General features: G+C 42.3%; 60 protein-coding genes, 2 tRNA genes and 1 rRNA gene (1 of these 63 cut by a window edge). 30 read left to right on the plus strand and 33 right to left on the minus strand.

Annotation, left to right across the window (positions count from 1 at the left end; genetic code table 11):
* Window positions 1-166: 166 nt before the first annotated feature.
* The 6 genes from rrf to G458_RS0104675 all read left to right on the plus strand — a co-directional run bounded on the left by rrf (window position 167) and on the right by G458_RS0104675 (window position 4,777).
* A 5S ribosomal RNA gene (gene rrf / locus G458_RS0104650) occupies window positions 167-278 on the plus strand.
* Window positions 279-548: 270 nt separating this feature from the next.
* Entirely contained in the window at window positions 549-1,790 is a 1,242-nt protein-coding gene (locus G458_RS0104655; RefSeq protein WP_026950870.1) for a dihydroorotase, read from the plus strand.
* Entirely contained in the window at window positions 1,783-2,295 is a 513-nt protein-coding gene (locus G458_RS0104660; RefSeq protein WP_026950871.1) for a DUF4199 domain-containing protein, read from the plus strand. The genes G458_RS0104655 and G458_RS0104660 overlap by 8 nt, the downstream gene beginning before the upstream one ends.
* 5 nt (window positions 2,296-2,300) lie before the next feature.
* The gene (locus G458_RS0104665; RefSeq protein ID WP_026950872.1) at window positions 2,301-2,852 is read left to right on the plus strand and encodes a DUF4199 domain-containing protein; all 552 of its coding nucleotides are present in this window, start codon (window positions 2,301-2,303) and stop codon (window positions 2,850-2,852) included.
* 3 nt (window positions 2,853-2,855) lie between these two features.
* Window positions 2,856-3,815: a glycosyltransferase family 2 protein gene (locus G458_RS0104670; protein WP_026950873.1), complete on the plus strand. Its 960-nt coding sequence runs from the start codon at window positions 2,856-2,858 to the stop codon at window positions 3,813-3,815.
* Window positions 3,815-4,777 (plus strand): glycosyltransferase, encoded by a 963-nt coding sequence (locus G458_RS0104675; protein WP_026950874.1) that lies wholly within the window; start codon window positions 3,815-3,817, stop codon window positions 4,775-4,777. The genes G458_RS0104670 and G458_RS0104675 overlap by 1 nt, the downstream gene beginning before the upstream one ends.
* Here the strand turns inward: G458_RS0104675 and G458_RS0104680 are convergent.
* The 10 genes from G458_RS0104680 to G458_RS21860 all read right to left on the minus strand — a co-directional run bounded on the left by G458_RS0104680 (window position 4,774) and on the right by G458_RS21860 (window position 9,699).
* Entirely contained in the window at window positions 4,774-5,538 is a 765-nt protein-coding gene (locus G458_RS0104680) for a class I SAM-dependent methyltransferase (RefSeq protein WP_026950875.1), read from the minus strand. The two genes, G458_RS0104675 and G458_RS0104680, sit on opposite strands and share 4 nt — an antisense overlap.
* A 111-nt stretch (window positions 5,539-5,649) precedes the next feature.
* Window positions 5,650-6,021, minus strand: a complete 372-nt coding sequence (locus tag G458_RS0104685) for a hypothetical protein (protein ID WP_026950876.1) — start codon at window positions 6,019-6,021, stop codon at window positions 5,650-5,652.
* Window positions 6,022-6,110: 89 nt separating this feature from the next.
* Window positions 6,111-6,272 (minus strand): Arc family DNA-binding protein, encoded by a 162-nt coding sequence (locus tag G458_RS21615; protein WP_084438824.1) that lies wholly within the window; start codon window positions 6,270-6,272, stop codon window positions 6,111-6,113.
* On the minus strand, window positions 6,265-6,768 hold the full coding sequence (locus tag G458_RS0104695; RefSeq protein ID WP_026950877.1) for a hypothetical protein: 504 nt from the start codon (window positions 6,766-6,768) through the stop codon (window positions 6,265-6,267). Before G458_RS0104695 ends, G458_RS21615 begins: the two co-directional genes overlap by 8 nt.
* A gap of 11 nt (window positions 6,769-6,779) precedes the next feature.
* Window positions 6,780-7,628, minus strand: a complete 849-nt coding sequence (locus G458_RS0104700; protein ID WP_026950878.1) for an SPFH domain-containing protein — start codon at window positions 7,626-7,628, stop codon at window positions 6,780-6,782.
* Between the two features lie 117 nt (window positions 7,629-7,745).
* The gene (ftsY, locus tag G458_RS0104705) at window positions 7,746-8,702 is read right to left on the minus strand and encodes a signal recognition particle-docking protein FtsY (protein WP_026950879.1); all 957 of its coding nucleotides are present in this window, start codon (window positions 8,700-8,702) and stop codon (window positions 7,746-7,748) included.
* Between the two features lie 93 nt (window positions 8,703-8,795).
* A complete protein-coding gene (locus tag G458_RS21620) occupies window positions 8,796-8,948 on the minus strand; it encodes a DUF4295 domain-containing protein (protein WP_084438825.1) in 153 nt (50 codons plus the stop codon).
* Between the two features lie 37 nt (window positions 8,949-8,985).
* Complete coding sequence (gene rpmG / locus G458_RS0104715) at window positions 8,986-9,168, minus strand: 50S ribosomal protein L33 (RefSeq protein ID WP_026950880.1); 183 nt, start codon at window positions 9,166-9,168, stop codon at window positions 8,986-8,988.
* A 32-nt stretch (window positions 9,169-9,200) separates the two neighbouring features.
* Entirely contained in the window at window positions 9,201-9,443 is a 243-nt protein-coding gene (rpmB, locus tag G458_RS0104720) for a 50S ribosomal protein L28 (RefSeq protein ID WP_026950881.1), read from the minus strand.
* Window positions 9,444-9,546: 103 nt separating this feature from the next.
* Window positions 9,547-9,699 (minus strand): DUF5522 domain-containing protein, encoded by a 153-nt coding sequence (locus G458_RS21860; RefSeq protein WP_169719254.1) that lies wholly within the window; start codon window positions 9,697-9,699, stop codon window positions 9,547-9,549.
* Between the two features lie 63 nt (window positions 9,700-9,762).
* Between G458_RS21860 and rocD the strand changes: the two genes are divergently transcribed.
* The 7 genes from rocD (at window position 9,763) to G458_RS0104760 (ending at window position 18,073) form a co-directional block, all read left to right on the plus strand.
* Window positions 9,763-11,034, plus strand: coding sequence for an ornithine--oxo-acid transaminase (gene rocD / locus G458_RS0104725; protein WP_026950882.1), 1,272 nt, complete (start codon window positions 9,763-9,765; stop codon window positions 11,032-11,034).
* A gap of 72 nt (window positions 11,035-11,106) precedes the next feature.
* Window positions 11,107-11,760, plus strand: a complete 654-nt coding sequence (locus G458_RS0104730) for an HAD family hydrolase (protein WP_026950883.1) — start codon at window positions 11,107-11,109, stop codon at window positions 11,758-11,760.
* Window positions 11,761-12,026: 266 nt separating this feature from the next.
* On the plus strand, window positions 12,027-13,235 hold the full coding sequence (locus G458_RS0104735; protein WP_026950884.1) for a porin: 1,209 nt from the start codon (window positions 12,027-12,029) through the stop codon (window positions 13,233-13,235).
* Window positions 13,236-13,345: 110 nt separating this feature from the next.
* The gene (gene hemB / locus G458_RS0104740) at window positions 13,346-14,314 is read left to right on the plus strand and encodes a porphobilinogen synthase (RefSeq protein WP_026950885.1); all 969 of its coding nucleotides are present in this window, start codon (window positions 13,346-13,348) and stop codon (window positions 14,312-14,314) included.
* Between the two features lie 519 nt (window positions 14,315-14,833).
* Window positions 14,834-16,126, plus strand: coding sequence for an ammonium transporter (locus G458_RS0104750; RefSeq protein ID WP_157359717.1), 1,293 nt, complete (start codon window positions 14,834-14,836; stop codon window positions 16,124-16,126).
* A 109-nt stretch (window positions 16,127-16,235) separates the two neighbouring features.
* A complete protein-coding gene (locus tag G458_RS0104755) occupies window positions 16,236-17,408 on the plus strand; it encodes a porin (RefSeq protein WP_026950887.1) in 1,173 nt (390 codons plus the stop codon).
* A gap of 302 nt (window positions 17,409-17,710) precedes the next feature.
* Window positions 17,711-18,073: a hypothetical protein gene (locus tag G458_RS0104760; RefSeq protein ID WP_026950888.1), complete on the plus strand. Its 363-nt coding sequence runs from the start codon at window positions 17,711-17,713 to the stop codon at window positions 18,071-18,073.
* 37 nt (window positions 18,074-18,110) lie between these two features.
* On the opposite strand, the gene G458_RS0104765 is transcribed toward G458_RS0104760, so the two are convergent.
* Together G458_RS0104765 and dnaK are read right to left on the minus strand one after the other, a co-directional pair.
* Window positions 18,111-18,485, minus strand: a complete 375-nt coding sequence (locus tag G458_RS0104765; protein ID WP_026950889.1) for a co-chaperone GroES — start codon at window positions 18,483-18,485, stop codon at window positions 18,111-18,113.
* A 109-nt stretch (window positions 18,486-18,594) separates the two neighbouring features.
* The gene (gene dnaK, locus G458_RS0104770; RefSeq protein WP_026950890.1) at window positions 18,595-20,505 is read right to left on the minus strand and encodes a molecular chaperone DnaK; all 1,911 of its coding nucleotides are present in this window, start codon (window positions 20,503-20,505) and stop codon (window positions 18,595-18,597) included.
* A 430-nt stretch (window positions 20,506-20,935) separates the two neighbouring features.
* Between dnaK and G458_RS0104780 the strand changes: the two genes are divergently transcribed.
* Window positions 20,936-21,739 carry an MOSC domain-containing protein gene (locus G458_RS0104780; RefSeq protein ID WP_245579229.1) on the plus strand — a complete coding sequence of 268 codons (804 nt, stop codon included), beginning with the start codon at window positions 20,936-20,938 and terminating at the stop codon, window positions 21,737-21,739.
* On the opposite strand, the gene hemE is transcribed toward G458_RS0104780, so the two are convergent.
* The 6 genes from hemE to truA form a co-directional block, all read right to left on the minus strand.
* On the minus strand, window positions 21,733-22,758 hold the full coding sequence (hemE, locus tag G458_RS0104785) for a uroporphyrinogen decarboxylase (RefSeq protein ID WP_026950892.1): 1,026 nt from the start codon (window positions 22,756-22,758) through the stop codon (window positions 21,733-21,735). The genes G458_RS0104780 and hemE overlap by 7 nt on opposite strands.
* Window positions 22,759-22,870: 112 nt before the next feature.
* Window positions 22,871-23,389, minus strand: coding sequence for a hypothetical protein (locus tag G458_RS0104790; RefSeq protein WP_026950893.1), 519 nt, complete (start codon window positions 23,387-23,389; stop codon window positions 22,871-22,873).
* 73 nt (window positions 23,390-23,462) lie between these two features.
* A complete protein-coding gene (locus G458_RS0104795; protein WP_026950894.1) occupies window positions 23,463-23,975 on the minus strand; it encodes a hypothetical protein in 513 nt (170 codons plus the stop codon).
* Window positions 23,976-23,978: 3 nt separating this feature from the next.
* Window positions 23,979-24,563: a hypothetical protein gene (locus tag G458_RS0104800; RefSeq protein ID WP_026950895.1), complete on the minus strand. Its 585-nt coding sequence runs from the start codon at window positions 24,561-24,563 to the stop codon at window positions 23,979-23,981.
* A 23-nt stretch (window positions 24,564-24,586) separates the two neighbouring features.
* Complete coding sequence (locus G458_RS0104805) at window positions 24,587-26,359, minus strand: ABC transporter ATP-binding protein (RefSeq protein WP_026950896.1); 1,773 nt, start codon at window positions 26,357-26,359, stop codon at window positions 24,587-24,589.
* Between the two features lie 6 nt (window positions 26,360-26,365).
* Window positions 26,366-27,124: a tRNA pseudouridine(38-40) synthase TruA gene (truA, locus tag G458_RS0104810; RefSeq protein ID WP_026950897.1), complete on the minus strand. Its 759-nt coding sequence runs from the start codon at window positions 27,122-27,124 to the stop codon at window positions 26,366-26,368.
* Window positions 27,125-27,222: 98 nt separating this feature from the next.
* Between truA and G458_RS0104815 the strand changes: the two genes are divergently transcribed.
* A complete protein-coding gene (locus tag G458_RS0104815) occupies window positions 27,223-27,693 on the plus strand; it encodes a DUF4293 domain-containing protein (RefSeq protein WP_026950898.1) in 471 nt (156 codons plus the stop codon).
* Between the two features lie 99 nt (window positions 27,694-27,792).
* Window positions 27,793-28,896, plus strand: coding sequence for a trans-sulfuration enzyme family protein (locus tag G458_RS0104820; protein ID WP_026950899.1), 1,104 nt, complete (start codon window positions 27,793-27,795; stop codon window positions 28,894-28,896).
* A gap of 73 nt (window positions 28,897-28,969) precedes the next feature.
* On the opposite strand, the gene G458_RS0104825 is transcribed toward G458_RS0104820, so the two are convergent.
* Window positions 28,970-30,928 carry a M1 family metallopeptidase gene (locus G458_RS0104825; protein WP_026950900.1) on the minus strand — a complete coding sequence of 653 codons (1,959 nt, stop codon included), beginning with the start codon at window positions 30,926-30,928 and terminating at the stop codon, window positions 28,970-28,972.
* A 158-nt stretch (window positions 30,929-31,086) separates the two neighbouring features.
* On the opposite strand from G458_RS0104825, the gene G458_RS0104830 reads away from it, so the two are divergent.
* Window positions 31,087-32,913 carry a TonB-dependent receptor gene (locus G458_RS0104830; protein WP_026950901.1) on the plus strand — a complete coding sequence of 609 codons (1,827 nt, stop codon included), beginning with the start codon at window positions 31,087-31,089 and terminating at the stop codon, window positions 32,911-32,913.
* A 119-nt stretch (window positions 32,914-33,032) separates the two neighbouring features.
* Here G458_RS0104830 and G458_RS0104835 read toward each other — a convergent pair.
* The 11 genes from G458_RS0104835 to lpdA all read right to left on the minus strand — a co-directional run bounded on the left by G458_RS0104835 (window position 33,033) and on the right by lpdA (window position 41,799).
* Window positions 33,033-33,107, minus strand: a tRNA-Val gene (locus G458_RS0104835).
* A gap of 26 nt (window positions 33,108-33,133) precedes the next feature.
* A tRNA-Val gene (locus G458_RS0104840) sits at window positions 33,134-33,208 on the minus strand.
* Window positions 33,209-33,471: 263 nt separating this feature from the next.
* On the minus strand, window positions 33,472-34,734 hold the full coding sequence (locus G458_RS0104845) for a replication-associated recombination protein A (RefSeq protein ID WP_026950902.1): 1,263 nt from the start codon (window positions 34,732-34,734) through the stop codon (window positions 33,472-33,474).
* Window positions 34,735-34,824: 90 nt separating this feature from the next.
* The gene (locus G458_RS0104850; RefSeq protein WP_026950903.1) at window positions 34,825-35,844 is read right to left on the minus strand and encodes a threonine aldolase family protein; all 1,020 of its coding nucleotides are present in this window, start codon (window positions 35,842-35,844) and stop codon (window positions 34,825-34,827) included.
* Window positions 35,841-36,791 carry a glycerophosphodiester phosphodiesterase family protein gene (locus G458_RS20215; protein ID WP_035467846.1) on the minus strand — a complete coding sequence of 317 codons (951 nt, stop codon included), beginning with the start codon at window positions 36,789-36,791 and terminating at the stop codon, window positions 35,841-35,843. The genes G458_RS0104850 and G458_RS20215 overlap by 4 nt, the downstream gene beginning before the upstream one ends.
* On the minus strand, window positions 36,784-37,242 hold the full coding sequence (locus G458_RS0104860) for a DUF2721 domain-containing protein (protein ID WP_026950904.1): 459 nt from the start codon (window positions 37,240-37,242) through the stop codon (window positions 36,784-36,786). The genes G458_RS20215 and G458_RS0104860 overlap by 8 nt, the downstream gene beginning before the upstream one ends.
* Before the next feature lie 86 nt (window positions 37,243-37,328).
* Window positions 37,329-38,432, minus strand: coding sequence for a hypothetical protein (locus G458_RS0104865; RefSeq protein ID WP_157359706.1), 1,104 nt, complete (start codon window positions 38,430-38,432; stop codon window positions 37,329-37,331).
* A gap of 69 nt (window positions 38,433-38,501) precedes the next feature.
* The gene (locus tag G458_RS0104870; protein WP_026950906.1) at window positions 38,502-38,744 is read right to left on the minus strand and encodes a hypothetical protein; all 243 of its coding nucleotides are present in this window, start codon (window positions 38,742-38,744) and stop codon (window positions 38,502-38,504) included.
* A gap of 185 nt (window positions 38,745-38,929) precedes the next feature.
* Entirely contained in the window at window positions 38,930-39,775 is an 846-nt protein-coding gene (locus G458_RS0104875; protein ID WP_026950907.1) for an anti-sigma factor, read from the minus strand.
* On the minus strand, window positions 39,775-40,308 hold the full coding sequence (locus G458_RS0104880; protein ID WP_026950908.1) for an RNA polymerase sigma factor: 534 nt from the start codon (window positions 40,306-40,308) through the stop codon (window positions 39,775-39,777). The genes G458_RS0104875 and G458_RS0104880 overlap by 1 nt, the downstream gene beginning before the upstream one ends.
* A 93-nt stretch (window positions 40,309-40,401) precedes the next feature.
* Entirely contained in the window at window positions 40,402-41,799 is a 1,398-nt protein-coding gene (gene lpdA, locus G458_RS0104885; RefSeq protein WP_026950909.1) for a dihydrolipoyl dehydrogenase, read from the minus strand.
* Between the two features lie 291 nt (window positions 41,800-42,090).
* Here lpdA and fabG point away from each other — a divergent pair, with 291 nt between their 5' ends.
* The 3 genes from fabG (at window position 42,091) to G458_RS20220 (ending at window position 45,621) form a co-directional block, all read left to right on the plus strand.
* The gene (gene fabG, locus G458_RS0104895; protein ID WP_026950911.1) at window positions 42,091-42,837 is read left to right on the plus strand and encodes a 3-oxoacyl-[acyl-carrier-protein] reductase; all 747 of its coding nucleotides are present in this window, start codon (window positions 42,091-42,093) and stop codon (window positions 42,835-42,837) included.
* A gap of 268 nt (window positions 42,838-43,105) precedes the next feature.
* Window positions 43,106-44,422, plus strand: coding sequence for a 6-bladed beta-propeller (locus G458_RS0104900; protein ID WP_026950912.1), 1,317 nt, complete (start codon window positions 43,106-43,108; stop codon window positions 44,420-44,422).
* Between the two features lie 230 nt (window positions 44,423-44,652).
* The gene (locus G458_RS20220) at window positions 44,653-45,621 is read left to right on the plus strand and encodes a CHRD domain-containing protein (RefSeq protein WP_035467809.1); all 969 of its coding nucleotides are present in this window, start codon (window positions 44,653-44,655) and stop codon (window positions 45,619-45,621) included.
* 70 nt (window positions 45,622-45,691) lie between these two features.
* On the opposite strand, the gene pruA is transcribed toward G458_RS20220, so the two are convergent.
* From pruA to G458_RS0104920, 3 genes are all read right to left on the minus strand, one after another.
* Window positions 45,692-47,326, minus strand: a complete 1,635-nt coding sequence (gene pruA / locus G458_RS0104910) for an L-glutamate gamma-semialdehyde dehydrogenase (protein ID WP_026950913.1) — start codon at window positions 47,324-47,326, stop codon at window positions 45,692-45,694.
* Window positions 47,327-47,398: 72 nt separating this feature from the next.
* Window positions 47,399-48,094, minus strand: coding sequence for a YjjG family noncanonical pyrimidine nucleotidase (locus G458_RS0104915; RefSeq protein WP_026950914.1), 696 nt, complete (start codon window positions 48,092-48,094; stop codon window positions 47,399-47,401).
* Between the two features lie 7 nt (window positions 48,095-48,101).
* Window positions 48,102-48,485, minus strand: coding sequence for an ArsR/SmtB family transcription factor (locus G458_RS0104920; RefSeq protein ID WP_026950915.1), 384 nt, complete (start codon window positions 48,483-48,485; stop codon window positions 48,102-48,104).
* Window positions 48,486-48,592: 107 nt separating this feature from the next.
* Here G458_RS0104920 and G458_RS0104925 point away from each other — a divergent pair, with 107 nt between their 5' ends.
* The 10 genes from G458_RS0104925 to G458_RS0104970 form a co-directional block, all read left to right on the plus strand.
* Window positions 48,593-49,228 (plus strand): carboxypeptidase-like regulatory domain-containing protein, encoded by a 636-nt coding sequence (locus G458_RS0104925; RefSeq protein ID WP_157359718.1) that lies wholly within the window; start codon window positions 48,593-48,595, stop codon window positions 49,226-49,228.
* A gap of 115 nt (window positions 49,229-49,343) precedes the next feature.
* Window positions 49,344-49,589 carry a type B 50S ribosomal protein L31 gene (locus tag G458_RS0104930; protein WP_026950917.1) on the plus strand — a complete coding sequence of 82 codons (246 nt, stop codon included), beginning with the start codon at window positions 49,344-49,346 and terminating at the stop codon, window positions 49,587-49,589.
* Window positions 49,590-49,658: 69 nt separating this feature from the next.
* Window positions 49,659-50,855: a GlmU family protein gene (locus tag G458_RS0104935; protein ID WP_026950918.1), complete on the plus strand. Its 1,197-nt coding sequence runs from the start codon at window positions 49,659-49,661 to the stop codon at window positions 50,853-50,855.
* A 9-nt stretch (window positions 50,856-50,864) separates the two neighbouring features.
* Complete coding sequence (locus G458_RS0104940) at window positions 50,865-52,013, plus strand: DNA polymerase III subunit (RefSeq protein ID WP_026950919.1); 1,149 nt, start codon at window positions 50,865-50,867, stop codon at window positions 52,011-52,013.
* Window positions 52,013-52,453 (plus strand): ATP-dependent zinc protease family protein, encoded by a 441-nt coding sequence (locus G458_RS0104945; protein ID WP_026950920.1) that lies wholly within the window; start codon window positions 52,013-52,015, stop codon window positions 52,451-52,453. Before G458_RS0104940 ends, G458_RS0104945 begins: the two co-directional genes overlap by 1 nt.
* Window positions 52,450-53,355, plus strand: coding sequence for a 30S ribosomal protein S6--L-glutamate ligase (gene rimK / locus G458_RS0104950; RefSeq protein ID WP_026950921.1), 906 nt, complete (start codon window positions 52,450-52,452; stop codon window positions 53,353-53,355). The genes G458_RS0104945 and rimK overlap by 4 nt, the downstream gene beginning before the upstream one ends.
* Window positions 53,356-54,291 carry a hydroxymethylbilane synthase gene (gene hemC / locus G458_RS0104955; protein WP_026950922.1) on the plus strand — a complete coding sequence of 312 codons (936 nt, stop codon included), beginning with the start codon at window positions 53,356-53,358 and terminating at the stop codon, window positions 54,289-54,291.
* Between the two features lies 1 nt (window position 54,292).
* On the plus strand, window positions 54,293-55,138 hold the full coding sequence (locus G458_RS0104960; protein ID WP_026950923.1) for a peptidylprolyl isomerase: 846 nt from the start codon (window positions 54,293-54,295) through the stop codon (window positions 55,136-55,138).
* Entirely contained in the window at window positions 55,116-56,051 is a 936-nt protein-coding gene (locus G458_RS0104965; protein WP_026950924.1) for an SDR family oxidoreductase, read from the plus strand. Before G458_RS0104960 ends, G458_RS0104965 begins: the two co-directional genes overlap by 23 nt.
* A 40-nt stretch (window positions 56,052-56,091) precedes the next feature.
* Window positions 56,092-56,698, plus strand: partial view of a sodium-dependent transporter gene (locus G458_RS0104970; RefSeq protein ID WP_026950925.1) — the start only. It continues 779 nt past the right edge of the window; the window shows 607 of its 1,386 coding nt (coding positions 1-607); it begins with the start codon at window positions 56,092-56,094; the stop codon falls past the right edge of the window.

Below are 56,698 nucleotides of genomic sequence, written 5' to 3' on the forward strand. Positions count from 1 at the left end.
TGGCATAGCTGAGCAGTACTAATTGCCCGAAAGCTTGCCTACCGTTTGTTACAGTTTCTACGAGATATGTTAAAAGACCGGAGACGGAAGTCAGAAGACTGAAGCTCCAAGTCAGAACACAAGATATTAGATGCAGGCTGATCACCGATCACTGCATACTTACAAATTAGGCGGCCTAGCGCAGGGGTCCCACCTCTTCCCATCCCGAACAGAGAAGTTAAGCCCTGCAGCGCCGATGGTACTGGGGTTACACCCGGGAGAGTAGGTCGCCGCCACATTATTCAAGCCTCAGCTTTACAGCTGGGGCTTTTGTGTTTTATAACAAATAGCAAATAGCAATAGGCAAAAGGGAAGTACCAAAAGGCTAGAGACAAAAAGCAAGGTTCAAGAAGTGCTTTTAGGTTTCCTACTGGGATTTTGTTTTTTAATCGTGTATTTAGCCTTTTTCAATTCTTGATTTTTTCATTTTTCCTAGTTTGCTTTTATCAATCCATAATTCCGTTTCATTTTAGGGAATATTGTTGCAGTTTTGCACCAAATCATCACGGATGTCTGTTTTATTTAAAAACCTCAGTTTTGTAGGTGGGGGTAAAATTAACTCTCCTGCCAATTTCATCTTGGAAGGAAAATCTCTCCAACCAGCGCCTTCCGAAATTGACCTTGATAAGTTTGAAATTATTGACTGCAAAGGCTTTTTGGCATCGAAAGGCTGGATTGATCTAAGATGTGGATTAGGGGAGCCGGGACAAGAATACCGTGAAAGCATTGATTCTTTAGCTTCTTCCTTAACTGAATCTGGTTTTGTAAAAGCGGTAATAATGCCGAATACTGAACCAGTTCTTCAATCAAAAAATGAGGTTGATTTTGTCCTAAATAAATCTAAAAAATTCCCTGTGGAATTTGAGGTCATGGGAGCTGTGACCAAGAATACATTAGGTGATGACCTGACGGAAATCTTGGATATGCATTTTCAATCCGGTGTCAGAATCTTTGGTGATGGTATTAAAACCCTTTCTAATTCTGATCGGTACATGAAGATTCTTCAATACCTTCAGAAATTTGACGGGGTGCTTTTTGACCATGCTTACGATCCACTTTTAGCTATTTTTGGCCAAATGCATGAAGGTGAAATTTCAACCAAATTAGGAATGAAAGGTATTCCTAGCCTGTCTGAATATGTGGCCATTCAAAGAAATCTTGAAATTATTCGCTATACAGGAGGGAAGGCTCATTTTCAGACGATTTCCACTGCTCAAGGCGTTGATTTAATTAGAAAGGCTAAAGCTGAAGGGCTTAACGTAACAGCAGATATTTCGATTTATCAATTGATATTTAAAGATTCCGATTTAGTTGACTTTGACCCCAATTATAAAGTTAAGCCTCCGTTTAGAGGAGGATCTGATAGGTCGGCTCTAATCGCAGGATTGAAAGATGGTACTATTGATGCCATTGTTTCAAACCACCAACCACAAGATTATGACTCTAAATTCGCAGAGTTCGATTTAGCCTCTTTCGGGATGGCGGGTTTGCAGACTTTTTTGCCAGCTATGGCCATACTGTCAAAAGAATTGGGATGGGAATTGTTGATAGAAAAAATTACTGATGGCCCTACAATGATTGTAGGCAGAACTCCTGAATCTTTCACCATTTGGAACCCTGAAGAAGGTTGGAGATTTGATGAAAAATCTAACAAGTCCCTTTCTTCTAACAACCCTTGGTTTGGACAAGAGCTAAATGGAAAGGTGAAATTCGTTGTGTATGAAGGAAATTTGATCCGAATAGATGAATAAATATCTGAAAACTGCCTACCAATTTGGAATTTTGGGAGGGCTACTCAGTGTAATTTCCTTTTACATTCTTTCCTTTCTAAATCCTGATCCTAGTAACTTAAATCTTGTATTTGGCTATTTAGTCATTCCTTTTGCTGTTTTTTTAGCTATCAAGTTCTTTAAAGAATACAATAACAACGGGTATTTATCCTTTGCTGAGGGAATGACAGTAGGCTTTGTGACTTATACACTAATAGGTATAATTTCCTGTCTAGGGATTTGGGTAATCCTGCTTTCCATGCCGGATTTTTTCGAAGTTATAAAAGCCTCCAAGCTTATGGTCTTAGAGGAAAATAAGGATGTTATTATTGATCAAGTAGGGCAAAACTCCTATCAGGTTACTCTTCAGAGTATCTCGGACCTTTCTCCTTGGAATGTGGCTCTGAATGATGGGATTTGGAAAATCATCCCGGGAATGTTTTTCAGCATTATTATTTCTATTATTTTAAGGAAAAATCAAACGTAAATTTTATGGAAGAGCAAGTACAATCACCTTTTCAGGCTGCTGTTAAGCCAGGGCTTACCATAGGTCTAGTTGCTTTAGCAATCACCTATGTAGCCTATTTCATTGACTCCACACTTTTGGCTTCCGGTTGGTTTGGGCTGGTCGCAATAGTCATCTTCTTTGTTTTGATTATCTATTTTGGAAGACAATATAGAACTGAACTCGGTGGGTTTATGACTTTCGGAACTGCATTTAATTTCAGTTTCATCACCATGATTATCTCAGGCTTGGTTTCCTTGGTAGGGCAGATTTTGCTTTATCAGGTGATTGATCCGGATTTACCGCAAGTTTTGGCCGACCTGACTTTTGAGAATAGCTTGAGTATGATGGAAAAATTCGGAGCCAATCCGGATTCCTTAAGTCCAGCTCAGCTTGAAGAAATTCGTGAAAGCTCTTCTTCCAACTTTACTTTGGCCGGTCAATTGAAAGGCTTTGGCTTTGGATTGATTGCATATGCCATAATTGCATTAATTTTGGGAGCTGTTCTAAAAAAACGCGATAAATCCCTCGATTATTAATTCATGATTCAAATCTCTGTCGTAATCCCAGTTTTTAACGAAGAAGAATCTTTGCCGGAATTAACTCATTGGATCAGCCGTGTGATGGATACACACGGCTTTTCTTATGAAATAATTTTAATCAACGATGGTAGTACTGACCGTTCTTGGGAGGTTTTGCAGGAATTGTCTCTTCGAAATAATCGGATCAAAGGACTTAATTTTACGAGAAACTACGGTAAATCGGCTGCTTTGGACGCTGGGTTTAAACGAGCACAAGGGGAAGTAGTCATAACCATGGACGCGGATCTTCAGGATAGCCCTGATGAGATCCCAGATCTCTATAAAATGGTCAAAGATGGTTTGGATGTGGTCTCTGGCTGGAAAAAAGAGCGCCATGACCCTATTTCCAAAACCATTCCTTCAAAGTTTTTCAATGGGGTGACTCGCTGGATATCCGGAATTCAGCTCCATGATTTTAACTGTGGTCTAAAAGCATATCGAAATAAGGTAGTAAAAAATATTACCGTCTACGGAGAAATGCATCGCTATATCCCGCTATTGGCAAAGTGGAGTGGATTTCCCAAAATTGGCGAAAAAGTAGTCCAACATCAGGCCAGGAAGTATGGTTACTCCAAATTCGGCTTAGAACGCTTTTTAAATGGTTTTTTAGACCTGATCACCGTGTCCTTCGTCCATAAGTACAAAAAGAAGCCTATGCACTTCTTTGGTCTTTTAGGGACGTTTTCCTTTATGACAGGATTCCTGATTACCCTTTGGCTGATTTTTGATAAAATCTATTCCCTGAGGAATGGAATGAAAGTCCGTGAAATAGTAGATCAACCTTTGTTTTTTCTCGCGCTAGTGGCGCTGATCATCGGTGTTCAGTTGTTTGTGACGGGCTTTATTGCAGAACTGATGACATCCAGTCAATCCAAAGAGGCTGAATACAAAATCGACGAAGAGATCAATTTCGATTTCTGATGTTTTTTTCCATTATCATCCCGGTTTACAATCGCCCTCAGGAATTAGAGGAATTGTTGGAATCCATTGCCTTGCAAAGCTTCAGGGATTTTGAAGTGATAGTGGTGGAAGACGGTTCTTCTGTTACGGCTGAAGAAGTGGTGTCACGCTTCGCTCCTAAAATTGAGCTTCAGTATTTTTATCAAGAAAATACTGGTCAGGGATTCGCAAGAAACTTTGGAATGCGTCAAGCCAAAGGTGAATTTTTTGTGATCTTGGATTCAGACGTTTTACTTCCAAAGGAATATCTCAAGATAGTTTATGAAGGGATTTTTAGCAGAAAACTGGATGCCTTTGGAGGGCCTGATGCAGCAGACTCTGACTTTTCAGACCTCCAAAAGGCTATGGATTTTGCCATGACTTCCTTTTGGACAACAGGAGGGATTCGCGGTAAGCTAAAAGATCCTTCAAAATATCAGGCCAGAGGATACAACATGGGCGTTTCTAAAGATGTGTTTTTGGCTACTCAAGGCTTTGTGGACCCCAATCAAGGAGAAGACATCGAATGGAGTATACGAATCAAAAAATCTGGGTTTAACCTTGAACTGATCCAAGAAGCTTTTGTCTATCACAAGCGTAAAAATACTCTAGTAAGCTTCGCTAAACAGGCCTTTTCCTTTGGGAGAAATCGGGTAAATGTCTCTAGATTTCATCCTGAGGCCATCAAATTGGTTCATTGGATGCCTTCGTGTTTTTTAGTCTTTATCCTCTCCTTGCCAGTGTTTGCTTTGGGCTATCCTTTTCTTTTCAAGGTTCAATTAGCTTTTTTGGCGTCTTGGATTTTAGCAGTGATATTTAGTGCTTTCTCTCGATACAAGTCTATGCAAGTTGTGTTTTTAAGCCTTTTGGCCTCCATCACTCAGCTTTTATCTTATGGACTTGGCCTGATTTACGAATGGCTTAGAAAAATATTTAGAGGTTAAATTCCCTTTTTGCACACGAAAATAATTTCATCGGGTGCCAAGGCATATCGTTTTACTTTTTCTTCAGGAAGATCTTTGACAAATCTATTTTCCTCAATTTGAAGTCCAGATTTTCTCAGCCTTTCGGCATAATCCTTTCCGAATTTGCGCACATGATCTCTTTGTCCGAAAATTCTTTCTCTTTCGGCAGGATCAGTGATACTTTTGTCTTCAAGCGTTTTTTCCAAATTATACACTGGGGACTGAAGGATGCCCCAGCCTCCCGGTTTTAGGACTCGATTGAACTCCGAGCAGGCCAGAATATCGTCCTCAACATGTTCCAGCACGTGGTTGCAAAAGACCACATCGAAGGTGTTTTCTGGAAATGGAATAGAGTGGATATCCATTTTCACTTTTGCTAAAGGAGATTCAATATCAGCTGTGATATAATCCAGATTAGACAAGTCTTCAAATCGACCAATAAAACAATGTTCCGGAGCCACATGAAGGACCTTCAGGTCTTGAGTGAAGAAGTTTGTCTTTTCCTTCAAAAATAGCCACATCAGTCTATGCCTCTCCAAAGCCAAACAATTTGGACAAAGTGCATTTTCTCTGGCAATCCTGCCATATGGAAGAAATTTCTTGTATTGCTTAGAACAGACTGGACACTCTACTTCATTTCCTTGATTAATTAGCGCGAATCCCTTCATGACCAAAGGGCTGACTTGTTGCAATACAGGTCTTGGAATATAGCGGATTATTAAGCTGATGAGTTTCTTCATGGCGATTTCAGCCTGCAAGATAAGGAATCAAATCCTGATCACTGAAATCCAATACGAATCGAATCTTTGAAAAATCGTGACTCTTGAAATTTATGATCAAAAAAAAGGCGGTTAAATACCGCCTTCATTTTCTTTAATATAAGCTTCCAGTTTTTCAATTTTCTTTTCCAGTTTTTCAATCGCCTTTACTTTTCCGTTGATCTTATTGGTGATTTTTTCAACGTCATTCGGGGAGAGTTTGCCTGCATTGTTATCTTTTTCAAATTTGGTTCTCATTTTTTCTAGTTTCCCCTGCTCTTTTAGGAGCTTTTCCAATGATTTTCCCAAATCAATTTTTGCTTTCTGAAGCTTTTGGGTGTTTTTCATTGCTGCCTTTTGCTCCTTTGTAAGTTCTGAAGTCTGAGCTGAGGAGGTTAAGGGCATGCCCACAAACCCAAGGAATATTAAGCTTGCGATAAAGAAGATTCTTTTCAAATTGTTCATTGGTAATAAGTTTTTGTTTTAGAAATATAGTCAAATAGACTATTTAAAATTGGTGATTTTTCACTGCTTGTCAGATGAATAAAATCATGTTAATCTTTTTGTTTAGGAGACCTGCCTGCTTTTTTTAAGGCTTCGTTTATGATCCATTCCAATTGACCATTAGTGCTTCTAAACTCGTCAGCGGCCCATTTTTCCAAAGCTTTTAAGGTCTCTTCTTCCAGTCTCAATGCAAAGGCTTTTTTCTTACTCATAAAAGTCCTCCTCTCGCCAATTATCGATGAAAGTCTTCAGTTCTTTGGCTTTTTGAGTTCCGAGCATAATCTTCTTCTTTTCACCTGTATCAATCAAAAGTCCCTGATCACCTAGGACACTGTAAGCTTTGGTGGTGCTGTTGCCTTTCAGTCCCCAGCCTCCATAGTCTGAAATGGGGCTATAGGTAATAACCTCTATGCTTTTCACGTCATTTTTCTGGATGGATTTCCATTTGGAAAAAAAAGGGACATAGCGGTATTTGATGGTACTGGAGTCAATTCTAGTTTCTAGCTTAATCCACATCAGAAACATGAAAATTGAGCCCATGATCAAAAAAATCATGGGGATTACCCAGATGGCTTCTTGAGAATCAGGTTTCGACGTCCAAATAACCGTCCCCACGACGATCAACATGGGGAGCTCAATGATTAATATTAAATACATGAGCCAGGTTCCACGGTAAGTTTGGACTTCCTTGAAAATCATATTTGCCATTGTTCTAATTTTTATTGGTGAAGAGTTCCCACATTCAGGACTGGACTTGCACTTTTATCAGAGCATAACACCACCATCAAATTGGAAACCATTGTTGCCTTTTTTTCTTCGTCAAATTCGATGATATCTTTCATTTTCAGATCTTCCAGGGCCATTTCTACCATCCCGACAGCACCTTCTACGATCTTCTGTCTGGCAGCTACGATCGCTGTAGCTTGCTGGCGCTGAAGCATGGCAGAAGCAATTTCGGAGGCATAGGCTAGGTGGGAAATTCTTGCTTCGATGACTTTGATTCCGGCATGATTAAGTCTATCGATGATTTCAGCTTCTAGGGAATGGTTTACTTCTTCGACGCCGGATCTTAGGGTAACTTCTGCTTCCTCATCTTCGAAGTTGTCATAAGGGTAGAGTCCTGCCATTTTTCGTACGGCAGCATCAGTTTGTAAGTGCACAAAATTCTCATAATCTTCTACCTCGAACGTAGCTTTGAAGGTATTTTCTACTTGCCAAACCACAATAGTGCCGACCATTACTGGGTTGCCTATTTTATCATTGACTTTTAAAGGTTTGTTTTCAAAGTTGCGGACTCGAAGTGAAATTTTCTTTTTGGTCATGAATGGATTGACCCAAAAGAATCCATTGGCCTTGACTGTGCCTTTGTAATCACCAAACAGGAGAAGTACCATTGCCTTGTTAGGTTCGACAATGAAATAACCCGGAATTAGAAGGATGAATATGAATATAGATGCAATTCCTGGGATCACCAGTCCATTAGCCAAGGTGTAAACGGCAGCTACAATGACCGCTAAATGCATAACTAATATGGCATAGCCTGAGGTGGGTTTGGTTATTTTTTCCATTTCAATATGATGTTATAATGATATCACATTAATATACGTCATCATGGATTAACTTGTTGCCGTTTGGACAAAAAAAATCCTCCGAGGCTTTCGGAGGATTGTCTTAATCAGGTGATTTTATTTCTTTTTAAAGAGAGAGTCTACAAATTCCTTTCGGTTAAAGATCTGTAGATCAGTCATTTTTTCTCCCACTCCGATGTATTTAACCGGGATTTTGAATTGATCGGAGATTCCAATGACTACTCCTCCCTTGGCTGTTCCATCCAGTTTGGTAATGGCTAGGGAAGTTACTTCAGTGGCTTTGGTGAATTCCTTTGCTTGGATAAAAGCATTTTGTCCAGTAGAACCATCCAGGACAAGCATGATTTCGTGGGGTGCATCCGGGATAAACTTTTGCATCACCCGTTTGATTTTGCTCAGTTCATTCATGAGATTGACCTTCGTGTGGAGTCTTCCTGCGGTATCCACGATGACTACATCTGCCTGAGTATCCACGCCTTGTTTGACTGCGTCAAATGCCACAGAGGCAGGGTCTGTATTCATTCCGTGAGAAACCACCGGTACACCTACTCGATTTCCCCATAGGATCAATTGATCCACGGCAGCAGCCCGGAAGGTGTCAGCAGCTCCCAGAATCACCGATTTGCCGGCTGATTTGAAGAGATTGGCAAGTTTCCCAATGGTGGTGGTTTTCCCAACCCCATTGACTCCCACTACCATGATGACGTAAGGCTTTTTTCCCGCTGGAATTTCAAAGTCCAGAAAGTCCTGGGTGTTGTTTTCTTCAAGCAGAGCTGCTACTTCTTCTCGCAGAATCGCATCCAATTCTCCGGTATTGAGGTATTTATCTTTAGCAACTCTCTCTTCAATTCTTCGAATGATTTTAATGGTAGTGTCTACTCCCACATCAGAGGTGATGAGAATTTCTTCCAGTTCATCCAGGATTTCCTCATCTACCTTGGATTTCCCGACTACTGCTTTACTGAGTTTAGAAAATAAATTCTCATTGGTCTTTTGTAGCCCCTGATCAAGACTTTCTTTTTTTTCCTTCGAAAAGAAACCAAAGATTCCCATGTTTGAATTGAATTTTAAAAGTGGAATATAACGAAAAAGTCCCTACTGATTCATTTCAGAGGGACTTGAATAAATTACGATGCGCTTGGCAAATTATTTTTTCAAAGTGTCCTGTACCATTGTGGAAGGAACCATTTCTTCTTTGAAGGTGTAGGCACCAGTCTTGTCAGACTTCACGGCACGGATTACTTTGGCGTAAGACACGCCACCTTCTTTTTTCAGGGTTGCTACTACTTTCTTAGCCATTTTTTTGTCGTTTATATGGGATCAAACCCAAGCTAAATTACTTAATTTCTTTATGAACAGTCACTTTCTTCAGGATTGGGTTGAATTTCTTCAATTCCAATCTTTCTGTAGTGTTCTTTCTGTTTTTGGTAGTGATATATCTTGAAGTACCTGGCATGCCTGAGTTCTTATGCTCTGTGCATTCCAAAATCACTTGTACTCTATTTCCTTTCTTAGCCATCTCGGTGTTGATTTAAGGGACTGTGACTTTGATTATTTGATTACAATCATGCCGTTATCCTGAGCTTCTTTCAAAACTGCAGAGATACCTTTCTTGTTGATTGTCTTCAGTGCTTTGGTGCTCACTTTAAGAGTGATCCATGCGTCCTCCTCAGGTACGTAGAAGCTCTTCTTATGAAGATTTGGGTAGAATCTACGCTTGGTCTTGTTGTTTGCATGGGACACGTTGTTACCTACTCGAGGTCTTTTTCCGGTAATGTCACAAACTTTTGCCATGATTATGTATCGTAATTGGTATGCGTTTCTGTAATGAGTCTGCAAATATCGGAACTTTTTGGGAATTAACAACAAAGGGGTTTAAAAATATTCCCAATAGAAATTACACTTTTGGATAGGGGCAGTGTTTGCACCCAGAGCCACAGCAATAGCCTCTTTTTAAATGATATTTCGCGGTAAAAACCATCAATCCGGCTTCGTTGAGGTAGTAGTCTTCTGAAGTTAATTTGGGGAAAGGGTTCTTCTCTGGTTTCATGGATGCCCAACAGGGTTTCATTATATTTGGTGCAAATTTACTAAAACCCAAACAATCGAAACTATGGTGAATATAAACTCCAGCAATCAGGCAATTGAGTTAGAAAACAAGTATGGGGCGCACAATTATCATCCTTTGCCGGTAGTCCTTGCCAAAGGGGAGGGAGTTTATCTTTTCGACGTAGAAGGAAAAAAATATTACGATTTTCTATCTGCTTATTCTGCAGTCAACCAAGGGCACTGTCATCCGAGGATTTTGGGAGCTATGGTCGAGCAAGCAGGAACTCTTACGCTTACCTCCAGGGCTTTTTATAATAATATGTTGGGTCCATACGAGAAGTATATCACGGAGTATTTTGGCTTCGATATGGTTCTTCCCATGAATACCGGTGCAGAGGGTGTAGAAACTGCACTCAAAATCGCAAGAAAGTGGGGGTATGAGAAAAAAGGAGTTCCCCAGAACAAGGCTAAAATAATCGTGGCTGAAAATAATTTCCACGGCCGTACGACTACGATTATCTCTTTTTCGAATGATGAAAATGCCCGAAAAAACTTCGGCCCATTTACAGAAGGGTTTATTCGCATACCTTATAATAATATAGAAGCTCTTCAAGAAGCATTAAAAACGGAGGGAGTGGTGGCATTTTTGGTTGAACCCATTCAAGGAGAGGCCGGTGTATATACCCCAGATGAGAATTATATTCGTTTGGCTAAGGAGGCTTGCGCAGCACAAGGGGTACTTCTAATAGCAGATGAGATCCAGACTGGTATTGCCAGAACAGGATCACTTCTGGCTGTCTGTGGTAATTGTTCCTGTGAAGGGCACTGCGAGCGACAAGAGACCTACACCAAGCCTGATATGCTGATCTTAGGAAAGGCTCTTTCAGGAGGATTTTACCCTGTTTCGGCAGTTCTTGCGGATAAAGCTGTTATGGAAGTAATTAAACCCGGTCAACACGGCTCAACTTTCGGAGGTAATCCTCTTGGGGCCAAGGTAGCCATTGCGGCTCTGGAAGTGGTTAGGGATGAAAAATTGGCTCAGAACGCTCGGAAGCTCGGAAGGATTTTTAGAGAGCGAATGCAGCAAATGGTGGATAAGTATCCTATCGCTAAGCTCGTGAGGGGAAAAGGATTGCTGAACGCAGTGGTGATCAATGATTCACCGGATAGTTCTACAGCCTGGGATATCTGCGTTAGCCTGGCAGAGCATGGTTTGCTGGCTAAACCAACCCACGGAAATATCATCCGATTTGCACCGCCTTTAGTCATGACCGAAGACCAGATTCACGAATGTTGTGATATTATTGAAAAAGTAATCTCCAATTTCAATAAATAACTTTCCTAAGGCACCTTCTAATTCACTTTGGGGTTTTACCCAAAGTGAATTCTTTATTTCATTACTCAGCTTATGTCCAAAGCAGTCATTTTCGATATGGATGGCGTGATATGCCATACCAACCCATTTCATTCGAAAGCCTTCAAGATCTTTTTTGAAAAAAGAAACCTGTTTCCCACAGAGGAGGATTTTGCAGCTCATATGTATGGCAAGAACAATGGCTATATCCTCAGTCATTTTTTGGGAAGAAAGATTGAGGGCGAAGAGCTTTTGATGCTAGAAGACGAAAAAGAAAGCTTGTTTCGGGAGATCTATAAACCTAATGTAGAGCCAATTTCAGGCTTCATGGACTTTTTTAAAGGGATAAGATCGATTGGACTAAAGACCGGTGTTGCGACTTCAGCTCCATTCGCTAATCTGGAATTGATTGCCGGGCATTTGGACTTATTTCCGCATTTGGAATCTGCCCTCGCCAGTGAGCATGTCCAAAAACATAAGCCGGATCCGGAGGTTTACCTCAAGACAGCCAAGAATCTTTCCTTTGACCCTTCTGATTGCCTGGTTTTCGAAGATTCTTTTTCTGGAGTAATGGCAGCCAAAAATGCAGGGATGAAAGTGGTTGGCGTCCTTTCTACGCATGACAAAAAAGACCTCCCCCCCTGTGAAGCCTATATTTCAAGTTATTTTGAAATTTCACCAGCCGATGTTGTGCAGCTGCTATCCTAGAGTTTTTGGGTACTGAAGATCCCTTTCATGTGAGTGCGATAAAGGATTTAGGGGTGATTATGTGTTTCTATATTTTTAGAATTTGAGGAGAAGATAGCTCAAGACTTGTTTTTGAAATTAAATGTTTAAGCCTCTCATTTTCAGGTTTTATTCTTGGTGAACTGTAGCTTTTTTTTGGCGAGGTAATAATTCCTTAACATTCTATTCATCGTAAGGAAATCTCCCAAGTCGACTTTTGCACCGCTGTATAAAAACTATCTTCCTGTATGCGGATCAAATTCTCCGCAGCCTTGGCATTATTTGTCATGGTCTCAATTGGCACTTTTGCAAGGAGTGCTGAAAATGACTCGCTGCCTGAAAAAAATCCAGAACCCGTGAAAGCGGCTTCGTGGTATGACAAAATTCAAATCAGAGGCTATGCTCAGTTTCGGTATAATGGCCTATTTGTAACCAACCCGGACCTGAAATGCGATCAGTGTGATAAATCCTGGGGTGGAGAGCCGGGCTTCTTCTTTCGAAGAATCCGATTTGTGTTTTTTGGACAAATCCATCCAAGGGTTTATTTCTACATCCAGCCTGACTTCGCTTCGGGAGGGGGGAATTTTGGGCAAATCCGAGATGCATACATTGACCTCGGCCTGGATGAGAAAAATGAATTTAGAATCAGGTTTGGTCAATCTAAAATGCCTTTTGGGTTTGAAAACCTTCAATCCAGTCAAAACCGACTCCCTCTTGACAGGGATGATGCCTTGAACTCAGGTCTTCCAAATGAGCGGGATTTAGGGGTTTTGTTTTATTATGCCCCTGAAAAAATCCGAAAGAGGTTTAGCTATTTGACTTCTTCTGGTCTAAAAGGTTCCGGAGATTATGGGGTATTTGGTTTGGGGATTTATAATGGCCAAGGGCCGAACAATCTGGATCAAAATGAGACTTTTCATGTAGTCTCTAGATTGACTTACCCTTTTCAACTTGCCTCAGGTCAAATCATAGAAGGTTCCTTGCAGGCTTATGCAGGCAAATATGTGATTCCAAGAAATCCAAAGACTGATTTTGATCAGACTGAATTTAGGGATTTTAGGTATGGTCCTTCCTTGATTATTTATCCTCAGCCGTTTGGTCTTCAGATGGAATACAATTGGGGTAGAGGGCCAGAGTACGACCCGGAAATCAAAGATGTCAAAGAAGCTGCACTCGGTGGCGGTTATGTTTTGGCCAGCTATATGATCAAATCAGGAACGAGAACTTTTATCCCGTTTTCCAGATATCAATATTATAAAGGAGGAAAGAAGTTTGAACTGGATGCCACTAAGCATCGAGTAAAGGAATTGGAAATCGGAGTGGAATGGCAGTTCAATAAGAATTTTGAATTGGTGACTATGTACACAGTATCCAATAGGACATTTGAAAATTCGCTAAACCCGGATAACACTCAAAAGGGAAGTCTCTTGCGGCTACAGGCTCAGGTCAATTTCTAAATTGGAAATCCAATGATAGTAGAGGTGGCAGTTAAAAAGCCACCTCTTTTTGTTTTTGTCAGGGAAAGTGGCTTCGCTTAATTAGTTTTGTCCAAATAATTTCAATACTCATGCAGAGAAGACCCAGAAGAAATCGGAAGTCAGAGTCGATTCGAGGACTCGTAGAAGAAACTCAGGTTTCAGTCAAAGACCTTATTTTTCCTTTGTTCCTAGTAGATGGACATCATAAGCAGATTGAAGTGAGTTCTATGCCGGGGATTCATCGGTATTCCATTGATTTGATGCTCAAAGAGATTGAGTCCTGTATGAATTTAGGGATAATGGCATTTGATGTTTTTCCAGCTTACCCGGAATCATTAAAAGATGCTGTGGCTTCTGAGAGTTATAATCCCGAGACTTTTTACCTGAAAGCACTTCGAGAGATCAAAAAGCAGTTTCCGGAAATATGCCTCATGTCAGACGTGGCGATGGATCCTTATAGTAGTGATGGTCATGACGGTTTGGTGAAAAATGGCAAGATTTTAAATGATGAAACACTGGAGATTCTCGGAAGAATGTCTTTGGCTCAGGCAGATGCTGGAGTGGATATTCTAGGTCCATCAGATATGATGGATGGAAGGGTGGGATACATCCGGGATATGTTGGATGAAAATGGGTTTACAGACACTTCCATTATGTCCTACACTGCGAAATATGCAAGTGCATTTTATGGACCTTTTAGAGATGCTTTGGACTCTGCTCCTAAGTTTGGTGATAAAAAGACCTATCAAATGAATCCTGCCAATTCTCAGGAGGCCCTTATTGAAGCAGATTTGGATATGGAGGAAGGTGCTGACTTCCTTATGGTAAAGCCTGCTTTGAGTTATTTGGATGTGATCAAATTATTGAGCGATAATTATCCTCTTCCAATTGCAGCTTACAATGTTTCAGGAGAATATAGTATGGTAAAAGCCGCTGCAGAAAAGGGTTGGTTGGATTATGAGCGAAGTATGCAGGAAATTTTACTTTCCATAAAGCGATCTGGAGCAAAAATCATCCTGACCTACTTTGCTAAAGATTTTGCGAAGCTATTGAAGTAGTCTATAGGTTTATTTTGTGCTTGAAATCCCGAGAAATCGGGATTTTTTTTGATCTAGGGGTTTTTAATACCCTATGTTTAAGATCATTTTAGGTTTTTTTGAAATCAGTGGGTAAAAAAATAATCAAGAATTTAAAAATTTATGTTTTTGATAATTCAATGAAATGAATTAAAATTCTGTTAAAAGTCAAAAATCAGAATAATCTTTTAAAATATGTTCTAAATACTAGAATAAAGATTTTTTGAGGCTCTTCGTAATCGTTTCCAGAAAATATTCTATAAAAATTCAAAATATTATTTTTTGATAAACATGGGTCTTGAAATAGGCTGTTTTGTTATAAAAATTGAAAAAATTGAAATTTTTGGTTCAAAAATGATCAGTAAAAACTTGAAATATTGTAATAGTTTCAAAAACTGGTTTGTTTTTTTGCTTTTATAATAATTACATTGGTTATGAGATTTTGGTCTCAAGCTTACATTAAATTCTGAAAAACGTTCAAAATCTAACCTAAAACCTATGATGTATTTCGCACCCCTGTTGGCTGATGAAATGGCCGCGATGGATCTGTCGGTGGAGCTTTCCAAAAACCTTCTGACGACAAACAATGTATGGATGATGCTTTCTACGGCCTTGGTGTTTATCATGCACCTTGGATTTGCTGGAGTAGAAGCAGGATTTGGCCAAGCCAAAAACACAGTAAATATCTTATTTAAGAATACCATTACACCGATCATCGGGATTATATCCTATGCTGCCATCGGTTTCTACCTCATGTATCCTGGTTTTGAAGTTCCCGGATGGTTGGCTTTTGATGCTGCTGGCTGGAATTTGTTTTGGTTTGCACCCTCCACAGCCGATGTGTCTGCAGCTTATGCTGATGCCGGTTATACCTATTGGACTGATTTCCTGTTTCAGGCCATGTTTGCCGCTACCGCTGCTACCATTGTCTCGGGCGCGATCGCAGAGCGAGTAAAATTAGGAGCATACCTCATCTTCACCCTTTTCTTTGTGGGAATTGTATACCCGATCATCGGAAGTTGGAAATGGGGCGGTGGTGCCTTGGATGACATGGGATTCTATGATTTTGCGGGTAGTACCTTAGTCCATTCAGTTGGTGGATGGGGAGCTCTTGCGGGTGTGATCTTGGTCGGTCCCCGTATCGGAAAATATGTAAATGGGAAGACCGTAGAAAAGCCGGGAGCCAGTGTTCCATTGGCCGTGATTGGCGTATTCTTGTTGTGGTTGGGATGGTTCGGATTCAATGGCGGATCAGTCCTTTCTGCTGACCCGGGATTGGTATCCTTTGTATTGGTAACTACCTCACTGGCAGCCTGCGCTGGAGGATTGGGGGGCTTTTTGGCAGCATATTTTGCTTTCAAAAGACTGGATTTGGGTATGGTGTTAAATGGTATTCTTGCTGGTCTGGTTTCTATTACCGCAGGTGCGGATGTGATTAATCCTGGTGGCGCAGTATTAGTAGGATTTATCGGAGGTATTCTTGTGGTGCTTTCTGCAGTCCTTCTGGATAGAGCCAAACTTGACGATGTAGTTGGTGCTGTTTCAGTCCATCTAACCTGTGGAGTTTGGGGTACACTTGCTGTAGGTCTTTTTTCTACCAATCCTGAGCATTCCTTTTTGACTCAGCTAATCGGTGTTGCCATCTGCGGTGTGACTGCATTTTCCGCTGCATTCGCCATCTTCTATGTATTGAAAAAGACTGTTGGAATACGAGTGTCTGAAGAGCACGAAAGAACCGGTCTTGATTCCCATGAACACGGGATCCGCGGATACACTATTGTATTCGACGAATAGTATAATCTCAAAAAAAAGAGCCCTGTCCGAAGAAAAAAACGCGACTCTCTTTCAACTGGACAAGGGCTCCGTCAGGTCAATTTATCGTTAACCATCACTCAAAATTAAAATGAAAAACTTATTTCTACTAATATTCTTAGTGGCTCTGTCCACCTCACAAATTGCATTTGCTCAAGAAGAAACCTCTGAAGAAGAAGGTACCTTGACTCTTTCTGGATCCATTGATGCGTATTTCAGAACCAACTTTAATGCTCCTAATAAAGGAGAAGGATTTCAGGCCCCTGCCTCATCATTCGGTAACCTTCCCGGCTTTTCATTGGGCATGGCTAATATTATTGCCACTTATGAAGGTAAAAAAGTAGGAGCTGTAGCTGACTTGGTTTTCGGGCCAAGAGGAGAGGATGCTGTTTTTGGCTCTCCATTGTATGCCGGAGGAATGGCAGGTAGTTCCCAAATCTTAAACCAGCTCTATGTCTACTGGAATGTCTCTGATAAAGTGACGCTGACTATGGGTAACTTCAATACCTTCCTGGGATACGAAGTTATATCTCCAACGGCCAACTTCAACTATTCCACATCTTACATGTTCTCCTACGGTCCGTTTTCCCATACCGGCTTGAAGGCCAACTTCCAGTTGTCTGATAAGTTCTCCTTCTTGGCTGCCATAATGAATCCTACAGATATGACGGAATTCAACATGAATGGAACCTACACCATCGGAGGGCAATTGGGGTATTCCACAGATATTGGAAGTACATACCTAAATGTAGTCTATGGTGATCAGGATGGTAAGCTGACCAATGATGGAGGACTTTTCCCAGGTCAAACTTCACTCGGAAAAACCTTCCAAATCGATTTGACGACTGGTTTTGATCTCTCTGATGTTTTGTATTTGGGGGTGAATACCACCTATAATACCACCTCTTCCGGAGAAGTATTTACAGGGTCTGATATTCAAACTTCAAATGGAGATGGAGCTGGCTTCTATGGCTTTGCTGGCTATCTCCAGGCTAAGCCTAGTGATAAATTTGGGGTTGGTCTTCGTGGAGAATACTTCAGCGTATTTAACGGTGGACTTGACGGAGTGGTAAGCACTGATTCCAACGGAGATGGCAATGTGTTTGCTTTGACTCTCTCAGGAAATGCGAAAGTAGGCAAGAACCTTACGCTGATTCCTGAATTGAGATTGGATAATATGAGTGATAACTACTTTATGACTAAAGATCTGGCGCCATCTAAAAGCTTGGCATCCTTTCTTTTGGCCGCAGTATTCGCTTTCTAAAAAAAATATTTAAGGATATAAACAGGGTCTATTGTTAAAAAAAAGCCGGGGTGATTTTCACCTCGGTTTTTTCTTTTTAGGGGTAAATTCTTGATAATAGATTTCTATTTGATCGTGTTTTTAAGGAATTTTTTGTTTGAATTGAATATTTGAGTTAAAAAATAATCTACTGTTTGGGCTTTGTGTTAATTCGTTTTAAGAATTATATTCTTAAAATCTGGAATAAATCGTGAGATTCCATTGAGTTTTGAAACCAATGGGCTGAAAATTCTGTATATCTTGCAGGACCCAAATATACAGATATGAAAAAGCTGACCCTGTTTTCTGCATTGATGTTATTTTCCACCATGGCTTTCTCTCAGGATTTCCTGATAGGGCCCAAAGCTAAAAATTTGGCTGCAGGAAAGACTTTAGGACCTAGAATTACATTGGTAACGGAATCTTCTCCAGCTACTCTTCAAGGCCCAGCTGCCAAGAATACAGAAGTATGGATGAATAAGTCCACCAAGAAATTCAAAGTAAAATTTAGAGATACGATTGATAACCCAAAGGGACTGGAAGCTAAAAACAGTAATCCCTGGGATAAAAAAACAGGTACTGTGGAATCCAAGGCTGTCTATGAAGAGCCAAAGTCAATGAGGCCCAAAAAAGGCTGGATTCATTAAAAATTCAAAAACCGATCCTAGGATCGGTTTTTTTGTTTTATAGATCATGCTCTCTTTCGAGCATCAATATGGAACCTTGGGAGACGATGTAATACTTTTCTCCTTCATACATCACTTCATGAGCACCGGAAAGCAGAAAGATCGCTAAATCTCCTTCTTTGGCCTGAAGAGGAACATACTTTACCTTTTCTTCATTTTCCATCCAAGGCTCATGGTCTTCTACTGGCATTGGTATAGGATAACCTGGTCCTGCTTTGATGATATAGCCTTGCTGAACCTTTTCCTTTTCCTGAACACCAGGAGGAAGGTACAAGCCGGATCCAGTTTTCTCATTGGGTTTTTTCAATCTGATCAGTACCCGATCACCTACCACAATGAGTTTTTTCAATTTATTATCTGCGGTCAATTGCATCTGAGCCTCTTTGATTAGTGGAATGTCCTTAATTCAAAATTCTGATTGCTACTAAAATGAACGGCACCTGTTTTTCAACAGATGCCGTTTGAAGTTGGTCTAGTGAGAATTACTTCTTGTCCTCGTTAACTTCCTCATAGTCTACATCTGAAACTCCATCGCCGGAATTTTCAGCACCTGCACCTGCATCAGGACCTGGCTGAGCTCCACCCTGAGTGGCATTGTACATTTCTGTGGAAGCAGCTTCCCAAGCTTTGTTGAGATTTGCCATTGCTTCGTCAATTCCTTCCAGATTTTGAGATCCGTGTGCAGACTTCAAAGCCTCCAATGCGGAGTTGATATTTGCTTTATTTCCGTCAGAAAGCTTGTCGCCATATTCTTTCAGCTGCTTTTCAGTCTGGAAAATCAAGCTGTCGGCCTGGTTGAGCTTCTCGATCTTTTCCTTTTCGGCTTTGTCGGAAGCAGCATTAGCCTCAGCTTCTCGCTTCATTCTTTCGATATCATCTTGGGACAAGCCAGAAGATGCTTCGATTTTGATTTTCTGCTCTTTACCGGTTCCTTTATCTTTTGCGGATACATTCAAGATACCATTCGCATCGATGTCGAAAGTTACTTCGATTTGAGGAACACCTCTTGGTGCTGGCGGAATGTCAGAAAGCTGGAAACGACCAATTGATCTGTTGTCTTTTGCTAAAGGTCTTTCACCCTGAAGAACATGAATGTCTACTGCCGGCTGATTGTCAGCTGCAGTGGAGAATACCTCAGACTTTTTGGTAGGAATAGTGGTGTTTGCTTCAATCAATTTCGTGAATACCCCACCCATGGTTTCGATACCCAAAGAAAGCGGAGTAACGTCCAAAAGAAGAACATCTTTCACCTCACCGGTCAATACACCACCTTGGATTGCAGCTCCGATGGCTACTACTTCGTCAGGGTTTACACCTTTAGAAGGCTTCTTGCCGAAGAATTTTTCAACTTCTTCCTGAATTTTTGGAATTCTGGTAGATCCACCGACCAAGATCACTTCGTCGATGTCAGAGGCAGAAAGACCTGCATCCTGAAGGGCTTTTTTACATGGCTCCATGGATCTTCTCACCAAGCTTTCGGACAACTGCTCGAACTTTGCTCTGCTGAGGTTTCGCACCAAGTGCTTAGGTCCAGTCTGAGTTGCGGTGATATATGGCAAGTTGATCTCGGTGCTTGCAGAAGAAGACAATTCAATTTTCGCCTTTTCTGCAGCTTCTTTCAATCTCTGAAGAGCCATTGGGTCTTTTCTCAAGTCGATTTGCTCTTCAGCCTGGAATTCAGCTGCCAACCAGTCAATGATTACCTGATCAAAGTCGTCACCACCCAGGTGAACGTCGCCATTGGTGGATTTTACTTCGAATACACCGTCTCCAAGTTCCAAGATTGAAATATCGAAGGTACCACCACCAAGGTCATACACCGCGATTTTCATGTCTTGATTTTTCTTGTCCATCCCGTAAGCCAAAGCTGCTGCGGTCGGCTCGTTGATGATTCGTTTTACTTCCAAACCGGCGATCTGTCCAGCTTCTTTGGTTGCCTGACGTTCTGCGTCATTGAAGTATGCCGGTACTGTGATTACAGCTTCAGTTACAGTTTGACCCAAGAAGTCTTCTGCAGTGCTCTTCATTTTCTGAAGAATCATTGCTGAGATCTCCTGAGGAGTATAAGATCTGTCCCCGATTTTGATGGCAACAGTATCATTTGATCCTTGTTCTACTTTATAAGAAGCGTGTTTTTTCTCTGCTGATACTTCAGAGAATCTTTTACCCATGAATCTCTTCACGGAAGAAATGGTGTTTGCAGGGTTAGTGATGGCCTGACGCTTGGCAGGATCACCGACTTTGCGTTCTCCGTTGCCATTGTCCAAGAAAGCAACAATTGACGGAGTGGTTCTTCTTCCTTCACTGTTTTGGATGACTACAGGCTCGTTACCTTCCATTACTGCTACGCAGGAGTTGGTAGTACCTAAGTCAATGCCTATAATTTTTCCCATGATTATATATGTTTTTGTGTTTTCAGTTTGAATACAATCCCCTTTCTTCAATGGATGTGCCATTACCTTTTTTTTGGATTTTGGTGCCAGTTTGTCAGGAATAGGTAGGGGATGGAGGAGATTAAAAAAAACAATTGTCACGTTTAGCCTTGTCAGATTGGCTAAGATTGGCAGGTTTTTGACAGATCCGACCTAAGCTTTGCAACCAAATCAGCAGAGGATGCATCTTAGGGTTTATGAGAATTAATTTTTCAGCGAAAAACCGGGAAAGAGGTAAATGGCTGATGATACTCTTGCTGGGTTATTCATTTTTGATTTTGTCCCAGTGTACAGAGATCTTATCAGATTTGGCAAAGCTTTTTCACTCGTTTGGACACAAAACATTTTTGTTTTTTGGATAGGAGGAAGTCATTTATCCTATTTTTAATGCATGAAGTACACATTGACAATTCAAGACCTATTTATATACCCGATTAAGTCTCTCGGGGGGATCCGGCTCAATGAAGCTCAGGCAGAGGAGCGTGGTTTTCGATATGATCGACGGTGGATGCTGGTAGATCATCAAGGTGCCTTTGTCTCTCAAAGGACTTTTCCTCAACTGGCATTGCTGGGAGTGGAGTTGTTTGCCAAGCACCTTCTGGTATTTCATAAATACAATCCAAGTCAAAAGCTGGAGATTTCCCTAGACTTGGCCGAAGGGCCTGAAATTCCTGTTGTAATCTGGGACGATGAAGTCTTGGGGAAATTGGTCAGCAAAGAAGTGGATCGCTGGTTTTCTGATTTTTTGGGATTTGGGGTGCATTTGGTCGTGATGCCGGAGACTACACATCGAAAAGTGGATCCTCGGTATGCGGTCAAGGGAGAGAATGTGAGCTTCGCTGATGGAATGCCATATCTTCTAATCAGCCAAGAATCCTTGGATGAGCTCAATTCCAGATTGGAAATCCCGGTACCGATGAATCGGTTTCGCCCCAATATTGTCATTTCAGGAGGGGAACCTTTCATCGAAGATCAATTAAAGGCTGTTCAAATTGGGGGGCTGGACTTTCGAATCGTCAAGCCTTGCGCCCGTTGCGTTCTGACTACTGTAGATCAGGAAACAGGAGAAAAAGGAAAAGAGCCCCTGAGGACTCTTTCTTTGTATCGAACCCAGAACAATAAAGTGATGTTTGGGCAAAATGTAATTGCGCTCCAGTCAGGGGTAATCCGGGTTGGAGATGAAGTCAATTACTGAAATTCCTTGACCGTCTGAATAAATACTTTGACCATCTCTGGATCGATGTCCGGGTAAACACCATGGCCTAGATTGGCAATGTGTCTGCTGCCACGGAATTGTTCCATCATTTCGAGCGTCGCGGCACGGACTTGATCAGGATTGCCATACAAAGCAGCTGGATCCAAATTTCCCTGAAGGGTTTTGTTTGGTCCGATTAGTTTTCGGGATTCCGCAATTCCCATATTCCAGTCCAATCCGATTGTTTCACAGTTAAGCTTGCCCATTTCTTCGCGGGCAAAAAAAGCTCCCTTCGCAAATACAGTTACGGGAACTTCCGTGATGGCATCACAGATCTGAGTGATATACTTAAGTGAAAACTCCTCGTATTGCTTGGGACCTAAAATTCCTGCCCAGCTGTCAAATATCTGCACCAAATCTGCTCCGGCTCTGATTTGTGCTTTGAGGTAATTGATCGTGGAATCTGTGATCAGCTGGAGGAGTTTATGAGAGAATACCGGATCGCGATAGAGTTTTTCTCTGGACTTCGAAAACGTCTTGCTTCCGCTTCCTTCTACCATGTAGGCAAAAATGGTCCACGGTGCTCCCGCAAATCCAATCAATGGAACACGTCCAGCCAGGTTTTTCTTGGTGATATGAATCGCATCAATGACATACTTGAGGTCATTTTCACCATCAGCGATTCTAAGTTTTTTCAAATTAGATTCACTTCTGACAGTTTCCGGAAACCAAGGTCCACGTTTCTCCACCATTTCGTAAGGAAGCCCCATCGCCTCCGGGATCACCAAAATGTCAGAAAAGATGATCGCAGCATCCACACCCAGTAAGTCCACGGGCTGAATGGTGACTTCAGCAGCCAACTCCGGAGTCTGTGCCAGCTCAATAAATCCACTGACAGATTCACGCACTGCCCGGTATTCTGGAAGGATTCTACCTGCTTGGCGCATCAGCCATACTGGCGTTCGTTCAGTTTTTTCTCCTTTGGCTGCTCTCAGGAGCAGATCATTTTTGATTTGCATGGCGCAAAGATAAGAGCCGAATTTTATTTGGAGATGCTTCTTCTCAACTTAAAAACAAACAGGATCTACTTTAAGGTAGATCCTGTGGTAAGATTTTAAGAATTTGAAGGAATTAATTCTTTGGATTTAGCTTGTAAAAGTCTCCATCTTCTAGTCCCAATAACCTAGTGACTCCTTCGTAATCCGTCCAGTCGATTCTGGCACCTGCAAAATCCGCAGGGACTACCACGATTCTGAAGACTTGATCTTGGGTCCATTCCGGTCCAAGGGTTGAGAAATTCAAAGGTCCGTCCAAGAAAATTCGGAAATCAGAGCGAGTGAAATCATAATTGTACATCAAAACACCTTCATTGAAGAAAACCGTCTGTGGTAATGCTCTCCACACGGATTGGTTGTTGGAAGTTTCCCATTCGATAAAGGCTAGGACGACATCACTTTCCAAAATCGCAGGTTGAAAATCGAAAATTCCTTCATAGCCATTTTGAGAAGTGAAATCCACTTCTACTTCAAATGCCTCACCTACAATTGTTACACCTGGAGCGCCTTCCGGACCAGGAGGTCCCATCGGACCTTCGCATGCCTGAAAAGCCAACAGGCCGATCAAGGCAAAAATTGTCAAATATCTGTTCATAGTTGGTATAGTTTGTAGGGAGTTTCACGGCAGGGATCGTGCCAAGGTTGGTTAATAAATCAAAAAGATCCCCCTACTTTACCGGCGCGATCACTTGCACCTCGGATTCAGAAATAATCTTGTCTATAAAGACACCCGTCAATTCAAGCTGCTTGGCTTTGGCAAATTCTCTAATATCATCTTTGACCTTCTCAGGATTAGGCATTACCCATCGACTGCCTTCGATTTTGGAGAGAATGTATTTCTCCTCCGTAAAAGAAAGTGCCTCCATTGTTGCTGGGGGAAAAGGCATATCAATTCCAACAAATACCTTCATTGTATCCAGTTTGCCGGCTGGCTCTACGTAATAAATGGTGTGAATCTTGGATCCCGGGTTTAGAGACTGAAGAGTTTCGATCTCTTTGAATGTTTCTCCAAGTTTCGGGTCTTGGGGCGTTCCGATGTAAGTTTTTCCTGCAAGGACATCAGGAGCCTTTTCTACCAAAGAAATTTGGATAGATGGGCTGCCTCCGATATTCACGAAGAAGTAATATCCGGCAACCAGAATTGCGGCTCCCAAAACTACGAGTACTCCGAGCTTTTTCATGATTTAGAACAAATACCGAACTCCAATACCTCCCTGGCCCCTCATGTTCACTCGATCGACCAATTCGATGAATAGGCCTACCTCAGCAAAAACGCTGATGGGCAAATCGTCAAAATAATATTCAGCTCCACCAAAGGCTTCAGGACCCAAATCAAAATTGGAACGCTCCTCAAATCTCCGCTGAGCGGGTCCGGATGCTCCAAAGGTGTCGTAAATGTAGTTTAGTCTGGAGCTCCTCAAATGCAAGCCTGCACCTGCATAGCCTAATAGGTAACCCTGCTCGATCTCGAACATGTCTGTGATGTCTTCATGCAAAGCCAAGCGAAAGTTCAAGGATACTCCCCGATTAGCCGTATGAGAGACATAAAATGCGTTGGAGCTTGGAGGATTGTTTTCGAATGATTTACGATAGTATTCGGCACTGTTGACTCCCCCGGATCCGAGCATTACTTCAAAAGACAAATAATCCTCAATAAAATCCTTGTAAGTCAAAGAAAAGGGCTCGCCAAGTCTTACCCCGGCTCCTCTTTCCTGAGCAAATCCAATGATGGGTAAAAAGAAAATCAAAACAGCAATTTTGAGCTTCATAGTATAGATTGGTTTAGTTTGGATTAAATCGCCATGGTTTTCAACTGCATCTGATGCAGCTGGGTATAATATCCTCCAAGTTCCAAAAGACTAGCATGAGTGCCTGTTTCCACGATTTCACCCTTGTGCAGCACGATGATTTTATCTGCTTTTTGGATGGTGGAAAGTCGGTGAGCAATCACAATCGAAGTCCTACCTTTCATCATTTTTTCAATTGACTCTTGAATCAATTCTTCAGTTTCCGTGTCCACAGAGGAAGTCGCCTCATCCAAAATCAAGATTTCAGGATTATAGACCATCGCCCTTACGAAGGAAATCAATTGGCGCTGCCCTACAGATAAGGTAGATCCGCGCTCCATGACATTATAGTCCAAGCCTCCTGGTAGTCTCTCGATGAATTTTTTTGCTCCTACCAATTCTGCGGCTTCCATGACCTGTTCTCTGGAGATTTCAGGATTGCCTAAAGTGATGTTGTGGTAAATGCTGTTGGAAAAGAGGAATACATCCTGAAGTACCACCCCGATGTGCTTTCGCAATATCCCAAGTTCAAAATCTCGGATGTCGGTGCCATCGATATAGATATGGCCTTTGTTGATTTCATAAAATCTTGAAATCAAATTGATGATGGAGGATTTGCCGGCGCCAGTAGCTCCCACCAAAGCCACGGTTTCTCCATGTTTTACTTCGAAGCTGATGTCTTTCAAGACATATTCTTCATCCACATAAGCAAACCAAACATTCTCTAGCCGGATATTTCCCTGAAGCTTTTCGGGTTTGAAATCTCCTTCATTGGCAATGTGTTCCGTGGAGGCTAAAAGTTTGAAAATTCTGGAAGAACTTACCACGCCCATTTGAAGCGTGTTAAATCGGTCAGCAATCATCCGGATTGGACGGAAGAATAACTGAAGATACATGATGAAAGAGATCAATACCCCGATTTGGATTTCCATTCCCAAGACTCCCACTGCGCCATACCATACGACCAAACCTATTCCTATCGCTTGGATAATTTCAGCTACCGGGAAATAGATCGAATAGTACAATACTGAGCGGATATGGGCTCTCCGGTGTTCCCGGTTGATTTCTTTGAATTTTTCAAATTCGCGGGCTTCCCGATTGAAAATCTGAACAATGTTCATTCCTGTGATATGTTCCTGCAAAAATGAATTCAGATTGGAAACCGCATTTCTAACATCATTGAAAGTCACTTTGATTTTTTCCTTGAATACGTAGGTGGAAATAATCAACAGAGGCAAGGTACATAAGCTGACCAAGGTGAGCTTCCAGTCTATGTAAAACATGACACCCAGGATGGTCACGATTTGCAAAAGGTCGCCGATAATCGCAGCAAGCCCTTCACTGAAGACATCAGCCAAGGTTTCGATATCCGATACATTTCTCGTGACTAGCCTACCGATTGGTGTATTGTCAAAGAACTTCAGCCTCAATTTCAACAAATGCTTGTAGAGCCGAACTCGGATATCTTTGATGATGACTTGCCCAATCCAGCCAGAATAATAGGTATGTGCCCATTGGACAATGGACTGCAGGATCATCAGCCCGACGAGGATATAGATGATTTTGATCAGGCCAGGCACATCTCCCAATGCGACATAATCATCAATGGCAACCTGAATAAAGTAGGGTCGAGTAGGGGCCAAAAAAGCCAGCGCAATCGTCAAAAAGACCAAGAAATAAAACTGCGCTCGATAGGGCTTTACAAAACTATAAAGCTGCTTCAAGACTTTCATGTCGACGATTTCGCCGGAGGATTCTTTTTCTTTTGCTAAGCTCAAGGCTGGTTAGTCTAGGTAAAGGTTGGCAGGGTAATTCACTTGGCATAAAAACAGCCCTTTTGCGGGAGCTGCTTTTCCCGCTTTTGTTCTGTCTTTGGATAGGATCAATTCTTCGAAAGATGCTAGAGTCCTGGCGCCAAGTCCAATCTCCATCAAAGTTCCTACAATTGCTCTTACCATTCCACGCAAAAAACGATTAGCGGTTATATGAAATAACAATTCACCGTCTTTTTGTTCCCAACGGGCAGAATGGATTTTGCATCGAAAGTGATTGACTTCCGTCTGAATTTTGCTAAAGCACTCAAAGTCCTCATGTTGAAGAAGGATTTGGGCGGCTTCATTCATTTTGTCCACATCGGGTTGCTGAAAGATCAACCAAGCCAATTCATCCAAGAAAGGGCTTTTTTGGAATATTATCCGATAGAAATAAGACCGATCGATGGCGTCAAAGCGGGCATGAGCTTCTGGCTGAACTTCCCTAATGGAATGTATGGCAATTTCCTTGGGAAGAATGGCATTGATTCCTTTCATGAATTTCTCAAGAGACAATGCTCCTGCAAAATCAAAGTGACAAACTTGCATGCTGGCATGAACTCCCGTGTCGGTTCTTCCGCTTCCCATGATTGAAATCGGGGTTCTGAGGTAAGTGGAAAGGGCTTTTTCCAAACATTCCTGGACAGTAAATGCATTTTGCTGAATTTGCCATCCATGAAAGGGTGAGCCTTTATAGCTTAATTCCAGAAAATACCGCTTCATCTCAATCATGGCTGCAAAGATACAATTCCCAATCAAATCCTAAGGCGGTACTCAGAAGCTTGGTATTGTTTGGATTTGGGTTTTTCTTTGCAAAAAATAATCTAACAATGATTCAGCGAATTCAAACCATCTTCCTGTTTTTGGTAGTCGTGTGTATGGGGATTACTCTTGGTACCGAGCTATGGGAACAAAACATGAACGGTCAAACTTGGAAGCTTAATGCACTTTTTCTGGAAAATCTGGATGCCAGCGGTGAAGTAATCAGCTCCGACTCCAAATGGTATCTTGCCGCATTGGCCGCTTTTGCAGGCCTTTTGGCCTTGATCTCTATTTTCCAGTACAAAAACAGAGGAAGGCAAATGATGATCAATATGGTCAACAGTCTCTTTATGGTTGCCTTAGTTGCCTTGACTTTTTTGACTACCAATGGACTGAATTCAGAGTTGGGGTCAGAAGTAGCGGGTAGCTATAAAATCGGATTTTGGGCTGTTTTGGCCGGGATGGTTTTCAATATGCTTGCGAATCGCTTTATCCGAAAAGATGAAATGCTCGTCCGTTCCGTGGACAGAATCAGATAAGTCAAAACCCGGCCACATAAGCCGGGTTTTTTGTTGCTGTGATAAAAGTACTTCAATTCTTTCCGAGACTTTCCTAATTTGAAACCAAAGTAAAGCATCATGAAATTCGAAACTTTAGCCATTCACAAAGGCAATCTGATTACAGATAAAAACAAGCCTGTCGTCCAGCCCATCACACTCAGCACCACTTTTGAGCATGGAAACGAGGGAGGAGTCCTATACACCCGGGCAAACAACCCCAATAGAATGGCCTTGGAAGAGCTGGTGTCATGCTTGGAAAAGGGAGTGGACGCGGCAGCTTTTTCATCAGGAAATGCTGCGGGTACAGCAGTTTATCAGGCCTTGAAGCCAGGCTCTCACATTATCGCCCCTGATGACATGTACCATGGACTGCACAATTCCATGACCATTCTGTTTGCAGGAATTCATGAAGTTTCATTTGTGGACATGAGTGATTTGGAGGCTGTCAAAAAAGCCATCAGATCTAATACCCAATTGTTCTGGGTAGAAACTCCCTCAAATCCATTGTTGAAAATCACCGATATCCGGGCAATTTCAGAATTGGCCAAAGCTCAGGGAGCAGTATTGGTTTGTGACAATACGTTTGCCACACCTGTGTTTCAAAATCCGCTGCTTTTGGGGGCAGATATCGTGATGCATAGTAGTACGAAATATTTTGGAGGCCATTCCGATATCCTGGGTGGTGCCTTGGTGACCAAAGACTCCAACGAGTTTTGGGAAAAAATCAGGACTGTACAAAAAGTGGGAGGGGCAGTTCCTTCTCCTGCAGATTGCTACTGGCTGACCAGAAGTATTCGGACCTTAGCCTATCGAATGAAAGGCCATGCGGAGCATGCGAGGATTCTTGCAGAGTTTTTGATAAATCATCCCAAGGTGGAGCGAGTTTTTTATCCCGGATTGAAAAATCACAAAGGACATGATATCGCAGCAGCTCAAATGAGCGGCTTCGGGGGAATCGTGTCTTTCACCGTGAAAGGCGGCGCTGAAGAGGCTAACCAAGTGGTTTCGAAACTTGAGCTCTTTGCCAATGCTACAAGCTTGGGAGGAGTAGAAAGCTTGATCGAGAGACGCGCAGCTGTTGAAGGTCCCGATACCAAAACCCCTCAAAATCTTCTTAGAGTTTCAGTAGGACTGGAACACACCGACGACCTTCTAGAAGACTTGAATCAAGCTTTGGGTTGATCAATTAAAAAGTTGCAGGTTAATGTCTAAAGTAAAAAAAAAGAGGCTCTGGAATCCCAGAACCTCTTTTTTGTTAATTCTTGTAGATCTCTACTGGCCAAGAATCATTTCCGTAATTAATATCGGTAATGACTTTGTCTGGATCGATTTCAACTGATTTTACTTTTTTAGATGTTTTGAGCAAGTGTGTCCAAGAATCAGTTCTTTGCCAGATTTCTACTGGAAGTTTGACTCTTTCCTTGCTATCGTCTTCATAGGTTACTTCCAGAAGTACTGGCATCGGGAAATCTCCTTTGTTAACCAAGTTGATCAGGTAATTGCCACCATAAGGCTGCACACCGGTGATTCCCAAATCAATATTTCCGTTTCCATAGAACCAGCCTTTCCAAAACCAGCTTAGGTTTTCTCCGGCCACATTTTCCATATGGTTGAAAAAGTCAGCAGGTTGTGGGTGCTTGAATGCCCAGGTTTTGATGTAAGATCTGAAGGCATTGTCAAATCGCTCATGACCTAGGATATATTCTCTTAGCATCACCAGTCCGATAGCTGGTTTCATATAGGCTACCATTCCCAGGTTGCGGGTATCGGTCACATCCGGGTAATTGTCAATACCTTCTCTGGACTCGTTGGTGAAGTAATTGTTGAATCTCCGGGTTTGGATTAAGTTGCTTGGATACTCTTCATTATTGAAGGCTTTTGAGCTATAGTGGTTGATAAAGGTGTTGAATCCTTCATCCATCCAGGCATATCTGCGTTCGTTGGTTCCGACGATCATTGGGAACCAGTTATGGCCAAATTCATGATCTGTCACGCCCCAGAGGGAAGCGCCTTTGGAATTGTAATGGCAGAAATTCAAGCCCGGATATTCCATGCCATTGATTTCGGCAGCGACATTGGTGGCCGACTCGTAAGGGAACTCAAACCACTGCTTCGAGTAGTACTCGATGGAAGCCTTGCTGTATTCTGTGGAGCGAGACCAAGCTTCCTCTCCGTTGCTTTCGATCGGATAGACGGATTGGGCCAAAATTGATTTTCCACTAGGCAGATTGATTTTGGCTGCGTCCCAGATAAATGCATCAGAGGTGGCAAATGCGATGTCTCTGGCATTTTGAATTCTGAAATGCCAAGTAATCATGCCCTCTTGTTTAGGTCGGGTCAATCGGGTGTTTTTGATTTCTTCCGGAGAAACCAAATAAACCGTTTCCTCGCTTTGAGCGGCTTTTGCATAGCGGCTTTGAAGCTCCTTGGAAAGGACTTCATTCGGATTCATCAGTTTGCCGGATCCAACCACGATGTGATTGTAAGGTACAGTGACTTTGTAATCAAAATTTCCGTACTCCAAGTAAAACTCGCCCGCACCTAGGTAGGGTTCGACATTCCAGCCTTCTACATCATCGAATACGGCGACTTTTGGATACCACTGCGCAAAAGCATAGATCCAACCATCTTTAACTTTCAATCGGCCCATTCGGTCCATTCCTTTTTGAGGAACTTTGAAAGAAAAGTCCATGGATACGGTAGCTTTTCCGCCTTTGGCAGGGATGGGTTCAGCAAACCAAACCTGCATCCGTGTGTCATCGATCAGGTGACGAGAAGAAACGTTTCCTTTGGTACCTACTTTTGCTGCAACGTTGGATATAGCATATCCTCCGTCGGTGTCACCGTTGTATCGGTTTCCTTGGATCGGGGTGGTGAGTGTTCCTCTGGAATCAGGAGTGAACCGGTTTTGCTCGAGTTGTAGCCAGATAAAATCAAGGCTCTCGGGACTGTTGTTGGTGTAGGTGATGGTTACTTTGCCGGATAGGGTGAAGTTGGATTCATCGAGACTCACTTCAATCTGGTAGTCTGCGGCATTTTGCCAATAGGCTTCACCGGGCTTCCCTGAGGCGGTTCGGTACATGTTTCCTTTTCGGTCCATGAATTCCGAGAAGTCCTTTTGGTTGTTATCCTTGGCTTGTTGAGCCAAGCTTGGGTTTACATTCAGTGATAGAAAAAGGGACAAAAGTCCTCCCAAAAGCATTTGTTTTCTCATAGAACTATTGATTTCCCACTAAATTAAGGAGAAAAAAATGGAGCGGCTAGGTGGATTATTCTGAAAGGTGAAAGGATTAACAGAATTTTAGAAACCACAAGAATTTGGATTGGGGATTGGATGCCCCTTACTTTTGGGGAGGATTATTTAAAGCCCTCATGAAAAAAGCACTTCTGGTGAGCGTTTTAGCGGTTTTAGCTTTTAAAGCCAATGCTCAAAACGACACCACAGCCCAAAATCTGGATGAGATTATCATCCAGGAAAACCGAATCCAGATTCCATTTTCCAAACAAAGCCGAAATATCACAGTGGTAGATCGACCCCAATTGGAAACCACTCCTGCCCGAAGTTTGCCGGAAATTCTGTCCTTTGTCCCCGGAATAGATGTAAGACAGCGCGGAGTCACCGGGGTCCAAGCGGATATTGGTATCCGTGGAGGTACCTTTGAGCAGACTTTAATGCTGATGAACGGGATCAAGCTTTCTGATCCTCAGACGGGTCATCATATGATGAATATTCCCATTCCTTTGGTCAATATTGACCGGGTGGAAGTCCTGAAAGGCCCGGCATCCCGGATTTTTGGTCAGAATGCCTTTGCCGGGGCCGTCAATGTAATTACTCAGCTTAGCGATGTTCGGAGCCTGCGAGTTCAAGGGTATGCAGGCGATTTCGGTATGAAGGGGGTGAACTTTGCCGGTTCTCTGCCTGCTGGAAAGTATCGACAGAATTTGGCCATATCCTATGATGATTCCAACGGACACCAATACAACTCGGACTACCAAGTCAGCAATGTTTTCTACGAAGGTGGTATTGCCCTAAACGAAAAGAATTCCATTCGGGGAATGTTGGCCTACACAGATCGGACTTTTGGAGCCAACGGATTTTACACCTCTGCTTTCCCGGATCAATGGGAAAGTATTCAGACCAGTTTGGCTTCTTTATCCCATACGTATCAAAGTGATCGATTTTATTTCAATACTCGTGGGTATTGGAGACAAAATCAGGATGAATACCGCCTGAGAAGAAATGAACCTTCTTTCTACCAAAATAACCATACTACGGATGTTTTTGCCTTGGAAGGAAATGGGAGCTTTACCAGCCAGTTGGGAACCACAGGATTTGGGATTGAGGCCAGAAAAGAGCAGATCGAATCCAATAATCTGGGAGCGCATGACCGAACTTTGTATGGCTTGTTTTTGGAGCAGCTGGTCAATCTGGGAAGTAAAGTAGACCTACGAGCAGGCTTGTATTCCAACTATTATTCGGAATATGGCTGGAAGCATTTTCCAGGAGCTGAACTTGGATTCCAGGCTACCCAACATTTGAGATTTTATTCTGGTATTGGATCCAGCTTTAGAATTCCCACTTATACCGATTTGTATTACAAAGGACCCACCAATATTGGAAATCCAAATCTCTTGCCTGAAGAAGCCCGGTCTTTTGAGTTGGGTGGAAAATGGGCTAAATCCAACTGGAGAGCGGAGTTGGTGTATTTCAACCGCTTCAGCGAAAGTCTGATCGAATGGGTAAGAACTTCGGCTTCGGAACCTTGGCAGCCTCGAAATTTGAACGAGGTGACCTTCAAGGGTGTGGAGGCCTCTTTGGGCTATCGAATCAGTCCTACCGGTCGGTCTGTTCAGGTGAAAGAAGTGTTGTTGTCCTACAATTACATCGATGCTGATTTTGCTCCCCAACCGGGATTGGAGTCCAGATACGCCCTTACTGCTCTGAAAAATCAGGTTATAGGCGGAGTATTGGTTGGAATTGGTCAAAAATTGGAGTGGAATACCAAAATGCGGTATGTGGAGCGGATTTCTCAGGAGCCCTATTTTCTACTGGACATGAGAGTAGATTATAATCGAGTTGGTAAACTTGGCTTTTTTGCCGAAGCCTCAAATATCACCAACGAAGATTATGTGGAAGCAGGCACTGTCCAAATGCCCGGAAGATGGTTTAGAGCAGGATTTATGTTGAATTTGGAGTGAGAATTTTACTCAAATAGAATTTAGTGATGGAAGGGCGACTCCAAAGGAGTTGCCGTTTTTTTGCACTATTACCAACTTGGGTAAAATAAAAAAGCCCCAGAACATTCCGAGGCTTGATGTGGAAGTTGAGGGATTCGAACCCCCGACCCTCTGCTTGTAAGGCAGATGCTCTGAACCAGCTGAGCTAAACTTCCTGAAAGGACTGTTGGTTTTGTTTATGTGGAAGTTGAGGGATTCGAACCCCCGACCCTCTGCTTGTAAGGCAGATGCTCTGAACCAGCTGAGCTAAACTTCCATTTCGTTTGCGTGCCAAACGGATTGCAAAGGTAGATTCTAAAATTTTAAAGGCAAATAAAAAATTCAATTCCTTTGCAATGGCTTGAAAATGAGGGGTATTTTTTTTGTTTGCTTTGCAATATGCGATGGTTAGCCTTTGTTCTTCTAATTCTCGACTATTTATTGCCTATACTTCCAAAGGTTTTTTTCCGCAGATTAGCGCAGATTTATCTTTTAATTGTATTTAGGTCTCCGGTCTTCTGACTCCCAACTTCCAACTTTTCAATACCCATACTTCCCTTTCCACTTTCCAGATAAATACTTTCTCAGCTCATTTTCCCGTGCATTTTCTCCGGGATCGTAGAGTTTGGTGTTTTTGATTTCTTCGGGTAAATATTCCTGCTCCACAAAGTTGCCGGGGAAATCATGGGAATATTTGTAGGTCTTTCCGTAGTTCAGATCCTTCATCAACTTTGTCGGGGCATTTCTAAGATGAAGGGGAACGGATAAATTTCCAGTTTGTGCGACTAGCGCTTGGGCCTGATTGATGGCTAAGTAGGAAGCATTGCTTTTGGGGGAGCTGGCCAGATAAGTCACGCACTGGGAAAGTATTATTCTCGCTTCGGGATAACCAATGATTTTTACCGCTTCGAAGCAATTGGTGGCTAATAAGAGGGCATTGGGATTGGCATTTCCGATGTCTTCGGAAGCCAAAATCACCAATCTGCGGGCGATAAATTTCACATCTTCTCCACCTTCGATCATTCTTGCCAGCCAATACACAGCTGCATTGGGATCTGAACCCCGGATGGATTTGATAAAGGCAGAAATGATATCGTAATGCTGTTCGCCGGATTTGTCATAAAGCGCTACTTTTTGCTGGGCGATCTGCATGACCTTTTCGTCAGTAATCACGCAGGGATTCTCGTTGATTCCATCGATGACGATCTCCAAGAGGTTCAGCAGCTTTCTTCCGTCTCCGCCTGAAATTCTCAATAAGGCATCAATTTCCTGGAGCTCTACCTTGATTTTTTTCAGATCGACATCCTTTTCAAGAGCCTGTTTCATCATGGCTTCCAATTCGGCTTTACCCAAAGGATTCAAGGTAAAAACCTGACATCTGGAAAGAAGTGCTGAGTTGACTTCAAAGCTCGGATTTTCGGTGGTAGCTCCGATCAGCCGGATGGTGCCTTTTTCTACTGCACCCAAAAGTGCGTCTTGCTGGGATTTGTTGAAGCGGTGGATTTCGTCGATGAATAAGACAACTCCTTGTTGAAATCTTGCTTTTTCAATGACCTCACGGATGTCTTTTACCCCGGAACTGATCGCACTTAGCGTGTAGAATGGCGCCTTGATCTCATTGGCGATGATATTCGCGATGGTGGTCTTTCCTACTCCTGGAGGTCCCCAAAGAATCAGCGAAGGCACATTGCCGGACTTGATGGCCTTGAAAAGAAATGAATTGGGAGAGGATAAATGCTCCTGCCCGATCAGATCTTCCAATCGGGTGGGACGCATTCTTTCCGCAAGTGGGGTAGGGTTCATTTGAGTAGTAGCAAGATTTTAGACAAAAGAATCAAGACTTTGACTTCAGGAATCAAATCAATTTATCATAAAAAATCTTAGGCACTTTTCTTACCATGCAAGTTCTCCGATTTTCTTCCCAAACTCTTCCAAATGCTCGTCCCGGAAATCATGATGGGTGACAAAGCGTACCAGATCCGGACCAAACTTGACGGACTTGATATTTTTTTCGGAGAGTTTCCCCATGAACTCCTCCGGAGAAACTCCCTCCAAGCGGGCAATGACGATATTGGTCGCCACAGGCAAAATTTCTGAAACTACAGGAAGCTTGGCCAACATATTCGCTATTTCTTTAGCACGGGCATGGTCTTCTTTCAGGCGATCTACTTGATGGTCCAAGGCATAAATTCCTGCTGCGGCCAAAAAACCAGCCTGTCGCATGCCTCCGCCAAAAACCTTTCGGACTTTCCGGGCTCTTTTGATATCTGCTTTGGTTCCCAATAGCAAAGAGCCTACCGGGCAACCTAGTCCTTTGCTCAGACAGATGGAAATCGTGTCAAAATGCGCTCCCCATTCGGCCGGACTTTCTCCGGTTTCTACCAATGCATTGAACAGCCGGGCTCCGTCCAAATGAAGCTTAATTCCTTTTTCCTTACACAGCTGTGCGATCGGTTTGATCTCATTTAGGGTGTAAATACTCCCGCCTCCCTTGTTCATCGTATTTTCCAGAGAAACCAAAGTAGTCTCAGGCGCATGCACATCGTCCGGATTGATGGAAGCAGCGATTTGATCTGCATTGATTTTTCCCAAATTCCCATCCAACAACTTGACGGAAGCTAGGGAATTGGCCATGATTCCTCCTCCTTCATAGAGATAGATATGGGAATTCTGGTGACAAATCACCTCCCGCTGAGGTCCAGTATGGAGGCGAATGGCGATTTGGTTGGTCATCGTACCGGAAGGGCAAAAGAGAGCTGCTTCCATTCCAAATAACGCTGCGGCCTTTTCTTCCAAGGCATTCACTGTCGGATCTTCTCCAAATACATCGTCTCCCACTGGGGCGGTAAACATGGCCTCTTTCATTCCCGGAGTAGGCCGGGTCACGGTATCGCTTCTTAAATCAATAATCATTTGGTAAAATACTTTGCTTTTGAACTTGTTTTTGGGCTTAAGGACTGGATGGCAGCGGCAGCTTCGATGGGTCTGTCCGTGGCCAGGATATCGGCTCCATTTTGTACAAAACTCGCATAAAGCTGATCTCCTCTGGCCGCTGCACTTCTGTCCAAGTTGCCCAAAACACCCAATATTGTGAAAACTCCTCGATCGTGTAAGGCTTTGTTAAATTCAAAACTCCGCTCTGCCACGCCGGTAAAGGCAATCACCCTAGACCAAGGAATGCCGGTCTCTTCCAGTCTTTTGATCTCTTCCTCATTTCGTATCGTCACCGAGAGCATCAGGTCCGGCGCCAACATGTGAAGTTTTTTTGCCGCAGGAAACGTATAAGAAATCAAGGCCGCATAGGCCTCACTTTCGGTTTCCCGCACTTCTTCAATAACTTTTTCAAAAGGAACCGAACGCTTGATGTCAACCGTCAAGAGCGCTTTTCCCTTGGACCAAAGAAGTGCCTCCTTCAGCGTTGGAACTTTGAATTCGGTTAGGTTCCCTTCATTATCTTCCAAAAAAAGGCCTTGGATATAGGCAAAATCTACCTCCTCGACTTTTCCGGTTCCGTTGGTCGTGCGGTTCAAGTCGTCATCGTGCATCAACACCAAAACCGAATCCTTGGTCATCGCGACATCGAGCTCGATGACTGCTGGAGTGAATTTTAAAATATTATCAAAAGTCTCAATCGCATTTTCAGGAAAACCGGGATAAGGTCCTCCCCGGTGTGCAGAAACCATGGGGATTCTGTCCGAGGTCCATTCGTAAAAAGTATAGGTCTCATCCAGAGAAAATAACTGGATATGATTGGCCTCGACCTGAGATTCTACAATGTTTTCTTGGACTTGAACATTTTTTGGAGTACAAAAGCCAAGCAGTAAAAGGCAGGCAAGAAGCCCTAAATTTGGTTTAATCATGATCTTTTTTGACATCCTTTTTAAAGAAAATATCCAGGCTACTTTTCCGCTTTTCAAAGATTTCCTCCATATCCGAAAGTTCTAAGTTTAGCGCTTTCGTCGAAATTTGAATTTCTACCAAAGAAATCCCCAAAGCGATTAGGAGAGAAGCCATACTGGCTACAAATACCCAGTTGGCAGCGGAAGTTTGCCCTTGGAAAAGCAAATACATACAAATCACGCAGAGTAAAAAGCTAAAGACTCCGAAAAGCTGCATGTTTTTGATCAATGTCAGCCGGCGACGGAGGTTATGGATTTGTTCTACGATTAACTCTGAATCGGGCTCCTTCAGGTAGTTTTTGTGTAAGCCACGAATCAAAGTCGCAATGGCTAGAAAGCGATTTGTAAAAGCTAACATCAATAAAGTGATCGCAGAAAAAAGCAGGGCAGGGGTGGAGAGTTGGAGTTCCATAGGGTTAGAAAGTGCTTTCTGAAAGGGGAAGTTCGGCAAAAGCCATGAAAAAAGCCTGCTCTTGGGAAGCAGGCTTGATTTTTATTTCAATTTAAAATTATCCTATAAAACGAAAGGTCATCTTCATCATTTGAATTTTTCTTTATATAAATGCCTGATGGTAATACCAAATATTCACAAGTTATATCAGGAATCATTTTAGTTAATTCTTCGATATAAGCTGTTTTTAATTTTGAATTAAGGACCTCAAGGAAAATTCCACCATCATATAATTTGTTTTTGGAACTTGGTCCTTTTACCAATCTAAAGAAATTATCGCTATTTGGAATAGAATAAATAGGCCCAAAAGATATGTCGTTATTCCAAATTTTTGAGACTTCTATAAATTTTGAAAAATCAGAAATAGGCTCCTTAGGGAATTCATCTTTTTTTGATTTGAAATAGGGTGAGCCTGAGATTATTTTATAATTAAAAGGTTTTGATTTTTCTAGTATCCAAACTTCACTTGTGTGATAAAAAGAAATTATTAATCCCTGACTGGTTTCGGTAACATATGGTATAGTTCCTTTTTCTAAAGTACTTGATCCATATTTGAAACCTAGTTTGTTTTTTTCCAAAATCGATTCATCAGGGAATGGTAAAAAAGATAAACTGTCCGGGGTATGAAATTTGGCAAGCTGGTAATTTTTTTTTGTATCCGAATCAGAAAATAGTATATAAAAGTTGTTTTCTGAGCACTTAATGCAGTTTCCAAATTCAGAGGCTGGAGGTTGGAAAAAGTATCTTTGGATTTTACCGGGGAATTTTTGAATAATACTCTCTTTTTCAGTGAGTTTATTGTTGCTCTTGAATAATGTGTTTGCACCCTGAAATACGAGGTATTGTTCAACGGGATAAAAAATCACAAACTCAGGAAGACTATTTGGGCCCTCAATTTCAAGTTGATCCCCTTTTAAATAGTTTTCACTTGTAAAGTCTAAAGTATCTATGGATGATTCAAATTTGTTGAAGAAAATTACTTTATTTTTATCGGTATAAAAAGGTGCACTAATTTGATTAGTGTATAAAGATTTATCGGTTTTAAAATTAAGTTCTGATATAGTCAATTTCACGGAATCTAAATTTTCTTTTTGACTACATGAAATAAGGAATGCACAAAGTATTATCCCCAGTATTATGGATTTTGACATAAATACATTAAGCTTTTGATTCACTATAATTAACCAGCCTTGGCATATGCTAAAGCTGGTTAATCTAACTTAATTTATGCTTGCAGCGCAGCTTGAATTTGGACCATCCTCCTCATTTCTAAGAGTGAAAGAACCAGCATCACAATCTGTCACAGAAATGTTTCCGGCACAGCAGTTTTGGGAGACTTGAATCATAAATTCTAAAAGATTTCCACAGGTGTACCACGTAGAACCACCACAAGCATTGCTTTCTGTTGAAGCAAGGAAGAATGAGCCAAATAGAATGGCTGATGAAAGGGTTAATTTTTTCATAAAAATATTTAAGTTTAGTACCTTGTAAAGTAGTTTAAAAAGTGATTCTTTTTTTATTTTTTTTGAGTGGTTATTAATGAATTTTGAACGGATGTTATTTAGTTTATTTGATATTTATTTAACTGTAAGGTTTTGTTGTTCTAAAATTTATCCCCAGTCTTCATGAGAAAAATTTCATTCTCAACCTAAGCTACAACTTCACCCAATACCACCAATTTGTCCAATGTTGGAGATTTCGAGCCGCCTTTCGGTTCAATGGTGATCGCAAAGGCACCTGCTTCCGCCACGGCTTGCATTTGCTGCAAGGTGAATTTTTCTCCCGGATTGACTAATCCGATGCCTACTGGGCCATCTTTTCCAATAGCCCAAAGTTGATAATCAAATTCGGCAGAAAGTGAATTGAGCCTGTTCACTGCTACAAAAACTTCCTGGGCATTTGAGTCCCAGAAAACATCCACTTTCGCATCTTTTTGCATTGGGAAGCTCTCTCCCTTCATTTCCACCCGCTTAAATTCACCCGCCACAAGACGATCCAATCGGGAATCGGTTTCTTCATATTGAAGTTTTACCTGATTCAAATTGTCCGCCATGACTTGCTGATCCTGAAGCAAAGCAACAAATTTTTCCTCGGTGTCATAAAACTTTCCGGCGAAGTAGATCGCTGCCGCGCTCGTCAGAATGGCTACCAGGGAAGCCGCAATGGCAAATGATTTCCAAGGGCTGATTTTCACCACCTTGGTTTCTGAAGGTGCTGCACCTGATGAAGGAGTCGGCGATTCCTTGCTGGTTGGCTGTTCAGGCTTGAATTCATCTTCCAGAGAAGCAAATATTTTTTTCTTTATCTCTTGGGATGGATTTTTGCCGGTGGCTTGGTCAAAAGCAAACATAGCTTCTTCCAAAGCTTCTAGCTCCTGTTGGATTTCAGGATACGTTTTGGCTAGCGTCAGGACTTCCTCACGCTCACGCTCGCCTAGCTCTCCCAAAAGGAATAGCTCGAGTTTGCCTGATTCTATGTAGTCTTGAATATTCACTAGATGCTGTCTATGTTCTTTTTTAATACCTGCAGTGCCGCCCTGACACGTGATTTGACTGTTCCTAGAGGAATATCGAATTCCTCTGAAATCTCTGAATGGGTATATCCTTTGAAATAAATATACTCAATGATAAATTTTTGATCTTCGTTTAATTGACTCATCAGTTCTCTTACCCCAATCCCATCTACATGTTCTTGAGTACCGGATTGGCTCTCAAGTCCATATACGAAGTCATCAATGGTATTGGTCTTACCGGATTGTGAAATTTCCTTTGATCGTAATTTATCAATGGCAGAATTCCGGCAAATATTGGCCATCCAGGTGTATAAGCGGCCCTTAGACTCATCATAGGAGTTGATTTTTCGGGTGATTTTGATAAAGGCATCATGAAAAACCTCCTCTGCGATATCCTGATCTGAAATGATTCGGCAGATCACTGCGAAAAGTGCCCGGGAATACTTCTCGTAGAGATACTCTACGGTTTTCCGGTCTTGGCCACGTAGGCCTGCGATGATTTCTTCTTCCTGCAAATTTGGATGGGTTGAAATTCTATTTTGTTAAAAGTAAAACACCGGACCAAATGTTTTAGCCCGGTGTCTCATTTATTTTTGATAAATCTTGTCTTACAGGTGAATCACCTCGTCGTAAGCGGCAGCTGCTGCTTCCATAATCGCTTCAGCCATGGTTGGGTGAGGGTGTACTGTTTTGATCAATTCGTGACCGGTAGTTTCCAGTTTACGGATAGCTACAATCTCAGCGATCATTTCAGTAACATTTGCACCGATCATGTGTGCGCCAAGCAACTCTCCGTACTTCTTGTCAAATACCAATTTCACAAATCCGTCCTTCGCTCCGGCTGCGGAAGCTTTTCCTGAAGCTGAGAATGGGAACTTACCAATTCTTACATCGATACCAGCCGCTTTAGCTTTAGCTTCAGTCATGCCTACCGAGGCAATTTCTGGAGAGCAATAGGTACATCCCGGGATATTGCCGTAATCCAATGGCTCTGGATGATGTCCTGCGATTTTTTCCACACAAATGATACCCTCTGCAGAAGCCACGTGAGCCAAAGCTGGTCCAGGGACTACATCACCGATGGCATAATAGCCTGGCATGTTGGTTTGATAGTATTCGTTGACTTGAATTTTCCCTTTGTCCACCAAAATTCCAACATCTTCTAAACCGATGTTTTCCAGGTTGGAGACCACACCTGCTGCAGAAAGTACGATATCACATTCCAAGGTTTCTTCGCCTTTGGCAGTTTTTACAGTCACTTTGCAGCCTTTTCCTTTGGTGTCTACAGCAGTCACTTCAGAAGAAGTCATGATGGTCATGCCTGCTTTCTTGTAGATTTTTTCCAAAGCTTTGGAAACTTCTTCGTCTTCCACAGGGACGATTCTGTCCATAAATTCCACGATAGTCACCTCTGTTCCGATGGAATTGTAGAAGTAGGCAAACTCCACTCCGATGGCGCCAGAACCCACCACAACCATTTTCTTAGGCTGAGTTTCCAAGGTCATGGCCTTTCGGTAGCCGATGATTTTTTTGTCATCGATCTTCATGGAAGGAAGTTCTCGGGAACGAGCTCCCGTGGCGATGATGATATTGTCTGCGGAATAGACCGTCTTTTTCTCTTCTTTGTCAGTGACTTCGACTTTTTTGCCGGGCTGAACTTTCCCCCATCCGGCGATGATGTCGATTTTGTTTTTCTTCATCAAAAACTGAACGCCCTTGCTCATGCCGTCTGCGACGCTTCTGCTTCGCTTGACCATTCCTGAAAAATCCGCCTCGGCACCTTTGACAGAGATTCCATAATCTCCGGCATGGTTGATATATTCAAAAACCTGTGCACTCTTCAATAAGGCTTTGGTAGGAATACATCCCCAGTTAAGGCAAATACCGCCTAGTTCGGCAGCTTCTACGATGGCAGTTTTCAGTCCGAGTTGAGAAGCGCGGATTGCCGCTACATATCCTCCCGGTCCGCTTCCCAGCACGATCAGGTCATATTTTGTCGAAGACATATCTAAAATGAATTTGATTACAAGATGAAACTCTGCAAAAATAGGCCTTTTGGGTTCAGAAAAAAATCCAAATCGAGGTCTTCAATTGCAAAAAAACAGGGGTTAAGCCATTGATTTTTGAGGGATCAAGGGAAAATTTTAAGGAAATGAAAAATAAGGATGAATTCTTTTTTGAAGCTTGTTTTTGGGGAAATAATGCCTTGGAATAGAGGAGGATCGCTGAACCCGGCTTTTTCAAATCGAAAGTCCGGGAGTTTTTTCTAATTTTGGCCAAACAAAATTTCACACTTCATGGGATTACTTTCAGGAAAAACCGCATTGATCACCGGTGCCTCAAAAGGTATTGGAAGAGCTATCGCAATTAAATATGCGCAGGAAGGCGCGAACGTAGCTTTTACTTACTTATCCAGCGTAGAAAAAGGTCAGGCCTTGGAAGCTGAATTGGCAGCTTTCGGAATTAAAGCAAAGGGTTACCGATCTGACGCTTCTGACTTTAAAGCCGCCGAGGATTTGGTAAATGCGGTGGTTGCTGACTTTGGCGCCTTGGATATTTTGATCAACAATGCTGGGATCACCCGCGATAATCTGTTGATGAGAATGACCGAGGAATCCTGGGACGAAATCATGAATGTAAACCTGAAATCCTGCTTCAACACAGTTAAGGCTGCAACACGCACCATGATGAAAGCTAAGTCTGGCTCCATCATCAATATGACTTCAGTAGTTGGAGCCAAAGGAAATGCCGGACAGGCAAATTATGCCGCTTCGAAAGCAGGAATCATTGGTTTTACCAAATCTGTGGCTTTGGAGCTAGGATCCAGAAATATCCGTTGCAATGCGATTGCGCCAGGATTTATCGAAACTGAAATGACGGAAGTGTTGGACGAAAAGACCGTTCAGGGTTGGAGAGAAGCCATTCCGATGAAGCGTGGAGGCAAGCCGGAAGAAATCGCAGATGCCTGCGTATTCTTGGGTTCTGATATGAGTACCTATATCTCTGGTCAGGTGCTGCATGTGAACGGGGCGATGTATACTTGATTTACGATTTTAGATTTACGAATTACGAGCGGCTGAGGATACTCAGCCGTTTTTTTGGTTCATGAAAATTTATTTTGTTGAAAATCAAATATTTAGAAAAATAACTAAAAAAAAGATTCGCTATGTTTTCTTTCATGTAAAAAAAAACATAATATATTAAAATAGTTTTTAGCTATAAAACTTTTAATTCAATCTAAAACTTATTTAATTATGAAAAAGAAAATTTTTTTAATCCTCCTCATTTTAGTTTCAGGGGGAACCAATTTATTTGCAGCTTATCATTATCGAATGGAGAGAGAACCTTGCAATTCAGGGAGAGGTTTTTTTTATGTTTGTCGCCCATTTCCAAATATTGGGTGTAGTGTTGAAGCACAAACAGTATGCGATGGATATGGTGGTGGCATTGAGTAATTTAAGAAGGGCATTGCCCTTCTTTTTATTTTGGTTTTGTATTGGATGTGCCAAGAAAAAAATTGAAGATAGTACGACTGCTATTTCTGTTCCGATTGATTTGAATAAGTCCGAGAATGGTAATCTATCGGATGCATATCAATCAATAGCTTACCTTTTACTTGAAAATCCAGATACCCTACCTTTGATTAGACCTATGAAGGTTATTATGAGGGAAGAATTAATTGGGATTGAGGACAGAGGAGGTGAGAAGTATGTGTTTTATGATCAACATGGGAAACAAAGATTTAGTTTGTCTGCATCGGGTGATGGTCCTGGAGAATTTATTAGAACGGAAGATTTTCAGATTTTGGGAGAATCCATTTTGATAAAAGACCCATATTTGAATAAGATTTTGACATTTGATTTAAATGGAGTATTTAAGAAGGAGGAGAAATTACCATCAAACCAAGGCAACTTTTATAGAACTAATTCATCCACTCTTTTTTATTCTAAAAATGGGTTTGATTTGGGAGCATATTATTTCTTTAGATTTAAAGACAATACCTTCACGGGGATTTTAGAAGCTGATAAACGGTTGGAAGGAAAAGTATATTCTGGAAAGGATGGGTTTGTTCTAAACCCATTTACCAAGGAAATAATTTTTACAATCCCATTTGAAACAACTTCTGTAATTTTTTCAAAGGATGGTGAAAATATCCAAAAAATAAATTTTGATTTTGGTGGAGATCAAGCATCTATGGAAGATTTTCATCGATTAAATCCTCAACAATTTGACGAGAGGGTAAAAAATGAGGGTTTGGTTAGTGAGATTTCTTCCTTTTACCCATTGGAAGATGGCTATTTTTTAAGGGTGTTTAGAGGTGAAAAGGAGTTTCATGAGATTTTTTTAGATAAAGAATTTGTACCTACAGCTCAATTCAATAAGTATAAAAATGACCTAGATTATATGCCAATACGAAATTTACCCTGGTTTTTTTCGGAAAATAAAATTGGTTATATGATTCCATCTTTTCTATTTCTTGAGGACTATGAGAAAAAATTCCTTAATAATTCTGAGGTTGAAAAGAAAGGAAATATTCATCAATTCGTCGAAGAAAATAAATCTGAGTTAAAAAAAGATTCTTATGTATTGGTATTTTTAGAAGTAAAAAATTCTGTTTTCAGAAAATAATGTTTATGTCCTTTCCATAAAAAAGCCTCCTTCAGCCGTTTTTTTTATCAATTGGTCAATGTTGAAATTGTTTAGGTAGGAGCTTTTTTCTCTTTTTTAAATAGGAAAATCGTGATTGTTCTTTAGGGTTAGAAAAGGATTTTTCGAATTAGTTGATTGTCAAATAGATCCAATCAATTGATGGCTTTCGTATATCCTGCCAAAACAATCTTAACCTAAAATAATAAATCATGAGACCATCTATTCAAAGAATTTTGGGAATGACAGTAATGGCGTTTTTTGCCTTTGGCTGTCAAAACTTTCAGGAAGAAAGCCCAGTAATGAACCAGTTTCCAGAGGAAAATAGTGCTTTTGCCTCTTCAGAATTTGATCCCAATGCCAGAAAAGGGAATTTCCCTGAATTCGGAGCTTTTTTAACCGGTTCAGAAGAAGTGCCAGCCGTGAATTCCCCGGGAGCTGGAGCCGCCAGAATATCCCAAATTGATGCGAATACGCTGAAATTTGAGATAAGAGTAGCCAATACATCAGGAATAGCAGCTGCACATTTACATTTAGCTTCAGCAGGAATGAATGGTCCAGTGGTTGTATCTCTATTTTCTGCCCCAAGTCCCACGGGTTTGGTGAATGGGGTTGTTGCTGAGGGAATGATTGTCGCTGCTGACCTAGTAGGGCCATTCTCCGGAAAAACTATCAGAGATCTAATCAAGGAGTTTGAGGCCGGAAAAATATATGTCAACCTTCATACCTCTACCAATCCGGGAGGTGAATTGAGAGGTCAGGTCAGCGGTATTATGGCCAACGAAAACAAAAACTATAATTCCAAGCTCTCAGGAGCTAACGAGGTGCCTGCTGTCAGTACCAGCGCTACTGGTATTGCCAAGTTTAACTTTAATCAGGATACTTCAATGGCCACTTTCCAAGTGAATGTGGACGGTCTATCTGATGTAAGATTCGCACACATCCATTTTGCGAAAGCAGGCGTCAATGGACCAGTGGTTTATACTTTGAGAATGGATAAAGTCGAAGGACCAGTTTCTGGAGTTTATGCAAAAGGTGAAATTATGCCAAGCATGTTCTCAGGGAAAATGACAGGAGGCGACCTGATTATTCTTCGGGAGGCCTTCAGAACAGGCAATGCTTATGTGAATGTGCATACAGACCAATTTCCAGGAGGAGAGTTAAGAGGTCAAATCAATTAATTCCACCATTGAAACAAAAAGAGGCTGTTCCTAACGGAAACAGCCTCTTTCTTTTTTTCTAAGGGACGGGTCAATCTTTTCCCAGAAACGGATATCTATAGTCTTTCGGAGACACAAAGGTTTCTTTGATGGTGCGTGGAGATACCCAACGCAGCAAGTTGATCATGGAACCGGCTTTGTCATTGGTACCGGAAGCTCTTGCTCCTCCAAATGGCTGCTGTCCTACGACCGCTCCGGTAGGCTTGTCGTTGATGTAGAAGTTGCCAGCAGCATTTCTCAGCTTTTGTGAGGCTAATTCGATGGCATAGCGGTCCTGAGAGAATACGGCGCCCGTCAAGGCATATGGAGAAGTCTGGTCCACGAGCTCGAGTACGGTTTCGAAGTGCTCAGCATTGTAAACATAAACAGTCAATACCGGCCCAAAGATTTCTTCACACATGGTGGTATACATCGGATCTTGTACCAGCAGGACGGTTGGTTCGATGAAATATCCTTTGGACTTATCGAAATTTCCACCGGCGATTACTTCTACTCCCGGAGCGGATTTTGCCTGGGTGATGTAGCTGGAAATTTTGTCAAATGCCTTTTCGTCAATCACCGCATTGATGAAATTGGTGAAGTCCTCTGTTCCTCCCATTTTCATAGAGGCTAGGTCTTCGAGCATGTGTTTTTTCACATCTTCCCAAAGATTTGAAGGAATGTATGCTCGGGAGGCTGCAGAGCATTTTTGTCCTTGATATTCAAAGGCACCTCTCACCAATCCTACGGCTACCGCTTTTGCGTCGGCAGACTTATGAGCTAGAACAAAATCCTTTCCTCCTGTTTCACCCACAATCCTTGGATAAGACTTGTAGAGTTTGATGTTTTCTCCGATAGTTTTCCAGATGTGCTGGAATACGCCAGTAGAACCAGTAAAGTGAATTCCTGCAAAGTCAGGATGCTTGAAAATGACATCTCCTGCTGTAGGTCCATCCACATAAATCAAATTGATGACCCCATCCGGTACTCCTGCTTCCTTAAATACTTCCATCAAAACATTTGCAGAGTAGATCTGGGTGTAGGCAGGTTTCCAAACAATGGTGTTTCCCATCATGGCTGCAGAGGTCGGCAGGTTTCCAGCAATTGCTGTGAAGTTGAAAGGAGTCAAGGCAAACACGAATCCTTCCAAGGGTCTTTGCTCTACGCGGTTCCAAACACCATTTCCGGATACCGGAGGCTGTTGGGCGTAGATCTCGGTCATGTACTTGACATTGAAGCGAAGGAAATCGATAAACTCACAAGCGGAGTCAATTTCTGCCTGCATGGCGTTTTTGGATTGGCCAAGCATGGTGGCTGCATTGATTTTCGCCCGATAAGGACCTGCAATCAGGTCGGCCGCTTTAAGGAATATCGCGGCTCTTTGTTCCCAAGCGAGGTTTTCCCAAGCTTCTTTGGCTCCCAAAGCTGCATTGATTGCCTGCTCGACATGACCTGCATCTCCTTCATGAAAGTAGCCTAGGATATGTTGGTGATCATGTGGAGGAGACATGGGGCGTTTTTTATCCGTTCTGACCTCCTCACTTCCGATGTACATCGGGACATCGATCTGCTTGGATCGAAGCTCAGCAAGCATAGCCTGAAGTTCTTTTCGCTCTGGGCTCCCCGGAGCGTATGATTTTACCGGCTCATTTACGGGAGTCGGTACGTTGAAAAATCCCTTTAGCATTTTATTTGGAGTTTATGTTGATTTCTGAGTTGTCAAAGATAAGCCATCTCTTTGGAAAGGGGGTGATTTAGCTCACAAAAGCTCCTCAAGCTCCTTGAGATGGCGGATTTCGTATGTGGCTTTGATTTCGGTTTCTTTTCCCTCTGGGTTGAAAAACACCTGATCTATTTGAGCCCTTTGAGCACCTAAAATGTCTGAATTTGGGTTGTCTCCAATCATCAGGCAGTGGTCTGCTAGAGTTCCGAGTTGGTCCAATGCGTAGTGGAAAATTCTCGGGTCTGGCTTTTTGTGGCCGGTAGTCTCTGAAGTTACGACTAGATCAAAGAAAATATCCAAGCCTGAAGACTTCATCTTTTTGGCCTGAGATTCATTGAATCCATTGGTAATCACATGAACTCGATATTTATTCCGGAGATAGGTCAGGATTTCTTTAGAATAAGGGAAGACATGGGATTTGGAAGATGTGCGGTGCATGAAGTCTTCCTCAAACTCTCCGGGAATGGCAGCTACATTTCCTCCTGCATGATCGAAGATTCTGGGGAATCTTTCCTTCCTCAGGTTATGCTTGTCAATTTTTCCGACATTATACCAATCCCAAAGTTGAAAGTTGACGTGGTGAAAAGCCGCAAAGAATTTATCAAAAGTTTCGATTCCTAAGTTTTGAAGGGCATAATGGTGGTAGAGCTCCGATAGGGATTCGGTGACATTTCGATCGTAATCCCATAAAGTATGGTCCAGATCGAAGAAGATGTGTTGGTAAGTTTTCACAATTTAATCAGCGTCGGTATTGGTTATTTTGAATTTTGTTGATCGCCAGTTCGCGGTTGGATTTCAGAATTTCAAATGTCTCCTGATCCTTGAGTAGACTGGGATCTTTTTGAATAAACTTGAAAATCTGTTGAATGATTTCAAGATATTCTTCAAGGATGTAATAAAAGACCCATTGGTCAACCCGACGGCTCCCCAGAAGTCCGGCGTTTTTTAAGTAAATCAAATGCCGGCTGGTTTTAGTTTGAGTAAAATCCAAAATATGTTCCAAATCAGAGATGCTCAATTCCTTGTTTAACATCAGCAAATGAAAAATCCTTACACGGGGTTCTTCGGAAAGCGCTTTAAAAATTCGCAAACCATAGTTTAAACTGATATTTTTGAGTCTCATTTGTAAGTTTTAACTTGTGATAAGGGGGTGAAAATAAAATTTCGCCCGAAATTAGACTAAACAAGCGCCGCATTCGGAGCGTACTCTATAGAAAACACTACGTGAAAATTACAGCTTTACTTCCTTTTGTATTGGTTTTGGGGATCTTTTTCATCTCCGAAAATACTTTTGCCCAAGACCGGCAGGATAAAAAGGTTATCCAGCTTTCGGGGATTATTTTGAATTCAGACAGCACAGATGCTGTCCCCGGAGTCAATATCTACGTGCCCAAAAAAGGAAGAGGGACGGTGTCAGGTCGCTTTGGATACTTTTCCATGCCTGTGCTCGAAGGGGATAGCGTGGTTTTTACCTTCATTGGATTGAAAAAGCAGACCTTTAAAGTTCCAGAAACTGTCGAGAATGACAGAATCAGCCTAATCTTGACTATGGAAGTGGATGAGATTGCCTTGGCGGAGATCGAAGTCATGCCTTATCCGACAGAAGAGGAATTCAAGAAAGCGGTGGTGGCGATGAATGTGGTAGATCCTATGTCCATTAGCCGGACCAATATGAGCCCAGAGATGCTCCTGCGATGGGCTGAGACCATGCCGTCTTCAGCAAATGAGAATTTCCGATATTTCCAGCAAGGGCAATTGCTGCAAAATCAGGACTTATATGGGCCGAGACCTTTGAGGATTTTGGACCCTTTTGCCTGGTCACAGTTTATCAAGTCTATCAAGCGGGGTGACCTGAAAAGCAAATAATTAGCCTTCCCTCGTGGTAATTCAAATAAATCCTCGGGAAAGATTTGGTGAGTTTTGTTTAAAAGGATATCTTTGTGCCTCATTTCAAAAAGGCGAAAGAAAACTAGCTAATCATATGAAAAAAGATATTCATCCAAACTACAGAGACGTAGTATTCTACGATACCTCTAGCGAGTTCAAGTTTTTGACCAAATCTACTATCGAGACTTCTGAGACAATCGAGTGGACTGACGGCAAAACATATCCAGTGTACAAGATCGAAGTGAGCTCTGAGTCTCACCCATTCTATACCGGTAAGAAAATGCTTCTTGACACCGCAGGTAGAGTGGAGAAATTCAACAAAAGATACGCGAAGAAGTAATTCTTCTCCTCACTTTTCTAAAAAGTCTCCCGGAGCATGGATTCCGGGAGACTTTTTTATTTTTGCCCTATGATGCAAGTCCTTTTGTTTGACGATCCAGCAATCCGTGGATCACTTCTTCCTTTTACCTTTACCCGTCCTGTAGCAGATATTCGGGTGGGCATCCTGAAGATTTCTGAAAAGTGGAAAAAGCTTTCCGGAGCTGAAATTTCCTATTTGACACAGGATTACCTTCAGAAAAAATTCCCAGCGACTTCTTTGAAGGCGTTGGCAATTAATGGAGCCTGGATGCCTCAAAAAGGAGATTGGGAGATTCTACAAAACTTAAAAGAAACCGAAGCCTTGTTTTCCGGTAAGACTCTGTTGGCCGGCTATATCGGCGAGACCGAAAAAAACCTTTCAACGCTGGCGGAAAAGGATGTTGTCCAACTGCCCCATGAGCCGGCATTGCTTCAGAAAACATGGAATATTTTTCAGTTCAATGCCTCCGAAATCCGAAAGGATTTCGAACTGATTACTCATGGGAGAGTGTCCCAGAAAATCCAAGATCAGCACACCATAGTCTATGGTGCTGAAAATATTTTTATTGAAGAAGGAGCTAAAATCAAGGCAGCCGTCCTCAATGCGGAAGCCGGACCCATCTATATTGGAAAAAACACAGAAATCCAGGAAGGATCCCTGATTCGCGGACCTTTTGCCCTTTGTGAGGGCTCCACGATCAATATGGGGGCGAAGCTCAGGGGTGACACTACAGTGGGTCCGTATTCCAAAGTAGGCGGAGAGGTGTCCAATTCAGTCATTTTTGGCTATTCTAATAAAGGCCATGAAGGATTTTTGGGCAATTCGGTGATTGGAGAATGGTGCAATCTTGGGGCAGATACAAATACCTCCAACTTGAAAAATAACTATGCTCCCGTCAAAGTTTGGGATTATACCAAAGGAGGATTCTCAAATACCGGTTTACAATTTTGTGGGCTGATGATGGGAGACCACAGCAAATGCGGAATCAATACCATGTTTAATACCGGAACAGTGGTCGGAGTGGGAGCCAATATTTTTGGAGACGGCTTTCCCCGGAATTTTATCCCATCCTTTTCCTGGGGTGGCGCAGCCGGATTTACCACTTTCTCAATCCCTAAATTCGAGGAGACTGCCAAGGCAGTATTTGGAAGAAGGGGTAAAGAATGGACCGAGGAAGAAAAAGAAATATTGGCCAGGGTTTTTGAATTGACCAAATCCTATAGAATTTGGGATAAAACCTCCTGATCGTCATCTATGCAGTTTTCAGAAATTCCAGGTTTATCCGAGACCAAAGAAAAGCTACTCCACGCCGTTGAGAATAATCATCTGGCGCATGCGCTGCTATTCCATGGCCCCGAAGGTTCGGCAAATTTGACCTTGGCCCTGGCCTTGGCTACTTATCTCTTTTGTGAAAACAAGGATGGGAAGGACTCTTGCGGGACTTGCTCTTCCTGTCAGCGGATGAAAAAGCTGATCCTTCCAGATCTAAACTTTGCCTTTCCGGTAGTGGCTTCCAGCAAGGAGGACGAGAAAGAGGACGATGAGAAGGACGCCAAAACAGATATTCTCGGGAATTGGAGAAAATTTGTCACCGAGCAGCCTTATGGCAATGTCCATGATTTTATCTATTTCAATGGCTTTGAAAAAAAGCAATTGAACATTTCCAAAAATGCTGCCCGTAAGATCATTCAAACCCTCTCCTTGATGTCATTTGAGGGAGGATACAAGATTATGCTCCTCTGGGCTCCTGAGTACCTTCACCCTTCTGCGGCTAACTCTTTGCTGAAAATCATCGAAGAACCGCCAGCCAAAACCATTTTCATGTTGGTCACTTCCCAAGCCGATCAGCTACTCACTACCATCCTTTCGAGAACACAAAAGATTCTCGTAAGGGCCTTTTCGGATGAGGAAATACAAGATCACCTGGTGAGCTCAGGCCTTTGTGAAGCTAAAGCCGCGGAGCAAATCGCCATGCTTGCCGATGGAAACCTTCGGGAAGCCTATCGGTTGTTGGATCAGGTGGAGGACCAGACTGTCAGACAAGTTAGAGATTGGTTCAGAATGTGTGCCTCCAGAAATTTAAAAGATATTTTTGCCCTATCGGATGAGTTTCATAAGTATGACAAAGAGGCACAAAAATCTCTGATGCTAGCCGGCTTGAATGTAGCTCGTGAAATTTTGTTGAAAAACCTCGACCTGGATAATTTGCTTCGTACTACGGAGGAGGATAGAGATTTTATCAATAAAATCAGCAAAAATGTCCTGACCGAGGATCATGCTCAGCAATTATACCAAGCTTTTAACCAAGCTCATTATCACTTGGAGCGAAATGGAAATGCGAAAATGATTTTTACGGATCTTTCCATGGAAATCTTCCTGATGATGGCCAAAACCTTAAAATAATGGGAGCTAAAATCATTGGAAGAAAAGAAAAAATCACCCTCCCGGAATTAGGTTTGAATCTGGTTTGGGCCAAAATCGATACTGGAGCCTACACGAGCAGCCTTCACGCCGAAGAGATTCGGCTCGAGGAAAAAGACGGGAAAACGGTCCTGAAATTTCAGGCCTTGTTGCCCGGACACCAGAAATTCTCCGGAAAAACCTTGGAGTTTGAAAAATTCAGAGAAAAAAAGGTCAAAAACTCCTTTGGGCAGACCGAGGTGAGATTTTTGATTGAAACAAAAATCCAACTTGCCGGAGAGACTTTCCGTGCAGAATTTACGCTTACGGATCGATCCAGCATGAAAAACTCCATCCTGCTGGGACGAAAAATTCTTCGGGGAAAATTCCTCGTCGATGTATCCAAAATCAACATGGGAAAACCCTACCGACACCACAAATGAAAATTGCTATCCTTTCGAGGAACCCTAAATTATACTCTACCCGAAGACTTTTTGAGGAAATTCAAAAGGCAGGTCATGAGGCCATGATCGTAGATCATAGCCTTTGTGATTTGATCATTGAGCAGGAAGGTCCTTCTATCATTTATAAAGGACAAAAGCTCGAAGGCATTGATGCCATCATTCCCAGGATTGGGGCTTCTATTACCTTTTATGGCACTGCGGTAGTCCGTCAATTTGAATTGATGGGTGCGTTTTCAGTAGTCAATTCCCAGGCAGTAGTTCGAAGCAGAGACAAGCTTAGAAGTTTGCAGATTCTTTCCAGAAACGGTTTGGGAATGCCCAAAACTGCTTTTACCAATTTTTCCAAAGGGGGAGAAAAGCAACTGCTGGAGCAAGTCGGCGGTGCGCCGGTGATCATCAAACTCCTGGAAGGAACTCAAGGACTTGGGGTGGTCTTGGCAGAAACAAAAAAAGCAGCCCAATCCGTAATCGAAGCCTTTCATGGCTTGAAAGCGAGAATCATTGTTCAGGAATTTATCCGTGAGGCCAAAGGAGCAGATATCCGTGCCTTTGTGGTCAATGGAAAAGTAGTGGGTGCAATGAAGCGCCAAGGAGCAGAAGGGGAGTTTCGCTCCAATCTTCACCGGGGAGGAGTAGCGACTGTCATCAAGCTTTCTCGAGCCGAAAGGTTGGCGGCACTGAACGCAGCAAAAGCCTTAGGCTTGGATGTTGCTGGGGTGGATATGCTTCAGTCTGCAAGAGGACCTTTGATTTTGGAGGTAAACAGTTCCCCGGGTTTGGAAGGAATTGAAGCTGCCACGGGCGTGAATGTGGCCGGAGAAATCATCAAATTTGTGGAAGATGGTGTCAAAAAAAGATCTTCCAAAAGAGAAAAACACTAAATGAATCGAGCGATTAAAATCGGAACCCGTGGAAGTAAGCTGGCCCTCTGGCAAGCCTATCACGTGGAAGAATTATTGAAAAAGGCGGGGCTGGAATCCCAGATAGTGATCATTGACACCAAAGGAGACCAAATTCTGGATGTGTCTATCGCGAAGATTGGTTCCAAAGGAGTTTTTACTCAAGAGCTGGAAGATCAGCTTTTGGATGGAAGAATTGACATTGCGGTGCATTCGGCAAAAGACATGCAGTCCAACCTAGGGGAGGAGTTTGAGATCATCGCTTTTACTGAAAGAGAAAAAGAAAATGACATCATTCTTTCCCGAAAAAAAGATATTTCCCTTCGGGATTCTTCCAAGCCATTTGTCTTAGGTACTTCCTCAACGAGGAGAATTGCTACTCTGAAGCATTTTTACCCCCATATTCAAACTGTTGATGTCCGGGGAAATCTCCAGACTAGAATCCGGAAAATGGAAGAAGGTCTTTGTGATGCTTTGCTTTTAGCTTATGCAGGAGTACACCGGATGGGATATGAGGAGATGATTGTGGAGTATTTGGATTTGGAAGAGTTCACACCAGCTGTGGGACAGGGTTCAGTGGCCGTTGAATCCGCCAAGAAACTTGACCCAAGTTTGCGCTCTCAAATCATTGATGCTTGTAACCATCCGGAGACCGAAGCTAGACTTCGAGCCGAACGAGCTTACCTGAGGGTCTTAGAGGGAGGATGTAGTATCCCGGTTTTTGCGCTAGCAAAATTATCTCAAGGTCAGTTGAGCCTGAATGGGGGAATAATCAGCCTAGATGGGAAAAACCGCATTTCTTTCGAAGTAAAAGGATCCTCTTCTGCCCCCGAAAAACTAGGCGAAACCTTGGCTGGAAAAGTTCTAGACGCTGGGGGAAAAGAAATCCTAGCAGAAATAAAAAAAGCACAATCCTGATATGAAAACATTAGTAAGAGGAGTCTTTTTGGCCATGGTTCTTTGGAGTTCTTGGGCGTGTGGAAAAGACAAAGATTATCTGATCACCATTACAACTAGGCATGGAGAGATCAAAGCCATTCTTTTTGACGATACTCCGGAGCATAAAAACAATTTCATTGAGCTGGCGAAGGCAGGAAGATTCGATTCGACGACCTTTCATCGGGTAATCCAAGGTTTTATGGTGCAAGGTGGTGATGTCTTTGGAAAGGAAGGGCTTCCAGCTCAAGAGTGGCCTACTCTTCCTGCTGAAATCCGCTCCAACCATATTCACCGAAAAGGAATGATTGCCGCTGCAAGACAGGGAGACAATATCAACCCACAAAAGCGTAGCAATGGATCTCAATTTTACATTGTGCAGGGAAGAACCTATGAGGAATTGGAGCTGACTACTGATTTTACGGCTTTGCAAAAGGCTGTTTTTCAATTTATGCAACTTGGTACTCAGCAGGCCTTAAAGCAGGAATATACCCGCTTGTTTCAAGAAGAAAAGTTTGATAGTCTGACGAATTTGTTGCTTTCCAAAAGAGATGAAATCCAGGAGACATTGAAGATAAAACTCACGAAAGACTATACCCCCGAGCAAATCAAAGCTTATGCGGAAGTAGGAGGAACTCCTCACTTGGATTTTGAATACACTGTCTTTGGAGAAGTACTGTCCGGTTTGGACGTGGTGGATAAAATTGCCGCTGAACCCACGACCCGGGAAGTGCCCAATCAACCCGTATACATGAAAGTGAGTGTCGAAAAAGTATCACGAAAGAAAATTGAAAAAGAATTTGGCTATGTCTATCCAGCAATCCAGTAAACCAAAAATATTAATCACCGGAGCCAATGGGCTTTTAGGCCAAAAGCTAGTCGAGCAATTGGTGGAAAGAGGGTCCTTTGAGGTGATTGCTTCAGGAAAAGGGGATTGCCGATTGACGGGAGAAGGGTATTCCTATATGTCTTTGGACATCACTAATCCTAAGCAAGTGGAGGAAGTTCTTCAGGAATTGGCACCAGAAACCATCATTCATGGTGCCGCCATGACCCATGTTGATGAATGTGAGCTTAATCAAGAAGCCTGTGTTTTGGCGAATGTAAAAGCCACAGAATACTTAGTGAAAGCGGCTGAAAAGATAGGTTCCCATTTCATTTTCGTTTCCACGGATTTCATTTTTTCCGGAGAAGATGGCCATAACCCCTATGATGAAGAAGCTGAGCCCGATCCTGTTAATTTTTATGGGGAATCCAAATTGGCAGGTGAGCAAATTGTCAAAAATTCCAAGTTGGATTGGTCAATCGCAAGGACTGTTTTGGTATATGGCATTGCCAATGATTTGAGCCGTACCAATATTATTCTTTGGGTCAAATCTTCGTTGGAGCAGGGCAAAGAAATCCAAGTGGTGGATGATCAGGTGAGAACTCCGACCTTGGCTGAAGACTTGGCTTTGGGCTGTATTTTGATTGCAGAGCAAAGGGCCTTGGGAGTATTTAATATTTCTGGGTCGGATCTTTTGACTCCTTATGAGATGGCAATGGAGACGGCGGATTATTTTCAGCTTAACAAAGACTTAATCAAGAAAACTGATTCTACCAAGTTTAAGCAACCTGCGAGAAGACCGATGAAAACAGGCTTTATCATCGATAAAGCTCGAAAACAGCTAGGATTCGAGCCGAAAACTTTTCGAGCGGGGATAGGTATTTTGGCAAAACAAATTATCTTAGCCCGGTCTTAAAAAGCAGTTTAAACCCCTTAATTTAACTTTAGCATTATCTATGGCAGTTAGTTCGAATAACGAAGACAGAGGTCAATTTGGATCAAGTCTGGGCTTTATCATGGCCGCGGCAGGCTCCGCAGTAGGATTGGGAAATATCTGGAGATTCCCTTACCTCACAGGAGAAAATGGTGGTGGCGCTTTTGTATTTGTTTACATCATCTGCGTTCTGTTTATCGGCTTGCCTTTGCTTTTCAACGAAATTGCCCTAGGTAGAAAATCCGGAAAAAACCCAATTGGCGCAATCCGTGACACGGGAGGAAACAAATTCTGGCAATTGGCCGGAGTCCTTTGCGTATTGGTATGTTTCTTTGTGTTCAGCTACTATTCTGTGATTGCTGGTTGGACTGTTGGCTACATTTTCACGGAAATCATCAATATTCCTATTGATTTTGAGGAGTTTGTGGAGACACCGCTTTATGTGATTCCATTGACTTTCTTCTTTATCCTGATGACTATTCTGATTGTATTGGGAGGAGTATCCGGAGGTATTGAAAAGGCTGCTAAGTTTTTGATGCCCGTCCTTTTCATCATCATTCTCTTTATTGCGGGAAGATCAGTAACCTTGGAAGGTGCTGAAGCAGGTATCCAGTATTATCTGAATCCAG

Source organism: Algoriphagus mannitolivorans DSM 15301, assembly GCF_000429425.1.
In the GTDB taxonomy this organism is placed as follows: domain Bacteria; phylum Bacteroidota; class Bacteroidia; order Cytophagales; family Cyclobacteriaceae; genus Algoriphagus; species Algoriphagus mannitolivorans.

Excerpts from the sequence above, each read along its gene's own strand:
- G458_RS0104655 (WP_026950870.1), top strand. The coding sequence starts at position 549 with ATGTCTGTTTTATTTAAAAACCTCAGTTTTGTAGGTGGGGGTAAAATT.
- G458_RS0104660 (WP_026950871.1), top strand. The coding sequence starts at position 1,783 with ATGAATAAATATCTGAAAACTGCCTACCAATTTGGAATTTTGGGAGGG.
- G458_RS0104665 (WP_026950872.1), top strand. The coding sequence starts at position 2,301 with ATGGAAGAGCAAGTACAATCACCTTTTCAGGCTGCTGTTAAGCCAGGG.
- G458_RS0104670 (WP_026950873.1), top strand. The coding sequence starts at position 2,856 with ATGATTCAAATCTCTGTCGTAATCCCAGTTTTTAACGAAGAAGAATCT.
- G458_RS0104675 (WP_026950874.1), top strand. The coding sequence starts at position 3,815 with ATGTTTTTTTCCATTATCATCCCGGTTTACAATCGCCCTCAGGAATTA.
- G458_RS0104680 (WP_026950875.1), bottom strand. The coding sequence starts at position 5,538 with ATGAAGAAACTCATCAGCTTAATAATCCGCTATATTCCAAGACCTGTA.
- G458_RS0104685 (WP_026950876.1), bottom strand. The coding sequence starts at position 6,021 with ATGAACAATTTGAAAAGAATCTTCTTTATCGCAAGCTTAATATTCCTT.
- G458_RS21615 (WP_084438824.1), bottom strand. The coding sequence starts at position 6,272 with ATGAGTAAGAAAAAAGCCTTTGCATTGAGACTGGAAGAAGAGACCTTA.
- G458_RS0104695 (WP_026950877.1), bottom strand. The coding sequence starts at position 6,768 with ATGGCAAATATGATTTTCAAGGAAGTCCAAACTTACCGTGGAACCTGG.
- G458_RS0104700 (WP_026950878.1), bottom strand. The coding sequence starts at position 7,628 with ATGGAAAAAATAACCAAACCCACCTCAGGCTATGCCATATTAGTTATG.
- ftsY (WP_026950879.1), bottom strand. The coding sequence starts at position 8,702 with ATGGGAATCTTTGGTTTCTTTTCGAAGGAAAAAAAAGAAAGTCTTGAT.
- G458_RS21620 (WP_084438825.1), bottom strand. The coding sequence starts at position 8,948 with ATGGCTAAGAAAGTAGTAGCAACCCTGAAAAAAGAAGGTGGCGTGTCT.
- rpmG (WP_026950880.1), bottom strand. The coding sequence starts at position 9,168 with ATGGCTAAGAAAGGAAATAGAGTACAAGTGATTTTGGAATGCACAGAG.
- rpmB (WP_026950881.1), bottom strand. The coding sequence starts at position 9,443 with ATGGCAAAAGTTTGTGACATTACCGGAAAAAGACCTCGAGTAGGTAAC.
- G458_RS21860 (WP_169719254.1), bottom strand. The coding sequence starts at position 9,699 with ATGAAACCAGAGAAGAACCCTTTCCCCAAATTAACTTCAGAAGACTAC.
- rocD (WP_026950882.1), top strand. The coding sequence starts at position 9,763 with ATGGTGAATATAAACTCCAGCAATCAGGCAATTGAGTTAGAAAACAAG.
- G458_RS0104730 (WP_026950883.1), top strand. The coding sequence starts at position 11,107 with ATGTCCAAAGCAGTCATTTTCGATATGGATGGCGTGATATGCCATACC.
- G458_RS0104735 (WP_026950884.1), top strand. The coding sequence starts at position 12,027 with ATGCGGATCAAATTCTCCGCAGCCTTGGCATTATTTGTCATGGTCTCA.
- hemB (WP_026950885.1), top strand. The coding sequence starts at position 13,346 with ATGCAGAGAAGACCCAGAAGAAATCGGAAGTCAGAGTCGATTCGAGGA.
- G458_RS0104750 (WP_157359717.1), top strand. The coding sequence starts at position 14,834 with ATGTATTTCGCACCCCTGTTGGCTGATGAAATGGCCGCGATGGATCTG.
- G458_RS0104755 (WP_026950887.1), top strand. The coding sequence starts at position 16,236 with ATGAAAAACTTATTTCTACTAATATTCTTAGTGGCTCTGTCCACCTCA.
- G458_RS0104760 (WP_026950888.1), top strand. The coding sequence starts at position 17,711 with ATGAAAAAGCTGACCCTGTTTTCTGCATTGATGTTATTTTCCACCATG.
- G458_RS0104765 (WP_026950889.1), bottom strand. The coding sequence starts at position 18,485 with ATGCAATTGACCGCAGATAATAAATTGAAAAAACTCATTGTGGTAGGT.
- dnaK (WP_026950890.1), bottom strand. The coding sequence starts at position 20,505 with ATGGGAAAAATTATAGGCATTGACTTAGGTACTACCAACTCCTGCGTA.
- G458_RS0104780 (WP_245579229.1), top strand. The coding sequence starts at position 20,936 with ATGAAGTACACATTGACAATTCAAGACCTATTTATATACCCGATTAAG.
- hemE (WP_026950892.1), bottom strand. The coding sequence starts at position 22,758 with ATGCAAATCAAAAATGATCTGCTCCTGAGAGCAGCCAAAGGAGAAAAA.
- G458_RS0104790 (WP_026950893.1), bottom strand. The coding sequence starts at position 23,389 with ATGAACAGATATTTGACAATTTTTGCCTTGATCGGCCTGTTGGCTTTT.
- G458_RS0104795 (WP_026950894.1), bottom strand. The coding sequence starts at position 23,975 with ATGAAAAAGCTCGGAGTACTCGTAGTTTTGGGAGCCGCAATTCTGGTT.
- G458_RS0104800 (WP_026950895.1), bottom strand. The coding sequence starts at position 24,563 with ATGAAGCTCAAAATTGCTGTTTTGATTTTCTTTTTACCCATCATTGGA.
- truA (WP_026950897.1), bottom strand. The coding sequence starts at position 27,124 with ATGATTGAGATGAAGCGGTATTTTCTGGAATTAAGCTATAAAGGCTCA.
- G458_RS0104815 (WP_026950898.1), top strand. The coding sequence starts at position 27,223 with ATGATTCAGCGAATTCAAACCATCTTCCTGTTTTTGGTAGTCGTGTGT.
- G458_RS0104820 (WP_026950899.1), top strand. The coding sequence starts at position 27,793 with ATGAAATTCGAAACTTTAGCCATTCACAAAGGCAATCTGATTACAGAT.
- G458_RS0104825 (WP_026950900.1), bottom strand. The coding sequence starts at position 30,928 with ATGAGAAAACAAATGCTTTTGGGAGGACTTTTGTCCCTTTTTCTATCA.
- G458_RS0104830 (WP_026950901.1), top strand. The coding sequence starts at position 31,087 with ATGAAAAAAGCACTTCTGGTGAGCGTTTTAGCGGTTTTAGCTTTTAAA.
- G458_RS0104845 (WP_026950902.1), bottom strand. The coding sequence starts at position 34,734 with ATGAACCCTACCCCACTTGCGGAAAGAATGCGTCCCACCCGATTGGAA.
- G458_RS0104850 (WP_026950903.1), bottom strand. The coding sequence starts at position 35,844 with ATGATTATTGATTTAAGAAGCGATACCGTGACCCGGCCTACTCCGGGA.
- G458_RS20215 (WP_035467846.1), bottom strand. The coding sequence starts at position 36,791 with ATGATTAAACCAAATTTAGGGCTTCTTGCCTGCCTTTTACTGCTTGGC.
- G458_RS0104860 (WP_026950904.1), bottom strand. The coding sequence starts at position 37,242 with ATGGAACTCCAACTCTCCACCCCTGCCCTGCTTTTTTCTGCGATCACT.
- G458_RS0104865 (WP_157359706.1), bottom strand. The coding sequence starts at position 38,432 with ATGTCAAAATCCATAATACTGGGGATAATACTTTGTGCATTCCTTATT.
- G458_RS0104870 (WP_026950906.1), bottom strand. The coding sequence starts at position 38,744 with ATGAAAAAATTAACCCTTTCATCAGCCATTCTATTTGGCTCATTCTTC.
- lpdA (WP_026950909.1), bottom strand. The coding sequence starts at position 41,799 with ATGTCTTCGACAAAATATGACCTGATCGTGCTGGGAAGCGGACCGGGA.
- fabG (WP_026950911.1), top strand. The coding sequence starts at position 42,091 with ATGGGATTACTTTCAGGAAAAACCGCATTGATCACCGGTGCCTCAAAA.
- G458_RS20220 (WP_035467809.1), top strand. The coding sequence starts at position 44,653 with ATGAGACCATCTATTCAAAGAATTTTGGGAATGACAGTAATGGCGTTT.
- pruA (WP_026950913.1), bottom strand. The coding sequence starts at position 47,326 with ATGCTAAAGGGATTTTTCAACGTACCGACTCCCGTAAATGAGCCGGTA.
- G458_RS0104920 (WP_026950915.1), bottom strand. The coding sequence starts at position 48,485 with ATGAGACTCAAAAATATCAGTTTAAACTATGGTTTGCGAATTTTTAAA.
- G458_RS0104930 (WP_026950917.1), top strand. The coding sequence starts at position 49,344 with ATGAAAAAAGATATTCATCCAAACTACAGAGACGTAGTATTCTACGAT.
- G458_RS0104935 (WP_026950918.1), top strand. The coding sequence starts at position 49,659 with ATGATGCAAGTCCTTTTGTTTGACGATCCAGCAATCCGTGGATCACTT.
- G458_RS0104940 (WP_026950919.1), top strand. The coding sequence starts at position 50,865 with ATGCAGTTTTCAGAAATTCCAGGTTTATCCGAGACCAAAGAAAAGCTA.
- G458_RS0104945 (WP_026950920.1), top strand. The coding sequence starts at position 52,013 with ATGGGAGCTAAAATCATTGGAAGAAAAGAAAAAATCACCCTCCCGGAA.
- rimK (WP_026950921.1), top strand. The coding sequence starts at position 52,450 with ATGAAAATTGCTATCCTTTCGAGGAACCCTAAATTATACTCTACCCGA.
- hemC (WP_026950922.1), top strand. The coding sequence starts at position 53,356 with ATGAATCGAGCGATTAAAATCGGAACCCGTGGAAGTAAGCTGGCCCTC.
- G458_RS0104960 (WP_026950923.1), top strand. The coding sequence starts at position 54,293 with ATGAAAACATTAGTAAGAGGAGTCTTTTTGGCCATGGTTCTTTGGAGT.
- G458_RS0104965 (WP_026950924.1), top strand. The coding sequence starts at position 55,116 with ATGTCTATCCAGCAATCCAGTAAACCAAAAATATTAATCACCGGAGCC.